This is a genomic window from Dictyoglomus sp. NZ13-RE01 (genome assembly GCA_002878375.1).
In the GTDB taxonomy this organism is placed as follows: Bacteria; Dictyoglomota; Dictyoglomia; order Dictyoglomales; family Dictyoglomaceae; genus NZ13-RE01.
Map to the genome: position 1 here is coordinate 115344 of NIRF01000002.1, position 57671 is coordinate 173014.

The window sequence follows — 57671 nt, forward strand, 5'->3', positions numbered from 1 at the left end:
TACCCCTTAAGAAATATAGATAAATCCTTAGTAAATAAGTCATAAATAGGAACCTTAAGGAAGGTTTTTCTTAGAAGAGAATTTAGTCTTTTTAATAGATTAGAGATGAAAGATATTACTTCATTATCATTACTATACTGGCACCTATATCCATAATCTATTTATCGATCAAGTATTTTTCACTCTTGACAAAGGAAAATTTTATCTCTAAAATAAAGTTAGATAAGACTAACAATGTTAAAGAAGGCTAACAAGATGGAAGAGATATTATTAGGCTTAATAAGACATGAGAAAGTTATAAGCTTAGAAGAGATTGTGAGAAGGACAAACTTTGAAAAAGAGATTGTTTTAAGGGCTTTGGCTTCTTTAGCTTCCCAAGGGAAAATTGTGTTTGACTTTTACAACTTAAGGAGTACAGGTTGTTTGTCATGCCCTCTTTTTAGATCATGCAAGAGGAGGGAGGAATAAAATGCAGGGCGAATTAAGTGAAAGTTTAGAAGATTACCTTTTGGAAATTTTTATCCTTAAGTTAAATAAAGGTGTGGTAAGGTTGAAAGATGTTGCAGAAAGAAAAGGAGTTAAGCTTCCGTCAGTTGTTAATGCAATAAAGGAACTATCAGAAAGAAGTTACGTCTCTCAAGAAAGGTATGGTTACATAAATTTAACAGATGAAGGGTTAAGAATAGCAGAGAGAATTTATGAAAGACACAAAACAATTTATAAATTTTTGCATGATTTTCTTGGAGTTTCTGAAAGTGTTGCAGAAAAAGATGCCCATAAAATGGAACACGATCTTCACAGAGAAACATTAGAAAAGATACAGAAGTTTATGGGGCATATAGAAGAAAATTTGGAAGGGGAAAGTATAGATTTTTTTAATATTTTAAAAGAATTTGCAAGTAAAAAGGAGGTAAAAATGCCAAAAACTCTTAAAGATTTGAAAGCAGGTCAAAGCGGAAAAATAGTAGAAGTTAAAGAGGGTGGTTCAGGAAGTTTAAAGAAGCGCTTATTGGAAATGGGAGCAATCCCGGGGACTATTGTAAAAGTTGAAAAAATTGCTCCCTTAGGTGATCCTATTGATGTATTGATACTTGATTATCACCTCTCTTTAAGAAAAGAAGAAGCAGAAAAAATTGTTGTAGAGGAGATATGATGCCTTTATCTTTGTGTAGAAATGGAGACGAAGTAGAAGTTGTAGAGATTTTAGGGGGGAGAGGCATAAGAGAAAGACTTTTTGAAATGGGTATTTACCCTGGAGTAAAGGTTTTTATTGTAAATAACTCTTATCATGGACCTATAGTTATTGCTTTGAATTCTGCAAGAGTTGCTTTGGGAAGAGGAATAGCGGAAAAGATTTTTGTAAAGCCTTTAAATTAAGGAGGAGGAAAGCATGATAAGTGATTTAAAGAAGCAAAAAGTTATAAAAGTAGCCTTGGTAGGAAATCCAAACTCCGGAAAGTCTACAATTTTTAATGCTCTGACCCATGGTCATGCCCATGTAGGGAATTGGCCCGGAGTAACAGTTGAGAAGAAGGAAGGAAAACTCAGGTATAAAGACTATGAGTTTATTGTAGTAGACCTCCCTGGAACATACAGCCTTACTCCTTATTCAATTGATGAAAGAATTGCAAGAAATTATATTCTAAAAGAAAAACCAGATGTAGTAGTTTGTATTGCAGATTCTACTAATCTTGAAAGAAATCTTTACCTTTTAATTTCACTTCTTGAAACTGGGGCAAATGTTGTTTTGGATTTAAACATGGCAGATCTTCTAAAAGAAAAAGGAATCGAAATTGATAAAGATATTCTTGAAAAAACTTTGGGGATCCCTGTGGTTTTTACTGTTGGAACAAAAGAAGAGGGAATTCCTGAACTTAAAGAGGCAATAATTGAAGCAAAAGAAAGAGGATTTTCTCAATTTAAAATTGATTATGGAAAAGACATAGAAGAAGTACTCAGTAGATTAGAGGCAAAAATTTCTTTAACAAACTTACCATATACTCCACGATTTCTTGCTATAAAGCTTTTGGAAGAGGATATGGAGATTATTGAAGAACTTAGAAAGATGGGCTATGGGAGTTTAGTGGAAGAAATATTACATGAAGTAGTTGATCTTGAGAAAAAACTGGGCTACGATTTAAAAACTAAAATTATAGAAAGAAGGTATAGTTTTTTAAAGGAATTAGTTAAAGCTTGCACAAAACAGATTGCTTCTAAAGAAGAGAAGCTTACTTTATCAGACAAGATTGATAGGATTGTTTTAAATAGATTTTTAGGTATTCCTATCTTTGCACTCATTATGTGGATAACATTCCAATTAACCTTTACTGTAGGTGGATTTTTTGCAGGATACATTGAGACTTTCTTTGAATGGTTGCAAAGCTTGAGTAGCACATATCTTCAGTCAATTGGAGCTCCCACATGGCTTTCATCTCTTTTAAGTGACGGAGTAATAAATGGCGTTGGTTCTGTGCTCGTTTTCTTACCCAATATTATGGTTATGTTCCTTTTTCTTTCTTTTCTTGAGGATGTTGGATACATGGCAAGGGCTGCATTTGTAATGGACAAAATAATGTATGCAATAGGACTTCCTGGAAGATCTTTTATTCCTATGATTTTGGGATTTGGATGTAATGTTCCAGCAATTATGTCCACAAGGACCATTCCTTCCGAAAGGGATAGATTACTTACAATACTTATCAATCCTTTTATGTCTTGTACTGCAAGGCTTCCTGTTTATATCATGTTTACCTCAATTTTCTTCAAAAGTAATCAAGGGCTTGTTGTCTTTTCTCTTTACCTTTTAGGAATTTTAGTTGCAGTTTTTTCTGCAAAATTGTTCAAATCAACAATTCCTTCCCTTAAAGGACCAGTTTCCCCGTTAGTAATGGAACTTCCTCCATATAGATTGCCTACTTTAAAAGGAGTTTTGATTCACATGTGGGAGAGAAGTAGTCAATTTTTGAAAAAGGCAGGCACAATAATCTTTGCAGGTGTTGTTGTTCTTTGGTTCCTTGCAAGTTTCCCCTTTGGTGCCGAATATGGAAGTGCTTCTACTTTAGCAGGGAAAATTGGAAAATTTATTGCACCAATCTTTAAGCCTGCAGGTTTTCCTTATTGGCAAGTTGGAGTTGCTCTTCTTTTTGGAATAATTGCAAAAGAAGTAGTTGTTGGTACCTTTGGAACACTTTTTGGAGGTGAAGAAAATTTTGATAAAGTCCTTCCACAATACTTTACACCTTTATCCGCTTATGCTTTTATGGTTATGAGTTTACTTTATATTCCTTGTATCGCATCAATTGGTGTTATATACAAAGAGACAGGAAGCTTTAAATGGACAGCCTTTGCAACTATTTATAGCCTTTTAATTGGTTGGCTCCTTTCTGTTCTTGTTTTCCAAATAGGAAGAATTTTTATTTAAGAATACAATAATAGAAAGGAGGTGAACAAGATGCCATTAGGAGATAGAACTGGTCCATTTGGCTTAGGACCAATGACAGGAAGAGGCTTAGGTTATTGTGCAGGATACCCAACTCCTGGATATATGAATCCTTATGGATTTGGTTGGGGTAGAGGCTTTGGCTTTGGAAGATGGTTTGGTTTTGGAAGAGGTTTCGGCTGGGGTAGAGGCTTCGGATTTAGAGGCGTTTATTATCCTTATCCTGTTTATCCATTTGCTCAAGCGCCTGCTTTTAACGAGTTGGATTTTCTTAAAGCACAAGCTAATGTTCTAAAAGAAACTCTTGAGGAAATTCAAAAAAGAATTTCTTCATTAGAGGAGTCCGAAAAAAGCGGATAGGTTTATTGTATAAAAGTAGACGGGATGCTAATCTCGTAAGCAAACCCCTCTAAAAGTTTGAAATATCAAACGAGGTGGGATGATGAATATATTTTTAAAAGCTTTTTTGTTTTTGGTATCTTTTAGTATCTTTCATTTTGGTTATGAAGTAATAAAATTGCCGATTTTAAAAATATTTTGCGGGACGTTACCCTTGGATAGATTTGTTTATTGATCCATCGAAACTATAATAATATAATAAAGAGCCTTAGAATATACTGGAGGTATAAAATGGCTGTAAAAGTGGATTTGGGAAAGTGTGTAGGTTGTGGCATATGCGTTAATGTTTGTCCTGTTAATGCTTTAACTATTGAAAATAGAAAGGTTAAAGTTAACGAGGAACTATGTACGAATTGTGGTTTATGCGTTGAAAGATGCCCAATGGGTGCACTTTCTCTTGAAGATGAGAATATTGAACATTTTCATAGGGAAGAATATAGTTATCCAAGAAATGATGAGTTTGGTAGAGGCTTTGGAAGAGGTCAAGGTTACGGAAGAGGTTTAGGTAGGGGTTTAGGAAGAGGTTTGGGAAGAGGTAGAGGTTTTGGGTATGGAAGAGATAGTTTTATTGAAGAAAATGAAATCCCAAATCAAACAAATATAACTAAAGCAAAACCACAGGAAGATGAAATTAACGAACTCAAAAAGGAAATCGAAACACTCAGAGAAGAAATAGAAATTCTATTGAAAAGAATTGAAGAGATTGAAAGAAATAAGGATAGGAGGTAAAAATGAGAATTTGTATAACTTCTCAAGGTGATAATCTTGATGCTTTTTTAGATCCACGTTTTGGTAGATGTAATTATTTTATCATTGTTGATTCAGAAACTATGGAGTTTGAAGCCTTACCAAATCCTTCTTTGTCTGCACGAGGTGGTGCAGGGATTGAGGCTGCTCAAACTGTTTTAAACAAAGGAGTAGATGTACTTATTACTGGCGATGTTGGTCCAAATGCTTCAAAGGTTTTAAGCACATCAAATATCAAAGTTATTACTACAAAAGAAAACGGCACTGTTAGAGAAATTTTAGATAAGTTTTTAAACGGAAAGCTGGGTTAAAGAAATATGGTTATATCTGTTGCAAGTGGAAAAGGTGGAACGGGTAAAACTTCTGTTGCTGTAAATCTTGCTCTTTCTATAGAAAATGTGCAAATTCTTGATTGCGATGTTGAAGAACCAAATGTCCATTTGTTTTTACAACCAGAAATAGAGAAAGTTGAAGGTGTCTATACATTAATACCTAAAATAGATGAGTCTTTGTGTAACTACTGCGGAAAGTGTGCAGAGTTTTGCGAATACAATGCAATATTTGTAAGCAAAGATAAAATTTTACTTTTTTCTGAACTTTGCCATAGTTGTGGTGGGTGTAAACTTGTTTGTCCAACTAATGCAATAAGCGAAGAACCGCATAAAACGGGCAGTGTATACAGTGGAAAGTCAAAAGATATAGAAGTTATTTATGGGGAACTTGAAGTAGGTGATGCAGTTGCAACAAATATTGTAAGGGAAGTCAAAAAAAGAATTGATAAAAGTAAGAATGTGATAATTGATTGTCCTCCTGGTGCTTCCTGCCCTGTAATTGAGTCGATAAAAGGAAGCGATTTTTGTATTTTAGTTACAGAGCCAACTCCTTTTGGGTTGCACGATCTTAAGATTGCAGTAAGTGTTTTAGAAGAAATGAAAATTCCTTTTGGTGTCATTGTAAATAGATCGGATTTAGGTGATAAGAGGGTTTATGATTACTGCAAAGAGAAAAATATACCAATTTTACTCGAAATTCCCTTTGATCGAAGAATTGCAGAGCTTTATTCAAGAGGAATCCCCTTCGTTTTGGAAATGGATGAGTGGAAGAAGAATTTTAGAAAACTATTTGAAACCATAAAAGAAAGGGTGCAAAAATGAAACAAATAACCGTCATAAGTGGGAAGGGTGGAACAGGTAAAACCACATTAACTGCTGCTCTTACATCTATAATGGATAAAGTAGTTGTTGCAGATTGCGATGTAGATGCTCCTGACCTTCATCTTCTTTTAAAGCCTCAAGTTATTGAAAAGGAAGAATTTACAGGTTCAAAAGTTGCCTCAATAAACAAAGAAAAGTGCATGAGTTGTGGTTTGTGCAAAGATAATTGTCGATTTATGGCTATTTCAGACGATTTTGTTGTTGATGAGCATGCCTGTGAAGGGTGTGGGGTTTGCACTCTTGTTTGTCCAGTTCACGCAATAGATTTTAGAGAAAAGTTATCTGGGTATACATATATTTCTAAAATTGAAAATGGGTTTATGTCACATGCGCTTTTAAAACCAGGAGAAGAAAATTCTGGAAAACTCGTAACAAAAGTAAGAGAAAACGCAAAAGAAATTGCCTATAGAGAAAATGTCGATTTAGTTTTGATAGATGGGTCTCCTGGAATTGGTTGTCCTGTCATTTCTTCAATTACAGGAGTTGATGCTGTCTTAGTTGTTACTGAACCAACAATTTCTGGCATACACGATTTAAAAAGAATTATTGAGCTAACAAAACATTTCCACATTAAGCCTTTTGTGTGTATAAACAAGTTTGACATAAATGAAAGTAAAACTCAAGAGATAGAAGATTTCTGTAAAAAGGAAGGCATTGAGGTCGTTTCAAAAATACCTTTTGATAAAATCGTAGTAGAAGCTATGATAAACGGAGAAACAGTTATTAAGTATGCGCCTAATAGCGAAATTTCTAAAGCAGTAGTTAAGATTTGGGAAGAATTATCGAAAGCGTTGGGGATAATTTAAATGAAAGATATAGCCTTTGGTCCAGTGCCTTCAAGAAGATTAGGTAGAAGTCTTGGTATAAATAACATTCCGCCTAAAATTTGCACTTACTCTTGCGTTTACTGTCAGTTGGGTAGAAGTTTAAAGATGACTACTGAAAGAAAATCATTTTATTCTCCTTACGAAATTTTTGAAGAAGTTGACAAAAAAGTTAAAGAAACTCTTTCAAGAAACGAAAGTATCGATTATTTGACATTTGTTCCCGATGGAGAGCCTACGCTTGATATAAACCTCGGTAAAGAAGTCGAACTTTTAAAATCTCTCAATATTAAAATTGCAATAATTACCAATGGGAGCCTAATGTGGAGGGAAGATGTAAAAAATGATCTTTTAAATTTTGACCTCGTTTCAATAAAAGTTGATGCGGTTTCTGAAGAACTTTGGAGAAAAATTGATAGAGGTTTTAAAGATTTAAACTTAGAGTTAATTTTAGAAGGCATAAAAAGATTTGATGAAGAATTTAAAGGAACTCTCATATCTGAAACTATGCTTATAGATGGTATTGATTACTGCAATGAGTTTGAAAAAATTGCAGAATATCTATCAAAACTAAAAAGCTTAAAAACCTCTTATATTTCTATTCCAACTCGTCCACCAGCAGAAAAGTGGGTAAAATCACCAAAAGAAAGTGTTCTCAACGAAGCTTTTCAAATCTTCTCCAATAAATTGAAAAATAGGGTTGAGTATCTTATAGGTTATGAAGGAAATGCGTTTGCTTATTCAGGAGATATAGAAGAAGACATTCTTAGTATCACAGCAGTTCATCCAATGAGAGAAGATGCAGTTATGGAATTATTAGAAAAGGATAAAGGAGACCCAAGTAAAATTGAATCTCTTTTAAAACGGGGTTTAATTAAAAAGGTTGAGTACCAAGGACACATTTATTACTTAAGGAAATTTAGATAAAAAAGAAATTATTTCTTTGCACTTATGACCACAAATGACCCTTTCCCAAAACCATACTTTACAGGCTCTTTTTCCTTTATTTCATCAAGTTTTTTAAATATAGTTTGGGAAAAGTTGAGATTTTTAAAACCTGCCTCATAAAGCAATTCTACTATTTCAGCCGTTGTAAAAAACGTAGCTTCTCTGTAAAAAAGGCTTTTCTCCTTGTTTTCTTGATATATTTTCCCTATTGTACTATCTCTGTCAACAAAACCTATCAATATTGTTCCATCTTTTTTTAGAACTCTATTACATTCTATTAGTGCTTTTAATGGGTCATCTACAAAACATATTGTAGTCACCATTAAAATAAGGTCAAAAGAATCCTCATCGAAAGGTAGATTTTCTGCCACTCCCTCTATTACATTAAGTCCTTTTTCTATTGCTATTTTTCTCATTTGAAAAGAAGGTTCAATTCCATTTTTTATTCCTAAAGGTAGCGCAAATCTTCCTGTCCCAATACCTACCTCCAAGCCCTTTTCAAATTTTGGCATCAAAAGCTTTATGGCGTCAAGTTCTGATTGGTAAGCATATTTATTTTCAATAAACCACTCTTCATATCTTTTAAAATACTTCTCAAAAGGAGATATTTTAGGCATTTTTTATCCTCCAAACTTTATCTTTATTATCACATTTCTAACTTGGTTTATTATATTACATTATATAGATAAATCAAAAGAGGTGCATAGTTAAAATATATAAATAATAAGTTTTACCTAAGGGAAAATTGTGCTTATGATTGGAGATGATTAAAAGTGATTACAGGTCAGGTGCAAAAAAATCATTGACTTATGTGAATAAATATTATATAAAAAATTTTAAAAATTACTTATTAGAAGAAGGAGAGAACTATGCCCAAGATAGGAAGACCAGATATCATTAATGAGATTAATAGGGGATTAATATTACAAGTGGTGAGGGAGGAAGGTCCCATATCAAGGGCTAAAATTGCAAGAAAACTTGGCTTATCACGTCCTACTGTATCTGCTCATGTTAATGAACTAATTAAAGAGGGAATACTATTAGAGGTAGGAAAGGGAGAGGCTAAAAAGGGTAGAAGAGACATTCTTTTAAAATACAATTCAAGACATGGATATATACTTGCAGGAGAAATTGAAGGTAGCTGGTTTAAACTTGCCATCTCTGACTTATGCGGTGAGATTCACTATTCTGAAAACATTAATGTTCAAAAACTTAAAGAAAAAAATTTAATGTCGCCTCAAAATTTCCCTACTATAATAAATGAAATATTAGAGAAATATAATATTAAAAATAAGCTAAAGGTAATTAGTCTTGGAGTTACAGGGATAATTGAAGAGGGAAGATTAATTCTATGTCCTGGTCTTCCAGAGTGGGCAAATGCTCCCTTGATAAAAATCTTAGAGAAAGAATTCCCCAATTGCATTCAAATCATAGAAAGAGATGTCAATATGGCAGTATTAGGAGAGTATTGGAAGGGAGCTGGAAAAGGATTTGACAACATAGTGTATATAACTATGAGTACAGGAATTGGAGCAGGTATCATCATTAAGGGGGAAATATACACTGGATATAACAAATTTGCAGGAGAGATAGGATATATGGCTATAGACAGTCCAGAAGATCCATATCCAGGAGCATTAAATACACCTTTTGGTGCCTTAGAATGGCACTCTTCAGGAGCAGGTATATTAAGGAGGGTGGAAAAATTAGGTAGATTTAATAACATAGATGAGGTTTTTGAAAATTATGAGAAGGATGGAAATATAAAAGAGATTATAGATTTCTCTGCTGAAAGCCTGGCAAAAACCATAGTAAATCTTACAGTTTCACTTTCTCCAGAGATTATAATACTCGGCGGGTTTGCTAAGAAATACTTTAATATATTAATCCCGAAAATGAGAAAGATCTTAGAACATTATCTTCCTATTGATGTAAATATACAACCATCATCATTAGAAAATGCAGTAATATTGGGAAGTATCTATAAAGCCCTAAATATATATCATTCAAGCCCTGTTATTCTATAATTTCAAAGGTTTTTAACCCCTTAGATAGATACTCTTCCCAATCCCTTATATCCCTCAAATAGCCAAAGGGACAAAGGTAAATTTTTATTCCATTCTTAGCAAAGATAAGAGGATTATGTTCATGACCACAAACAAGATATTTTACTTTACTATTCTCTAATAGAATATCTCCTAAGAATTTACTTCCCAAGTAAGAAGAGAAAAAATTCCGTGTATATATTAATTCTTCAAAGGGCAAAGTGTGTATTACTGCTACAATTACATCAACTTTATCTTTAACAAACTCTATCTGATCTTTTAATTCCTTTTGCATTATTTTACATATCTCTGGATTATTTAATCTTTTTCCTTCGTTATTCCTAAAATCTATCAATTTCCAATAAACTTCTCTCCACTTAAGCCCTCTATACTCGCCCTTTTCATAATCCTCTAATGAAAAATCTTCACTTCCCAGGGAATAATCATACCAACCGATACTTCCTACAAATCCAATATTCCCCAATATAAATGGAGAGGAGGGAAGATAATGAAAACTATTTTTCTCTGCAATCTCCTTTAATGACTTATAGTACTTGGTTTTACTATCAATACCATTTTCATTCCAAATATCATGATTTCCAGGCACGTATAATTTAAAGGCTTTTAAGGAAGAAAGAGTATTTAAAAAAAGATCTACTTCTTCTAACTTCTTAGATATATCTCCTGCAAAAATAAAAACATCAGGATTTAAAGCCATAATTCTAAGTTTTAGCTTTTCCAAAAAATCTAAGAGTTCATGTTTTCTTAAATTATTTTTTAATCTTATATAATCTGTATGAATATCTGATAAAGCAGAAACTCTCATTACAAAATATATTTTAACAGGTTATAAATAAAATCAACTGCAGGCTTTATAAAAGAGAAAATTATAGATTTACTTGTTAAATAAGTTTGAATGTCTAAGGGTAAAAATCTAACGATTAAACCATAAACCAAGATTAAGAGAATTCCTCCAAAAATTACAGAGAGGATTAAGGATGGAATAGAAAGCAAAACATATACAAATATGAAGGTAAGAATAAAGGCAAAGATATTAGAGGGTATGTAAGAAGGGAAATTAATATATTTCATATAAAAGGGGAGCAGTTGAGAGGAGACTAAAAAGGCAACAATAAGAGCAATCACTACGCCAACCTTATTGGTTAATGCCTCCTTCAATCCCTTAATAGCAAGCCCTAATATAGTTATGACACAAATAAAATCAAAAATCATCTTTAATCATCTCCTCCCACAATCACAATTCTAAGGGTCTTACCAGATAGTCCTAATTCTATCGCCTTATTTATCTCCGATAAAGGAAACTTATGAGAGATTATCTTTTTAACATCTATTCTTTTTTGTGAAATAAGCTGAAGAGCTCGACTATTTGTATAAGGATTTACAAAAGAGCCTGATATTGTAAGCTCTTTATAATAAATCTCAAAGGGCGACAAGGGTATCAACTCATCATGGGAGGCTACCCCAAAAACAAGAACTTTTCCCCCTCTTCTTACATTCTTTATTGCTAACCCAAGAGTTTCAGCCTTTCCAACTGCTTCAATTGCAATATCTACCCCTTTAGGAGCATACTTTCTAACTACTTCTTTTATATCTTCTTTTATAGGATCAATAGGAATAGCATTTAATTCTTTTGCTATATTCCTTTTCTCCTCTACTGGCTCAGCAACAAAAACAATACTTGCCCCATATACATAAGCTAATTGAAGAAGGATTAGCCCAAGGGCACCTCCCCCTATGATTAAAACTGTATCTCCAGGCTTTATATTAACCCTTTCTATTCCATGAAGAGCACATGCTGTAGGTTCCATCATTGCTCCTTCTTCTGGAGAAACTCCATCAGGTAATTTATATAACTGCTTATATGGAACCACACAATATTCTGCAAAACCACCATCCAAATCCACACCTAAGGCAATCAGGTTTTCGCAGAGATGTATCTCTCCTCTCCTACAATAATAACAATAACCACATGATATATTGGGATCAACTGCTACAAGATCGTTAACTTTAAATTCCTTAACCTCTTTACCAACCTCTACAATCCTCCCAGAAAATTCATGCCCTCTAATAATATTAGGCTTTCCTTTTCCTTTCCCAGCAAAAATGTGTAGATCCGTACCACATACACCACAAGCAAGAACCTTTATTAAAACATCTTCAGGACCTACATAGGGCTTTGGGCAATCCCTAAGCACCAATTTTCCTTCCTCATTTAGCATTGCACCAAGCATAACTCTCCTCCCTCTAAATTATTTGGATAAAACAAAATCCGCTATATCTTTAATAACATATTCAGGGATATGTCCTTCTTTATAATACTCTTCAGGTATGCTCTTTCCTTCTCCCTCTAAAAATAAATGGTTCAGTTTATCATACAATTTGAATTTTGCATTATTATTCTTTAAGTAAGATTTCCAACCATTAAAATCCTCTAATGTAACCTGATAATCTCTCCCTCCTTGTAAAATGAGAACAGGTAGATTAAGAGAGCTTAATTCTTCTGCAGGATTATAACCTTTTAAGTCCTTCCAATATTTTACAGGAGTTCCTAATATTAAATCAGAAGAATTATATAAATTATCTAATTTTTTAATCTTTTCTATCTCCCTTTTTAGAATATCAAGCTGTGTTTTCTCCTCTTCCGAAATTTCACCATCCAAGGAATAAATATAATTAACCTGTTCCCAAATTAGATCTTCCAAAGGTCTTGTAGGACCTGCCATAATAATTAAACCTGCAATTTTTCCTGATGCCTTAGCTATTCGAGGAACAAGCATGCCTCCTAAACTATGTCCCAATATAAATATTTTATTCCTATCTATATCATTTCTTTTTAGAGCAAAATCTATAGCATATAATACATCTTCTATTACCTCTTCCCAAACAGTAAAACCATCCTTATATACCTTAACAAACTTATCCGTATGAGCCTTGGTCCTTTTATCATACCTTAAAACAGCAATACCCATACTTGAAAGACCATAAGCCAAATCCCTAAAAGGCTTGTTTGGTCCAATACTTTCATCCATATCGTTGGGACCAGATCCATGCACTAATATAACTAATGGGAAAGGACCTTCTCCAATAGGAACAGTAATCTTTCCAGGTAGTGGAAATTCTGTACTCCCAATAGTTATATCTTCCTCTCTAAATTTACCAATATCTACATAAGAAGGTATTGAGTAACTCTTTGGAGATGCAGGTAAAAAGAAAAGTCCAGAGATTTTTCCTTCTCTATTAAGTACTATCTTTACATCTAAATCTAATTTTTCAAATTCACAAGTAACATATACAACAACATAAGGATCTGCCTTCTCAGTTCTTACATCTATAGCTCTTTTATAACTTCCTACCTGCTTAAGTAAACTATTCCATAATTCCTCTAACTTCTCCTTTGGTAAAAGACTTTTCATAGTATCATCAAATAGCTCCACTGCTTTATCAAAGCTCTTGGTTGACATAAGATTTACAAAGTCTTTGGAAATACTAACAAAATCTTGTGCTAAAAGGGAAAAACTCATAATGATTAAGAATAAAAATATTAAGAATCTTAATTTCATATTGACCTCCTGTTAAATTAGGCTTATTTTATTTTAACATATAATATATAATTATGAAAAAATCATTAAGGAGGTTATGAGATTGATTCTGAGTGATAGAGATATTAAAAGATACTTGGAAACTGGAGAATTATTAATAGAACCCTTAGAAAACTACGAGGAACAAATTCAACCCTCCTCTGTAGATCTAAGATTGGGAAATAGTTTTCTACACTTTAGAGTGGAAGGAAGAGCATTTATTGACCCTGCAAAAGATAATATTTTAGAACTAATGGAAATAATAGAGGTAAAAAATAATGAGCCTTTCTTTCTGAGACCTGGTGAATTCGTATTAGGAACAACTATTGAAAAAGTAAAGCTTCCTGATGATATTGTGGCAAGAGTGGATGGCAGGTCGAGTCTGGGAAGATTAGGTATAATTGTTCATGCCACAGCAGGTTATGTGGATCCTGGTTTTTGTGGACAACTTACCTTAGAATTATCTAATATAAATAGAGTGCCTATTGCCTTGTATCCTGGAATGAGAATATGCCAGATATCTTTCTACAAACTTACAAGTCCTGCAGAAGTCCCTTACTACAAGAAAAAGAAAAGTAAATATCAAAATCAATGTGGACCTACACCGAGCAAATTAAACTATGATTTTGAGGGGAGGAAAGATGAATAAATATAGCATAATAATATTAGGTGGATGGGGAGATTTAGCAAGGAAAAAGATATACCCTGCCCTATTCAATCTCTACAAGAATTTTAAGCTTTTAGATTGCAAAAATATTATCGCAGTAGGGAGAAGAAATGTAGAAGAAAAAGAGTTTTTAGATATAATCTCTAAAGAAGTTTCCAATGATCCTGATTTTTTGAAACTTTGGAGATATGTAAATATAAATTTGGAAATTGAGGAGGATTATAAAAATCTAAAGCCTGTAATAGGAGAAGAAGAACTCATATTTTACTTAGCAATTCCACCTTTTACTTTTAAAGAAACCCTTGAAAACTTAGGGAAATTTCTAAAAACAATAAATAATAAAAGAAAAATCGTAATAGAAAAGCCCTTTGGCATGGATTTAAACTCTGCAAAAGAATTAAACAATCTTCTTAAGGAATACTTTAAAGAAGAAGAAATTTATAGAATTGATCACTTTTTAGGAAAGGAAACAGTCCAAAATATATTTGGGCTTCGTTTTTCTAATATTATCTTTGAAGGAATATGGAACAAAAATTTTATTGATCACGTACAAATATCAGCCTTAGAGGACATAGGAATAGAAGGAAGAGCCCAATATTACGATAATGTAGGAGCCCTAAGAGACATGATACAAAACCATCTTTTGCAGATCCTTACCCTCACTGCCATGGAACCTCCTTGTTGTATAGAAGAGAAGGCAATACGCAATGAGAAAATTAAAGTACTAAAAAGTATTAGAGAAATTAAGTATGAGGAAGTACCAAACTTTGCAGTAAGGGGACAATATGAAGGATACTTAAACGAAGAAGGGGTAAAACCAAATTCAAGGACAGAGACCTATGCCTTGGTTAAATTTTATGTAGATAATTTAAGATGGGATGGGGTGCCCTTTTACCTTCGTACTGGCAAAAAACTATATAAAAAAGAAACCTCTGTAGTAATAGTATTCAAAAAAATACCAGGATTATTCTCCAAATTATTAGATTGTATGCCCGAAGAAGACCAAATAATATTTAAGATTTCTCCTGAAAATAAGATATTATTGAAGTTTCAGCTAAGACCCTTAGGTAAAAGTATACTTTCCTGTCCTATTCCTAATATAATGGAATGGTCTGCTCCCAATATTGATGCCTATGAAACCCTCTTTATTGATATTATAGAAGGAGATCAAACTTTATTTATTAGAGATGATGAGATAGAAAAATCTTGGGAAATAATCCAAAATATACTTGATTTCTGGAAAGAAGATCCTCATGTACCTATTTACAAAGTTGGCTCCTATGGTCCAAAAGAAGCAGACGAATTTATCAAAAAGGATGGGAGAGAATGGAAATAAAATTATGAAAAGGGAGGGGAAAATATGAAAAAACTTCTATTTCTATTTTCCTTTATAATTTTTCTTTTTTCTATCTCCTATGGCTTAGAAATCAAATATTTTGGACATTCCTGCTTCCAAATAACCTTTAGTAATGGATTTTCAATAATTTTAGATCCCTTTGATCGTACCACTGGATATCCTATACCAAAAACATCCGCAAATCTTCTAATATCAAGCCATGAACATAGAGATCATTATAATCCAGACTTCTTAGGAAAAAAGGTTGATGTATTAGTGGGAACAAAAAATAATGGAAAAGATTGGAATTTATTTAATGAAAAAATTGATGGGATAAAAATATGGAATATCGGAGTATACCATGACGATAAAAATGGAAGTTTAAGAGGCAAAAATAGTATAACCATAATTGAAGGGGAAGGGCTAAAAATAGTTCACTTAGGAGATCTTGGGACAATTCTTACAGAAAAAGAGATAAAGCTACTTCAAAATGTAGATATTTTATTCTTACCTGTTGGAGGCTACTATACTCTATCGGTAAAAGATGCTCTAACAGTAATAAATCAACTGAATCCTAAGATTGTTATACCCATGCATTACAAAACAGAATTTACCAAATCATGGCCTATAAGTGATATTAATGAATTTATAAGTCTTATAAAAACCTATAAAACCTTTGGCAACACCATTAATGTAACAAAAGAAAATATACCCCAAAAGACAGAAATTTGGGTAATGAGTCTATGAAGATGGTGATCTTTATACAGACGGAACCATCAACTTTTCCATGGATATTCCTTTAAGTTCCCTCAAGGATATTTTCGACTAAAAAATAGGGGCGGAAAGCTCATCTCTTTCCGCCCTTTTCTATTTTACAATTTTTAGATTTTATGTTATAATATATCGTGAAAAATTTAACGAATAGAAGGAGGAATATAAGTTGAAGAAAATAAAGTTACTACTTGGATATTTCTTATTCTTTATGCTATTATTCTTATTAGCTTTCAATCCATCTTTTTCAAAAAGTAAGACAAAAATTGAAATTCTCATCCCATTAGGTCCCACTGTAATTCCATTTTCTACAATGATTCCCCAATATTCATCTCAAGACTTAGATATGAACTTTACCATATGGAGAAATATTGATGAGTTGGTAATAAGAGTAAAAGAGAATAAATATGATGTAATAATTGCTCCCTTTATAACCCTTGTAAATCTATATAATAAAGGAGTAAAAATAAAGCATCTTTCTACCTTTAATTGGGCATCTTTTTACTTGGTATCAAAAAAGCCCATTAGAAATTTGAATGAATTAGCAGGAAAGGAAGTCTATATAGCTCAAAGAGGGTCCACCCAGGATGTAATCTTTAATATTTACCTAAATGAAAAAGGACTTAGAGATAAAATAAACATATTCTACGGATCCCCTCAAGAGATTACAGCATTATTTTCCGTAGGTAAAATTGATTTAGCCTTACTTCCAGAACCATTCGTAACTTTTTGTATATTCAACAATGGTAGAATAGTACTTGATCTACAGAAAGCTTATAAATCCATAACAGGGAAAAATTTACCTATCACATCTATATTTGTTAGAAGTGATTTAGATAAAAAGACTGTAGAAAATATTGACAAAATATTTAGAGAAAATTTTAAAAATTTTGCTAAAAATAAAGATCTTTATTGTGAGAAATCCTCTACCATTCTTAACTTGGATTATAAAATTGTAAAAGAGGCATTAAAGAGATTATCATTTATATATTTAGGAATCTCAGCTAAAAAGGATCTAAGTACTTTTATCCAATTTATTTATGAAAAGGAGCCTGAACTCATTGGAGGAAAATTACCAGAAGAACTTATATTTTAATATAATTTTTGTACTTTTAATTTTTCTTTTGTGGTATGTAATGGGAGTTTTTATAAACTCTGAGTTGATTTTACCTCTTCCCTATGAGGTTATAAAAACAAGCATTAATTTATTGAAAAAATTAAGTTTTTGGCAAAATCTATTCCTTACAATTCTAAGAGCAATTATCGGTCTTTCACTAAGCCTTCTCTCATCCTTAATTTTAGGTTTAGTAAAAAACAAATACTTCTATTTAGCCTTAAGAAACATTATAGACATATTTCAAAGTAATCCTATAATAATTTGGATTAGTCTTGCCCTTATTTGGTTTGGTTTTGGAACCAAAACAGTGATCTTTACGGTTATAATAATGTTATTTCCTAATTTTTATCTCTCCATATATCATGCCATCAACAATATTCCTGAAGAATACAAAGATTTATTCAAAATATATCCTGTCTCCACAAAGGACTATTATACAAAATTTTTGTTTCCTTACTTAAAGCTTTATATACTTCCAGTATTTATCAATTCATTAATATCCTCTTTTAAAATTGTTACCATGGCAGAATTCTTATCTGCAAATAATGGTATAGGTTATATGCTAAGCTACTCTAAAACTTTTCTAAATACAAAAGAAATCTATGCTTATGCCTTATATCTTTTTATAATGAGTAAAACAGAGGAAAAAATATTGGGAAGATTTTATGTTAATAGTAAAGGCTTGGAATATTGAAAAAAGTTTTAATCAACAAAAGATATTAAATGGTCTATCTTTTGAGATAGAAAGAGGAGATAAAGTAATTATAAAAGGACCAAATGGTTCAGGAAAGACCACTTTATTGAGAATCATTGCAGGTCTTGTCCCTCCCGATGCAGGAATAGTAGAAATTGCAAAAGGGACTAAAATCTCTTTTGTTTTTCAAAAACCCATATTCCTGCCATGGCTAAGTATGAAGGACAATTTAAACATTGTTGTCCAAAATAAAGAACTAATGAATGAACTTATAGAATACTTTGGGCTTACACAATTTTTAGATCTTTACCCAAAAGAGTTGAGTGGTGGATATCAACAAATATTCTCCCTTGTTAGAGGATTCATTATAGAGCATGATCTATTACTTTTAGATGAACCCTTCAAATCTTTGGATATTAACATGAAAGAAAAAGCTAAAGATTTCCTAAAATATTATATCGAAAAATATAGAAAAACCTTAATTATGGTGAGTCACGAGAACGAGAGAGAAGATTTAAATATTGGAAACAGATTTATATATCTTTATCATTCATCGAACGAGAAAACTCAAGCAAATGCTTTAATGTAAGGAGCCCTTTGGTCAGATCCTCATTTCTTACTATTATATTTTTGGGGACCTTTAGTATAGTAGGTGCAAAATTCCATATTGCCCTAATTCCATTATTTATTAATAGTTCTGCAACCTCTTGAGCAGATTCTTCTGGCACACATATAACTCCTATCTCTACCTTAAACCTATCTATAACTCTTTTTATGAAATCCATAGGAAGAACCACTAAATCTCCTATTTTCTTTCCAATTTTATTGGGATCATTATCAAAAATTCCTACTATCTCTATATTGTACTTTTCAAATCCTGGGTAATTAGTGAGGGCAGTGCCTAAGTTTCCTGCCCCCACAATTATAATCTTTACATTCTTATTTAATCCAAATAACTTGTTTAACTCTTCTAATAGACTTTTTACATGATAGCCTACTTTAGGCTTTCCCTTATATTCAAGATATGATAAATCTTTTCTTACCTGCTCAGGTGGTATATCTAACTTCTTCCCTATTTCCTCCGAAGATATATATTCTTTCTTTTCTTCGAATAAAATCCTTTGATATAGCTGCAATCTTTCCAAGGTAGCTTTAGGAAACACAATATATTCCCTATCTTCCTTTGACATATTCTTTTAATATCTCCTTTACCTTTTCAAAATCTGCCTCATTTATAATTTTATCATTTATGATAACATTTGGAGATTTATCACAATTTTCTGTACAAAAAGTTCCTACCACCTCTATATTTCTTGCCCAATCTTCTTTTTTTACCAAGTCAAGTAACCCATTCAAAATCTTATATGATCCCTTCATATAACAAGATGTACCTAAGCATACTTTAACCTTTATCTTTTCTTCTTCTGGCAAAGGCAGAGGTAAAATAGGTACTTCATTTTCAGGTATTCTTCTCTTTGGAGAATAAGTAGTATGTAATACTTTATGGGATGATTCACTTAAGGGATTCCCTAAATATTTACTGTACAGGTTCATTAAATAAGGATTTTCCTGTGGAGAACTAATAGGCATAATATTACTAAACTCTTTAAGTATTCTTGCTCTATTTTCTCTTATTTTTGAATCATTTGGATAAGGCTGTCCACCACCACCTACGCATCCATATGCACACGCCATGACTTCTATTATATCAGCATCAAGAATCTTATGCTTAATATAATTCATCACTTTCTTTGCCTTTCCTAAACTAAAAATTACCATGCCAACAATTTTTTCTCCATCCTCAAGCTCAATCTCAATTCTTCTTATTCCTTTTTCTACTTCCTCATTCTTAATATTTTTTATTTTTACCTCATCTTTCAGGACAGAAAGTACAGCCCCCAAAACACCCCCACTTTTACCAAAACTCAAGCCTCCTTGAGAATAAATGTTGAATGGTCTATCAAAAGTTTCTGGAAGTATCTCCTGAATATTTATACCACTTGCCTTAATTATTTGAGCAAGCTCTCTTGTGGTCAATACTACATCTACTACACCTTTATGCTCTTCCCGTTCAGCCTCATATTTCTTTGCAGTACAAGGCATTATAGAAACAAGGAAAATATCATCTTTATTTATTCCTTCCTCTTTTGCATATATTTCCTTTATTATGCTACCAAGAGCCTGTTGAGGAGATTTAACTGTGGAAAGATTATCAATATATTGGGGATAAAATTCTTCTACATACTTAACCCAAGCAGGACAACAAGAAGTAAACTGAGGAAGTCTATCTCCTTTTCTCCATCTTTCTAAAAATTCATAGGCTTCTTCATAAGCTACAAGATCCGCTCCAAAAGGTACTTCAAACACCTTTGAAAAACCAAGCATTTTTAAAAAGGCATTTATTTTTCCTGAAATCAGTACATCCTCTTTTAAATTAAATTCTTCTTGAATTGCGGATCTTACTGCTGGAGCTATCATTCCAATTACAACCTTATCCTTTTGACTCAATGCTTTATATAACTTACTTACATCATTTCTAATGGATAAGGCTCCAGTAGGACAATAAGCCACACATTGACCACAATATACACACTCTGTATCCTTTAACTCATGATTAAAAGCAGGAATTACATCAGTTTTAAATCCTCTTCCAGCAAAATCAATTGCAGAAACCCCTTGCACTTCTTCACAAATTCTAACACAATCCCCACAAAGAATGCATTTCGAATTATCTCTAACAATAGGTGAAGAAACATCTTTTATTTCGCTTCTAACAAGATTTTCATATCTAATATCTCTTATACCAAAAGCTTTAGCATATTCTTGTAACTTACAACTCCCATTTCTTTCACATGTGGTACAGTCTCTATTATGGGATGCAAGTAAAAGCTCTAAAATACCTTTTCTTATTTCATAAATTTCAGGAGTATTCGTCTTTATGCTTAGCCCTTCCTTAGGTTGTAAATTACAAGATGGAACAATTTTACCATCCATCTCTACAAGACATAATCTACATGCCCCATAAATAGATGCTTCAGATAGATAGCATAAATTAGGAATTTCTATTCCTACTTTCTTTAAAGCCTCTAATACATTTCTTTCCTTCCCATCAATTTCAACTTCCCTACCATCCACATATATTCTCATCTTTAGCATTCCCCCTTATCTAATCTCTATAGCTTTAAACTTACATCTCTCAAAGCATGCTCCACATTTGACACATAACGACTGATCAATGGTATAGGGTTTGCCCCTTTCTCCTCTTATAGCTCCTTGAGGACAATAACGTGCACAAAGTCCACAACCTTTACAAATATCTGGATTTATAACATACTTCTTAAAGGCAGTACACATACCACTGGGACAAACTCCCTCAATATGAGCCACATATTCGTCCCTAAATAGCTTTAATGTACTTAATATTGGATTAGGAGCAGTTTGACCCAAACCACATGCAGATGCTGTTTTGATAAGTTTTGCAAGAAACTCTAAATTCTCGAGATCCTGATAAGTTCCCTTTCCCTTGGTAAATCTTTCTAAAATATTATAGGCTTGCATAAGTCCCTCTCTACAAGGCACGCATTTTCCACAAGATTCTCTCTTAGTAAAGTCAAGGAAAAATCTTGCAACCTCAACCATACACGTCTTTTTGGTCAAAACCACAATTCCTCCAGAACCAACCATAGCCCCTACTGACTTTAAAGAATCGTAATCAAGTGGTAAATCAAGAAATTCTTCCGAGAGGCAGGCTCCTGAAGGACCACCTATTTGCACTGCTTTAAATTCCTCATCATTTAAGGTACCCCCACAAATATCATAAACTATTTCCCTTAGAGTTGTGCCAAATTCTACTTCTATAATTCCTGTTAGTTTTAAGGGTCCTGTTACTGAAAACATCTTAGTACCAGGAGAATTGGGTGTACCTCTTTCTCTATATTTTTTAGCACCATCTCTGATAATCTTGGGCACATTTGCATAGGTCTCTACATTGTTGATTAATGTTGGATAACCCCAAAGTCCAGACTGGGCTGGAAATGGTGGACGAGGACGCGGTACTCCTCTCTTTCCTTCTATAGAAGCTAAAAGAGCTGTCTCTTCCCCACAAACGAAAGCTCCTGCCCCTTCCTTTATTTCAATATCAAAAGAAAATCCTGTTCCTAAGATATTTTTCCCAATTAAGCCTAAGCCTTTCGCATCTTCTATGGCTTTTCTAAACATTTCTACTGCAATAGGATATTCTGCTCTAATGTAAGCAAAACCTTGATTAGCCCCAATAGTATAGCCAGCTATCAACATACCCTCTAAAACAGCATGAGGATCTCTCTCCAAAAGAGTACGATTCATGAAAGCCCCAGGATCTCCCTCATCTCCATTACATACTACAAACTTTTTATCTCCTTTACTTAATCTTGTGGCTTCCCATTTTAATCCTGTAGGAAAACCAGCTCCTCCTCTTCCCCTAAGCCCTGAATCTTTTATTTCCTGAATTACTTTATCTGGATTCTGCTCCATTAAAACCTTAATAAAGGAACTATATCCCCCTCTTCCCATATAGTCATCAATACTATCACACTCACATCTTCCTATATCCTCCATAACATAGAAATCCTGAGCCTTATAAAATTTAGCTTCCTCGAGGCTTAAAACTCTATTTCCAGTAGCAGGATCAACAAATAATAACCTTTCAACAGGTTCACCTTTTATTATTGTCTTCTCAAAAATTTCCTGAACATCATCCAACTTTACATTAGAATAAAAGTAGCCATAAGGCATCACTATAACCCATGGACCTGAAGAACACCTTCCACAACATCCTGTTTTTCTGACAGGTTCATTGTGATCTTCCCTTATTTCTTTTAAACTTCCCTTTATTCCATGAGTATGAAATAATCTTTTTAATTCTTGGTAGATCTTAGAAGAGCCCTTAGCAACACAACCCGTACCCAAACACACATATACTGATAAAGAATTTAATTTTTCTCTTCTCTCTGCTTTCTTCCTTTCAATATAATCTAAAGCTTCTTCTATACTTCTAAGCATTTTCCCTCTCCCTTTCTTTCAAATTTTTTATAATCTCTTTCACTTTTTCTGGATTTAGATTCCCATAAACTTCCTCATTTATAACCATGGCAGGAGCCAAAGCACATGCCCCAAGACATCCTACCTGATCCAAACTAAAAAGCAGATCATCAGTTACCTCTCCTGGCTTTATGTTTAGCTCTTCTCGAATAACCTCGATCAAACCTGTTGAACCAGCCATATGACAAGCAGTACCATCGCAAACAAGAATTGTGTATTTTCCCTTTGGTTTTAAGGAAAATTGAGCATAAAAAGTAGCAACACCATAAATTTTTGCTGGAGACAGGTTTAGAGCTACACTTATATAATTTATTACCTCTTCTGGGATATACCTATATTCCCTCTGCACATCCAAAAGAATCTTTATGAGATTGTCCTGACGATACTCATGTTTTTTTAGTATCTCTTCTACTTTGACAAAACTTCTTTTTATATCATTCACCCTTACATACCTCCTTATTTAAAAATATTCTATAGAGACCAATTTCCCTTTATTTCTTAAAATCCTTGCAATATCCTCAACAATCCTAACCTTTATGGATATGTCATAACAAAAGAGAGGATTTTGATATACAGGATTAATGGCTTTTCCAACCATAAAGTTTATACAATCTGCATCCAACAGTAAGTCTAATAGGATCCGAGCCCCATAACCTAATACGCTATCCTGCCCATCCAAGAATCTAAAAACCTGGGTCAATGTGATAATTCCTTCTGTAATGAGATCTATGCCCTCCATAATACCAATTGGAGGAGAATCGTCCGATATTGTATGTAGATCAATTCTTATTTCTTTATTTAGATATTTACTTACTATTTGAGCAGTTGTACCACCACATATTACTTTTGAACCTATTAAATTGATAAACTTGTTAACTACCATCTCATCGAGATCAGGACTTGATGGGGGACCAACCAAAACATTAACCTGTTTATATGGTCTAAAATACAAAGAGCATACAAGAGCATCATCTCCCTTTAATCCAAAATCAAGTTTTTTAGTTTTATCTATCAAGTATTGAACAATCTCCTGAGGAGCTATCTTATGCAAAAGAAGATTTCTAATCTCCCTTTTTACATTATCTAAACCAAAACCTAAAGGATAGTTCTTAGAACCTAATCCTGCTTGTATTACTCCATCCGTCATAACAAAAACTATATCTCCAGCCTCAACCTGTATGTTTGTATAAAAAATTTCTTTATCTAATATATTCTGCTTATCCTTAGGAATTGGAATATATTGATTTCCCCTAAAAAATAAAACCGCAGGAAACTCGTATTCTACTATGTGTAAAGTATCTATCTCTCTTTCAAAAAGAAGATTTACAAAGTTTGCATAACTTATCCCTCTTACTTTACAAACTGGGAGAGTAGCCAATATGCTTTTTAAAGTATCTTCAATAGGTATATTGTTAAAAAGCATTGTTGTTGCCATAGAAGCTGTTAAAGTTGATAATATACTTGCCTTTATACCACTTCCAAGCCCATCAGATACTGTGATAGCAACTTTCTTCTCATCCCTTTTTATCTTGATGGTATCTCCACAAACTTCTTCTCCCTCTTTGTTTTTGTAGGCATAATAAATTTTACAAGTCAACATCTTCTTCAAGAAAATTTTTAAATTTTAGGAAATAACTTTTAGTTTCAGCTATAGACTCTCCAAGTATACTGGAAATCTCTTGGGCAAGATACATTTGTCTATTAATTACTTCTTCTATTTTTTCTAAGGCTTCTTTCTTTAAATTTTTCAGTCTCTCATCCTTTTGTTTCTCCGCAGTAACATCAATGAGAAGAGCCACTTTACCATGACTTTGTGGCAAATTAAAAAATTTTACAAAAAATACATAATTCTCATTATCAATAGATAGCTCAATATAACTTTTCCCACTTTCAATTTCCTCTAAAACATAGTCAATTAGCTCCATTTTATCTTCAAAAAATTCTTCGCCTTTCGGATTCAAATAAAGAAGCTTATTATTCTGGTAAATAATCACTATGTTAGGAATTCTCTCAATAATTGTATTACTAATAGAAGAAACCTTATCTATTAGGTAGGTAATACACATCTCTTTTTCTGCATTTCCCAAAACAACAGCAATTGCCTTTTCTCTACAACTCGAATAGCCACAAGCCCCACAATTAAGATGTTTTTTAGGAGAAGTTTTCCCCATCTCTCTTAAAACTTCTTCAATCTTCTCTGGTGGAACATGAATCTCTTTACTTTTTGCAAAGAATTCCCTTTCTATTTGTAAATCAACTTCTTCTGGATTAACTATCTCTCCAGATAGTTGGGATAATCTTCTTTCAAATTCAAGGATTCGCTGTCTTTTTTCAAAAAGGCTGGTATCTTTTCTAATAGCAGGACCTCCAATACACCCTCCAAAACACGCAGAAGCTTCAATAAAAAACTGAGTTTTAAAATTTTCTATATTTTCAAATATCTTAACAATATTATCTATACCTTCCAACACTAAATAATTCTCCCAATTTCCTCCCACAGTATTATTAATACCGCCACTAATTGGATAAAATCTTCCTCTGTTTGGATATGGTGGATCAGGATAGGTTTCAGGAAGTAAATTGATATTTACCTTTTCCATACTAATAAACTTATCCAGCTCTTCAAAAGTTAATACAACATCTACTTTTTCATCATCTAATTTTTTGGCTATGCATGGTCCAATAAAAACAATAGGATAATCTCCTACATATTGTTTCATAAAATTTGCATGTACATTCATTGGAGAAAGAAAAGGGGCAAGATAATTAATAACCTTTGGATAATACTTCTCAGCAAGATTATAAACTACAGGGCATGAAGTGGTAATAATAGACTTATTCTTATTTTCATGAAAACTTTTTCTATAATAGAAAGATACTATGTCAGCACCAACAGCAGTCTCCTGAATAAAAGTAGCTCCAAGTTTTCTTAAAAAAGTAAGAACTTTCAAAGGCTCATCATAATGAGCAAAAAAGGAAGGAGCTATAGAGACTAAAAAAGGTTTCTGAATAATTTCGGAAAATCTTGGTAAATCTGAAATGTAAGTTCTTGCTTGTTGAGGACATACATCTATACACACACCACATAGTATGCAGTCATCATTTAAAACATAAGACTTTCCCCTGCTAAACCTTATAGATTTAACTGGGCAATTTCTTAAGCATTTATAGCAATATTGGCAATCAATCTCCTTTGTAATAATTATATTTTTGTTCCTCATAATTTTTACCTAATTGTTAATTTTTTAACGTTATAAATTTAACGTTATTTTTTTCACGATTAATTTTAAAAAAAGAATAATACCATGTCAAATTAAAATTCTTTAACATTTGACATAAACTCTCTTCTTAGGATATATTTAAAAAAAATATTTTAGGAGAGATTTAGAAATTTCCATTTTGAATTTTTTTTATTATCTCACAGGTTGGATTATCTTCTTAAATCTCAGATTTATAAAAGAGGAAAAGCCCTCTAATCACCATACTATTTCCGTAATAATTCCTGCAAGAAACGAGGAGCACAACATCGGAAAATTGCTGAGGAGCCTAATGAGCCAATCATATCCAATCCATGAAATTATTGTAGTAGATGATAATAGTAGTGATAATACCTCTCAAGTTGTTAAGAGCTTTCAAAATGTAAAACTTATCTCTTTAAGAAAGGAACCTGATAATGGATGGCTTGGAAAACCATGGGCTTGTTGGAATGGATACTTACATTCAAAGAGTGAAATTTTAATTTTCATTGATGCAGACGTAGAATTAGATAGCAAAGCTATTGAAAGTATTGTAGGAACATTGGAAAAAAACGAAGGACTAATATCAATTTGGCCCTATCAAAGATTAGAGAAACCTTATGAACATTTAAATTTTGTCTTTAATATGGCTACAGTGGGGTCAATGGTTTTAATAAAGTTTCTTAAGAATAAACCAATAGGTGCTTATGGACCTTTAATAGCCACCTTTAGAAAAGATTATGAAAAAGTGGGTGGACACTTCTCCGTAAAAGATAAGGTTATTGAAGATGTAGAATTGGGAAAGCTCTACATGAAGCACAAATTGAAAGTTCATAATTATTTAGGAAATGGGATCGTCAAGTTTAGGATGTATCCAAAGGGATTAACCCAGCTATATGAAGGAATAACAAAAAATATAGGACGCGGAGTTATTTCTGCTGGTTTTATAAATTTTCTGGTTTTATTTCTATGGTTCACAGGAATATATTCCTCTATCTTCTCTTTAATTTTCGACAAACAGGTTTTTATGTATATTCTGTATATAATTCAACTTTCTATATTCAACAAAAAGTTAGGAGACTATAATATCTTAGATAATATTCTTTATCCTTTTCATTTTCTATTCTTCCTTTTTATTTTCTTTGTTTCATGTATAAAGACCTTTTTTCTTAGAAAGGTAAAATGGAAAGGAAGGGAGATAAAAGTATAATGAGAAATCTATTAGTTATTATAATCCAGTTCATATCAGGCTCCATCATGTATTCTTATTTAATTGCCAAAATGCTTCATATAGATTTAAGAAAGGTAAGAGATGGAAATCCTGGAGGCTACAACCTTTGGATTTCTGCAGGTTGGAAATTTGGTCTGTTAGGCATCTTTCTTGACTATTTTAAAGGCATGTTCCCACTAAACCTATTTATTCATTATGGCATTGTTACTGAGCCAAATATAATCTCATTAGCTGCCCTCGCAGGAATAGCAGGACATGCCTTTTCCCCCATGTTATATTTTAATGGCGGTAAAGCAATTGCTACAAGTTTTGGAGCCTGGACACTGCTTACTAATGGAGAGGCTGTCCTTTTTCTTGGCATTATTCTTCTAATATTAGTCTTAATATTCGGCACAACAACCCCTGAAGAAGATGCCAAAAAAGTAATAGTAGGATTCTCATCTCTTTCTATTTATGTAGCCTATAAAGTATTAACAGGGATGTCCCACTTACTTATCCTTTATATAGGTAATCTTTCTATAATATATTATAAACATAGAAAAGAACTATTATATAAAAGGTCTAATAATTAGAATCTTTTAAAACAATTCTCAAAACCTCATCACACTGCATATTAGCCACAACTGAGACTTTTGGAGCATATGGAGGAATGGTAGAATTGTCACTTTCAAAATCCCCAATGATAGTAGTATTTTTAAATCTTTTTATAGATATCTTCTCTACATCCCCAAAACCACAAACACCATTTGCCATTACAATTTTCTTGTTTAACATATGTGCCGTTTCTAAAAGTAGTAGCTTTGTCTCCTTATCATCTACAGCCTCCACAATTATGTCTCCATGAGATAGTAGCTTATAAACATTTTCCCTATTAATAAACTCCTGAAAGGTTAAAACATTTATATCTTTATTAATCCTTAAAAGGTTTTCTTTTAAGGCAATAACCTTGGGAAGCCCAATTTGATCATAAAAATAAGCTTGTCTATTTAGATTTGAAATCTCCACATAATCATGATCAATTAGATATAAATGGCAAAAACCAGATCTTACTAAAGATACAGCAACATTAGAACCAAGACCACCACAACCAGCAATAACAACCTTTGTATTTTTTATCTTATCTAATTGCTCTTTTTTAAAGTATTTAAATAACATTTCATCAAAATTCATAAAGTTAATTTTCACCTCCCATTCTTGTGTCTATTTTTCTATCTTAGGTTATTATTATATAATAGCATGTGAAGTTTAATAAAAGGGTGAGATTATGTCAAAAAGACGACCTCTTATTATATTGTATAAGATTTTTGAAAAAATTAGGGATGAAAACTATCCAAGCTTAGATAGATTAACAAAAGAAATTAGCCACGAATATGGAGAAATTAGCAAAAGAACCATCAAGAGATACTTACAAACCCTAAGAGATGAGTTTAATCTTCCTTTAGAATACAGTAGAAAACACGGAGGCTACTTTTTCCGTGAAAAAAGTAACTTTCCCTTTCCACCTCTTACAGAAGGAGAAGTTCTTGCTTTAATACTTAGTGCCAATATGTTTCAACAATTTCAAAATACACCTTTAGAAGAAGACTTTAAAAATCTTCTAAATAAGATAGTATCTATTTTCCCAGATAATACTACTATTGACTCAAAAAATTTAGAGATGGCTCTCTCTGTTTCTATACATCCTATTAAATTGAGAGTAGATATTAATGATGTCTTCAAAAAAGTATTTAAAGCAATTATGGATAAAAAAAGAATAGCAATTAAATATCACTCTATATCTACAGGTGAAGAGAATTTGAGGAAGGTAGATCCATACCATATATATAATTATGAGGGAGTATGGTATTTCTGCGGTTATTGCCATCTAAGAAAGGAAATGAGAGACTTTGCTATGGATAGAGTAAAAGAGATAAAAATTTTAGATGAAAGATTTGAAATACCCAAAGATTTCAACATTAAGGATTACTTCAAAAATGCCTTTAGAGTTTATAAAGGAGAAAGTGAAAGGATTAAAATTAAATTTGATGAATTTCAGGCAAAGTGGATTAAGGAAAGAATCTGGCATGAAACCCAAAAAATAGAAGATTTAGGAAATGGAGAGGTAATTTTGGAAATCACAGCAAATATCGATGAGGTAAAAAGGTGGGTATTAAGCTACGGATCTCATGCAGAAGTATTAGAACCAGCAAAATTAAGAGAAGAAATTAAGAAAGAAATTGAAAAAATGAATGAAAATTATAAAAGCTAAAAGGGAAGGATTCCTCCTCCCCTTTTTATTATTCCTTCACCAAAACCTTCTTAGGTTTACACCTTAAAGCAGGGCAATACTTTTCTTTTGAATGATTTAAAATCTCATCTCTAAAATATTTCAGTGCTGAATTTACAGGAAGATGTACGGATTGTCCAAGAGGGCAGAAGGAAGTATCTTTCATTACCAAACTAATATTTCTCATCTCTTCTAAATCTTCCTCTGTTCCTTCAAGGGAAGCAAATTTCTCAATTATATCTACCAGTTTTTTAGTTCCTACTCTACAAGGGGTACATCTTCCACAAGATTCATGCTTGAAGAAGTGAAGTACGCTCTTCAACATATCTACAATACATGCATCCTCATTCATAACCAAAATAGCTCCAGAGCCAAGTACAGCAGAATACTCCTTTAAATTATCAAAATCCATTTTAACATCTAACATTTCTTCCCCTAAGAAGGCTCCTGCAGCTCCTCCTACTAAAGCACATTTAAACTTCTTGCCATCCTGAATTCCACCACCATACTTATAGATAATATCTCTTAGAGTAGTTCCCATCTCCACTTCAATGAGACCTGCATTAACAACATGTCCCAATATGGTATACACTTTTGTACCTGGACATTTTTCAGTACCAAACTTTCTAAACCAACTTGCACCATTCCTAATTATCTCTGGAATATTTGCTATAGTCTCCACATTGTTAACGGCGGTAGGCTTTTCCCAAAGTCCTCTTGCTACAGGATAAGGAGGTTTAATTCTTGGAATTCCCCTCTTCCCTTCTAAGGATTCTATCAAGGCTGTCTCTTCTCCACATATATATGCTCCAGCGCCCTTCTTTATATAAATATCAAAATTAAATCCTGTTCCTAAGATGTTTTCTCCAAGAAGACCGTATTCTCTGGCAGTATTTATTGCTTTTTGCATTCTTTCAATTGATAATTTATACTCTCCTCTAATATAGATATATCCAGCTTTAGCTCCTATTGCATAACCTGCAATAATCATACCTTCAACTATTCTAAAAGGATCGCCCTCTAAAATTAATCTATCTTTAAAGGTTCCTGGCTCTCCTTCATCCGCATTGCATAGTATATACTTTTCATCACCAGGAGACTTTCTTGTAAACTCCCATTTTAAGCCTGTGGGGAATCCTGCACCACCTCTCCCTCTAAGACCTGAATCTTTCACCTCCTTTATTACATCTTCAGGAGACATTTCTGTTAGTGCCTTTGCTAACCCCTCAAAACCTCCCGTCGCAATATACTCCTCTATACTTTCAGGATTAATAACTCCAGAATTTTTTAATACTATTCTTTCCTGTTTCTTTGTTAGACCTACCTCCTCCTTAGGAATAAAAGTAGGAGGAGTGGCAGATATAATTAATCTTTTTAATGGTCTTCCCTTTATAAAATGCTCTTCCACAAGCTCTGGAATATCTTCAACCTTTACATTCCCATAAAATACTCCCTCGGGATATACCACCATTACTACACCTTTCCCAATAACCCCTAAAGGACCTGTCTCAATTACGCTCACTTCATCCGCCAATCCTCTTTTCCTTAGCTCTTCAAGAAGAGCGGTCTCTACAGCCTTTGCTCCTGCAAGAAGAGTATTAGCATCTATAGAAATAAGCACATGGCTTCTTGGTATAGTCATAGTTCACCCCTCTTTTCCTCTAAAATTTTCTCCACCTTTTCAGGCGTTAGATTACCGTACACCTCATCATTAATCATCATTGCAGGAGCAACAGCACATACTCCTAAGCAACTGGTTAATTCCAAAGTGAATGCTCTATCCCTTGTAGTTTCTCCTACATCAATTCCCAGTTTTTCTCTAAGAAAATCCAATAAAGACTCAGAACCCATTAGGTGACAAGGAGGTGAATCACAAAGTCTTATTACAAATCTGCCACGTGGCTTAAGGCTAAACATGGAATAAAAAGTAGCTATTCCTTCAACATAGCTATAAGGCAATTTGAGGTATTGGGAACAAAGTAAAATATCTTCTGGGGTCAAATAATTGTAAGGGTTACTATTTTGGAGAGCATGGAGAATATCTAAAATATTATCTTGGGTAGGAGGAAAACTTTTTATAATTTCTTCTTTGGTAGGCATAGTACCTCCTTCTCCATATAAAAGATTTATAATACACCTTGTAAAAAGAATATCAATTAAATTAAAGAGTGTCAAGCTTTGTCTTGGTAATATATAATATTTAAAATGATGGAAATATTTCTTATAAGGCATGGTGAGACTGATTGGAATAGAGAGGGAAGATACCAAGGCAGGACTGATGTCCCTCTCAATGAAAGGGGAAAAAGACAAGCCCAAGTACTGGCAGAATTCCTTTATCAGGAAGGTATTTCTTTGATTTTTAGTAGTTCCCTAAAGAGAGCCATAGAGACAGCCAAACCCTTAGCAGAAAAACTAAATCTGGATATAAAAATTAGAGATAACTGGATTGAGTATGACTTTGGTGAGTGGGAAGGTTTAACTATAGGTGAAGTAATCTCAAAATATCCTGAAATAAGTAAAACTTGGGTTTACAATACAGAGAAGGCGAAAATCCCAGGAGGAGAAGATTTCTTATCCGCTTATCAAAGAATTGAAAAAGAAAAAGAATTCCTATTATCCAATTTCAGTAACGAGAAAATAGCCATATTCACTCATGGTGCAATAATAAGAATAGCTATCTCAGTATTTCTCGAGATAAAATCCCTTGGTGTAGGAAGGCTTACTATAAGTTCCTGCTCAGTAAATCATTTCAAGACAAATAGAGATAACCGTCTAACCTTGGTAAAATTAAATTACTTATACCCCCATGAAATATTTAGTGATAAAATAAATCCATGAAAATTTGCCCATGTTGTGGTAAGGAACTAATCCCTAAGAGGGTTCTCAACTTTTATGGGGGATACATAGAGATCGATTTATGTCCCAATTGCAGTGGTGTTTGGTTTGATAAGTGGGAATTAACATATTTAAATCCCAAAAGTGTAGATCAGATAGTTATAAACCAAAGTAGCATAAAATGTAAACCAACAGCTTGCCCAGTAGATAACACTCCTCTTTCACTCCTCAAAGATCTCCTTATCCCAAAAGAAATAGACATTTATTATTGCCCAACTTGTTTTGGCATGTGGGTATCAAGCTCTGCATTAACAACTTATGCTAATTACCGATTAGAAAAATTAGAAAAACAAGCAAGACAAACAAAAGAAATTCCTCAACTTGAGGAAAAAATAAATAAGCTTTTAGAATTAGAGAGATTAAAGGAGCCTACATTAGAAGACTATGAGAATAAAATAGCAAATTTTGTATCCATAGTAATTACTATATTAAGAATTCTTTCCCACTTCATCAAATAAGAAGGAGGGATAATAAAATGGGTATGACTATAAAGGAAGTAAGCGAAAAGTATGGAATCTCACAAGATACATTAAGATATTATGAGAAGATTGGGTTAATTCCTAAGGTAAAGAGGAATAAAAATGGCATAAGGGAATATTCCGAAGATGACTGCAGATGGATAGAATTTATAAAGTGTATGAGAAGCGCAGGAATTGAAATAGACGCTCTCCTAAAGTATGTGAAATTAATGCAAGAAGGAGAATCTACCTTAGAAGCAAGAAAGCAAATATTAATTGAGCAAAGAGATAAAATTATAGCCCAAATTGAGGTTATGCAAAGAGCCTTAGAAAAACTAAATAATAAAATAAAAAATTACGATATAATGTTATCAAAATTTGAAAAAACCCTAAGAAAATAGTTAAAGTTCTAATTTTTCTATACTATATACTTTGTCGCTACTTTCCTTATAATAAAGTACATCTGAATAATTAAAATTTTCTACTGACTTCAATATAACCCAAGGTATATAGCTTTTGTACTCTTTTAATTCCTGAAAACCAGATGGTTGCAGATCAATGTACCTTCCAAAAAGCTCTCTATTCTTTCCATAAGAGATACCAATTAGAACATTTCTCAATTCCACATTTCTTATATTCCTATCCTTCCCCCATATTACAATTCCATTCTCAGACCTTGCAATCAAATTCTCAATTTTTATATCTTCTATAAAGTTTCCAGATTCAGGGGCTTGAATAACTAAAGGTTCGCCTTTTCCCCACCATGTTCCTGCATATATGTGGGTATCCGCTATAACATTACTAATATAGATATTCTTCACATATCCTTTACTCCCATTGGCAAATATTCCTATCCCTCTATTGGAATTACTTATTATTAGGTTTTTTATCTTTACATCTTGAACCTTACTATCCAAATGCCCTATTCTTACCCCTGCAGATCTTGTCTCCATGAAACAATCACTTATCATCACATTCTCACAAGGTTTATCCCAATTAGTTATTCCAGTTAGAGCTATACAATCATCTCCACATACAAACTTGCATTCTGAAATAGATACATCCCTGCATGAGCATAGATGGACTCCATCACTATTTGGTATTCTAAGATTATTGATAATTTTTATTCCCCTTATTCTAATTCCTTCTGAGGAGTTTATAGAAATAGTCCAACAAGGAGAATCTTTAAAGGTCACATTCTCAATAGTCAAGTTCTTGCAATTATAGAAAAATATAGGTTGATTAGGACGTTCCAATGGTTTTGCTTCTGTCTCCTCTATCTGTTCTGGAGTAAGAAGATCTATATTTTCAATAGGATTTAAGGTCTTTGAAAAATCAAAAAAACTCTCCCCAGAAAGATCAATAACTCCCTCCCCTTTAATAGAAATATTATCCTCATTTAATGCATAGATGAAGATTTTACATCTCCCCATTCATTATGCTTATAACCTATGGCAGAATAATCATTAAAATTATTTGTTGCTTTAATGGTAGCCCCATAAGATATAACTATTTCTACATTAGACAAAAGTTTTATGGGCTTACACAAATAAATTCCAGGAGGGAAAATTACTCTACCCTTTATTTCACTACAATAATCTATGGCTTTTTGGATAGCTAATGTATCATCACAAATTCCATCCCCAATAGCCCCAAAATCCTTTACATTTACCTCCATAAAAAAACCTTCCCTACTCTACACAAAATCCTTTATAATTTTCTCAAGCATCTCTTTTGGATCATTTATCTTTCTATACAATGGTTCTCCATCTAATTGGGGTAAAAGTTCTTCATAAGTTGGTCTATCATTTTTATAAATTACACCAATTGGAATTCTATCCCCCCACTCTAATGCCTTTTCAAAGGCACTTTTAAAATCATAAGGATTGTAATCTTCTGGTAATTTGTAAACTCTCTCCATGTACCATCCAAAGGTATTCACTTTGTTAAAAGTTACACAAGGCTGAAGTATATCCAAAAGAGCAAAACCTTTATGGGTGATTGCAAGCTTCATCATCTCTGTTAGATGATCCTCATCTCCTGAGAAGGACCTTGCTACAAAACTTGCTCCTAAAGTAATTGCCAATGCTATAGGATTCAGAGGTGGATAAAGTACACCAAAGGGCTGTACCTTTGTTTTCATTCCCACATCACTTGTAGGGGATGCTTGTCCTTTTGTTAATCCATATATTTGATTATTATGCACAAAAACTTTTATGTTAACATTTCTTCTAATATTATGGATTAAATGGTTTCCTCCCTCTCCATAGGTATTGCCATCTCCTGACTCGCATATTACTATTAAATCTTTATTAGCAATCTTAGCACCTACAGCATTAGGAATATCTCTTCCATGCAATCCATTAAAAAGATTACATTTAAAATAATGAGGAGCCTTTGCTGCTTGACCAATTCCAGAAACCATAAGTACCTTATAAGGAGGGATGTTAAGCTCTGATAAAGCTCTTTTGATACATTTTAAAATAGAAAAATTACCACATCCTGGACACCAAGCAGGAACCTGATTATTATCATACTCGTTTAAATTCACCCCATGATTTTTTTCACCCCTTCAATAATTTCATCTGAAAAATAGGGCATTCCATTATACTTTACTAATCCCTTTTCTACATTAATACAAAGCTCTTTTCTTAATAACCCTGCAAATTGCCCCTGATAGTTTCCTTCTATAGTAAAAAGCTTCTTATTTTTAAAATTCATAATGGTTTTTTTAGGAACTGGATAAATGTCAGAAAAATGTAAATGTCCTATTTTATAGCCTTCTTTTATCAGTTTAGATATGGCTTCCTTAATTGCTCCATAGGTTGAACCCCATCCAATAAATACTACTTCAGGATCCTCAACTCCAAAGTATAAGGGTTCTTCTACTTCTTGGTATAAAAGTTCAAGTTTCTTCATGCGTTTATTAACCATTTTCACTCTTATTTCTAAATCTTCAGTAATATGTCCCTCTTCATCATGCTCATCACTATCAGTAATCACAAGTCCCTCAAATTCTCCTGGAATTGCAAAGGGAGATATTCCATCTTCTGTAATCTTATGTCTCAAATAATCCTTACTTCCCTTAACTCTATAACTCTTATATTCTGGCGGATTTAACCCCTCTATCGTCTTAATAGAATCTATCAGATACTGATCCGTTAATATTATGGATGGAATTTGGTACTTTTCAGCTAAATCAAAGGCTTTTATAGTCTTATAATAGGCATCCTCTTGATCTCTTGGTGCACAAACATATCGTGGAAATTCTCCATGCCCCGCATGAATAACAAAATTCAAATCCGCCTGTTCGGTTCTTGTAGGAAGACCTGTAGCTGGTCCAGGTCTCTGGGCTATATGAATTACAACAGGTGTTTCAGTCATCCCTGAAAGACTTAGTCCCTCCACCATTAGAGCAAAACCTCCTCCTGATGTGGTCACCATTGATCTTGCTCCTGCAAAAAAGGCTCCAATTGCCATATTTATTGCAGAAATTTCATCCTCCGCTTGTTCTACTACAATATTAAAATCCTTCTCATAAGTAGCTAAAAAGTTCATAACTGCTGTTCCAGGCGTCATTGGATAAGAGGATAAAAATTTACAATTTGATACGATAGCTCCAAGTCCAACCGCAGAACCACCATTCAATAATAACCTTTCCTTTAATGATATTTTAGGAAACTCTTTACATTTTGTGTTTAAAGATAGACCAAAATTATATCCTTCCTCTATTGCAACAATATTTTTATTCAGATCTTCTCCTTTAAAATTTTCTGAAATTATCTTTTTCATAACCTCAATATCACCATTACTCATTGCTACAAGCGCCCCACAAACCACAGTATTTTCAACAATTCTTGTCTTTGTCTTCTCTACTGCGATCTTTCTCATAGGTATTCTTAGTATCTTTTTACTTTGGGAATCAATTTTCATCTCTGTATCACAGATAATATATCCTCCCTCTTTTACTTCATGCTCATGTAAATTAATAGTCTCATTATTTAAAGCTATCAATATATCTACATAATTATTATCAATGCTATAAACTTCACTATCAGATATCCTAATTAAGCTAAAGTTATGCCCACCTCTTATTCTTGACTGGTAACTTTCCATAGTTAGGATGTAATATCCCATTCTATGAAAATACTTAGACATTAGACTGGATATGGTGGCAATTCCCTGTCCAGCAGAACCACCTATTAAAAGTTTACATTCCACAATATCACCTCACTCTTTTAACCTTTTAAGAAGATCTTTGAGGGGAGGAGTATCAAACCACTCTTTTTGGGTGATTTCGTTTGTATAAGCCTTATATATCAAAGATATTAACTCCTTTAATTCCTTTGGTAAATGGGGAGGGGTTGAAACATAAGACTTCCAATTAAATCTATCCTTTTTCTTTGCAAGCTCTACTTCTTTATACCACTCAGTATCTCTATAGTATATTCTTGCAATCTCCTTACTAACAGGTATTCCATCATAGGTAAACCTGCACTCATCAAGAGTTCCCACAGCATCTACAAGCATAAGATCCCTTTCCAGCCCAAAAGCATATTCTACTTTTCCATCCTCATTTTTTAAGTTTATTCTTTCAACAGTTTTAGTAATCAAGTCATCAATTAGTAATGTTGTCTCAATCAAGTTTCTAAACTCCTCATCAGATAGGTTACTTATTTCTTGTGCAGTTTTATAATTTAAATATCTATCATTAACCTCTAATTTAGTAGAGAAATCTACTATGGGTTTTTCTAATTTATCTCCAGGCTTTGGCATTTCCTTCAATCCTAAATCCTCAAGAGTAATGCTCCCTTCCTCTAATCTTTTAAAAACAGAGGAGCCTTGAGGTAGAGAATTTCTATAGATCACTTCTAAGGGAAGAAGAAAATTATAACGTTCTTTTTTGAATATGGAGTAATCATAAATGTTATCTTTTAACTCTGGTTTTAAAACTCTTACCATCTTGAACTCTAAAACATTACTGGGATTCTTAAGTTCACTTAAGGATTTTGGAGTATCATTCTCCACAATTCCTAAATAATGAGTTTTTATTCCTATATCCTCTAACTTTTCAAAAAAATAAGCGGTTGCAATACAAATAGCTTTTCCTTTATCATCAATGTGATCTGGCATCTCTCCATAATCAAAAACAGAATATCTATCTGAAAAGATAAATCTGCCTCTTCCTAAACTGCGTTCCGTTGGGGGTTCTAAAATTATTAAGTCCTTTACACTGCCCATGTATAAAAATCACCTCCAAAAACTTTGTTAAAGTATAAGGGGAAAATATAATTATAGTCAATATAAAAAAACAAAATCCTTCACATAGAAAAAGTTGCCCTTCATACTGCTATTGAAATATATGTTTAATGGTAATAACTATATCCATGTTAGTCCATCTTAAGTGTTACTTTCGTTATTACCATACATAATAGGGTATTAAAAAATTTAATATTAATTGTAGTCAAAATCTATTGACAAATGTAACTTTATAAATATACTATATGGTGTATTATGATAAAGGAGGTGTTATAGAAATGACTAAGGCAAAAGTAGTAATATTCACTACAACTCATTGTCCTTGGTGTAGGGCTGCAAAAGAATACCTAAGACAAAAAGGTGTGAATTTTTATGAAATAAATGTAGAAAGAGATCCAAAGGCAGCTCAGGATCTTATTAGATTAACAGGACAAACAGGAGTCCCTGTTATTTTAATAAACAATAGACCAATTGTTGGTTTCAATAGACCATTAATTGATCAATTACTAAAACAATACGAGGCATAGGAGGGATTTAAAATGCCAAATTTAGCTGTAGATAAAGTTCAGCCATTAGATGATAGAGTTCTTATAGAAAGGGCGGAAGGGGATGAAAAAACAAGCTCAGGTATATATATTCCTGAGACAGCAAGAGAAACACCAAGAATTGGAAAGGTTATTGCTGTAGGGACCGACGAAGATTTAAAAGAAAAAATAAAGGTAGGAGATTACGTAATATTTGGGAAATATAGTGGAGACGAATTGGAGATCCAAGGTAAAAAGTATCTCCTCTTGCAAAGAAATGATATTTTAGCAATAATTAGAGAATAAAAATTTTAATCACCATTCTCACCCTCCCTAATATTTTTGAAGGGCGGTCAAATATTGACCGCCCTTTAGCTTTTGTTATAATATGAAAAATTTACAAGGAGGAGTATCAAACATGTCAAAGCCATTAGTAATTATTGTTATGGGAAGTGACTCTGATCTTCCTATAATGAAAGAGGCAGGAGAAGTATTAAAATCTTTTGGAGTAGATTACGAGATTACCATAGCCTCCGCCCATCGTAGCTTAGAAAGAACTATTAATGTTATTAAAAATGCAGAAGAAAAAGGAGTAGAAGTCATAATTGCTGGTGCAGGGGGTGCTGCGCATCTTCCAGGAGTAATTTCAGGTATTACTACTTTACCTGTTATTGGTGTCCCCATAAAGACATCCTCCCTGAATGGCTTGGATTCCTTACTCTCAATTGTTCAAATGCCATCTGGCGTTCCTGTAGCAACAGTTGCAATAAATGGAGCCAAAAATGCAGGTCTCTTAGCTATTCAAATTCTTTCTATTAAATATCCTGAGCTCAAAGAAAAACTTAAAGAGTATAAAGAAAAAATGAAAAAAGAAGTAGAAGAAAAAGCAAAATTACTCGATGAAGTTGGGGTAGAAGAATATCTAAAAACGAAGAAAATATAATATTTCTCCTAAGATTGCCATCAATAGCAAGCGGAGAGGTATATTTCCAAAGTTTATATAGGATAAAAAGATTGAGATTAGAAATATTATAAAGCTTTTGAAATCCAATAGAGATGAAGAAACAATACTGTAGGTAGCAGATATAATTAAGGCAAAGGTCATAGGTCTCAAATTTTCTAATACCCTTTTAAATTTATCACTATTTAATTTATGGAAAAAATAAGAAGAGGAAAAGACAAGGATAAAAGGAGCAAATACCGAAGCTAATGTGGCAATAGCAGAGCCTAAAACACCAGCCATTTTATATCCTATAAAGGTAGCAGAATTGATTGCAATAGGACCAGGAGTAATTTGTGATATAGCAAGTACGTCTATAAATTGGGTAGAAGTAAGCCATTTCTCTTGTATAGTAACAAAGTACCTTATAAGAGCAATAATTGCATATCCCCCACCAAAACCAAAAAGCCCAATTAAGAAGAATACTCTGATCAATGCCCAGTATATACCCATAATATAGAACCAATTAAAGCTAAAATAATTATATAAACAGGATTTAGTTTAAACAAAATTAATACCAAAGTAAATAGTATGGCAATTATTATCTTTATATAAGTAAATTTGTATTTTGATAATATCTCGTATATGCTGAAAACCATAAGACCAGCTATTGCAGGGCGAAGCCCATAAAAGAGCCCCTGCACAAATTTATTTTCCTCAAATCTGAGAAAAAAAATAGCAATAACAAGTATAGAGACAAAAGAAGGAAGGATCACAGCAGTTGCACTAACTAATGCCCCTTTTAACCTCTTCAATCTATAACCGATTGCCACTGCAAAATTTAATGCAATAGGACCTGGAAATAACTGAGCCAATGTCAATGTTTCTAAAAATTCATCCTGAGTAACCCATTTCCTTTTTTTAACAAACTCCTCCATAAAGAGAGGAATCATCACATACCCACCACCAAGAGTTAGCCAACCAATTTTCAAAAATACCCAAAAAAGATCAATATAGCTCATAAAAACTATATCCTTACTAATCTTTTTTCTTTTGAGGACTGATACCATGCATCTATAACCGTCATATCTTTAAGAGCCTCATATCCATCGGTTCTTGGACTCCTTTTATTTCTTATTGCATCTTCCATATCCTTTATCTCTAAAACATACTGATTTTCTCCATAAAAATTAAATAAAGTAAAGTTATTCTCTCTTTTTAATATCACCTTTCCATCATACTCCTGGTATAAAGTATCTAAAACGTATAAAATTCCTTTATCTCCTTTAATTTCAAAAGATACAGATAAAGATGTGTCATAACTTGCATCCATAAGAACTATAACACCATCATCAAACCTTGCCACAGCTCCTGCATTCTGTTCAACCTCATAGCCAAAGTATTCATTAATACCTGCTATCTCAACTATTTTATTATTTGGTCGCCAAAAATGTAGAGTATTGATCACATGAACTCCAATATCCATTATAGCTCCACCCCCTGAAAGACTTAGGTCATACCTCCACTTATCCCTTTCAACATTCACAAAAGAATAGCTTGCCTTTATAATCCCGATCCTTCCTACAATACCTTCCTCTAAAAGCCTTTTAGCTCCAACATTGTATGGGTTAAATCTTCCCATGTTTGCAACCCCTAAAACAACCCCATTTTCCTCACATGCTCTAATCATCTCCATAGCTTCCTTTGAATTTAAAGCAATAGGTTTTTCACAAAGTATGTGAATCTTTTTCTTAGCACAGGAGATAACTTGATCTTTATGCATACTATTAGGAGTTGCTATGTAAACAACATCCACATTCTCTAAATCCTCCACTTTTTCATAGATCTTTGCATTATACTTTTCTGCAAGATCCTTCACGTTTTCTGGGTGGGTTGTAACTATTGCAGTTAAAATTGCACCCTCTACCTGCTCTAAAGCAGGCAAAAACCTGTTTCTCGTTATTTTTCCTACCCCAACTACTCCCCATCTCATAACTTTCCCCTCCTTATATAAAAATCATCTGATAAATCAAAATCAGAACAATACTAATAACTGTTGAAAGCGATATATTATTAAAAAGAAATTTCTGCTCATTCTCATCCTTGACATACAAAGGAACTACATAGGGAGGTGGCAAAAGAAACATGATGAATACTGCATGAGTAAAGAGTTTATCTAATCCTAATTTACTAACAACTATGTATTTATTAAAAAGCATTGCAAAAATTACCATAAAAACATATCTTATAAAAACATATTTAGAGGAACTAAAATCAATATTTTTAAAATTCAGCTCATAGCCAATAATTATCCCAATCAAAGGAGCCGTTAATCCTCCAAGCATTTCCAAAACCTTAACAATAGATTCCCATAAAAAGTTTCCAGTAAAGACCTTTAAAAGACCCGTTTTATTAATAATAATGCCTAACAATATAGCCCAAATAACAGGAACTTTTAAAAAATAGTTAAAACTGTTTAATATGCTTGATTTCTTCTCCTCACTATACCTTAAAAGTAAAGTAACCATCACTAAAAAGACAAACATTACCTGTCCCAAATCTACAATAGCAAATTTTGCAATATTTTCCTTTCCAAAAAGGAAAGTGTATAAAGAATAACCCAACATTCCAGCCTCAAACCCACTCATAAGAAATGGAAAATAGAAGTATTTTATTTTAAAAAGCCCTCTTAATAAAAAACCTAAAAGTAATGCCAATAAACAAACAAGAAACATTGCCAAAACAATTAACATATATCTTGTTTCAAAATTTGTCCTTAAAAAGGCTAAAAAGAGCAATGAGGGTAAGAACAGGTTAACAATTAAAGATTTTATATCCTTAATAGTATCTTCTTTAACAAACTTTCTAACCTTGAGGGTATAACCTACTATGAAAAGAATTAATATAGGCAAAAAATTAACCAACGAGACCAACATATTTTTTCTCCCCTTATTTTTTATAGATACTGAATTTTAACCCCATAATAAATCTTATGTCAACATAAAGGAAAAATTTGCAAAAAGGGTAAAAAATTTGGTATAATTATACCGACCAGTCGGTATATGAGGTGAAATAAAAATGAGTAACACAAAAGAAAAAATTTTAAAATGTGCAGAAAGACTCTTTTCCTTAAACGGTTATGATGCAACAAGTGTGCAAGATATTTGCAAGGAAGTAGGTATAAGTAAAGGAGCCTTTTTTCATTATTTCCCCACTAAAGAATCCCTTTTTTTAGAAGTTCTTGATTTTTGGTTATCAGAACTTTATGAGAAACTTGAGGAAAAAAGAAAAGAAGAAAAAGAAGTTTTTCAAAGCATAATAAAGATGGGAGAAATTTTCAAGGATATATTTTCACAATCAGAGCAGAAGCTATTTTTATTTTTGGAATTTCTAAGAAGAAGCACAAAGGATGAAAGAATAATTAATGGTTTAAGAAACTACTATAGAAGGTATAAAGAATACTTTTCAAGCTTAATTGAGGAAGGAATTAATGAAGGAAGTATAAAAAAAATAGATCCAGATCTTCTCTCAAGAACCTTAATTTCCTTTGCTATTGGAACAATATTACAAGAGATCTTCTCCCCTGATGAGGACTGGGAAAAATTAAGCTTGGAGGGAATGAAATTGATTCTTTCAAGTATAAAAAAGGAGGTTGATTAGTTATGAAGGTTCTGATAACAGGAGCCTTTGGAAACATTGGAAGAAGTGCCATTGAAGAGATAATAAATCAGGGAGATGAGGTAAGATGCTTTGATATTAAAAATAAAAAGAATGAGAAAATATATAAAAGCTTAAAAAGGCTATATGATGGGAAAATAGAAGTCTATTGGGGAGATATAACAGATAAAGATAAGATAAAAGAAGCATTAAAAGGTATTGATGTTGTTGTACATCTTGCCTTCATCATTCCAAAACTTTCATCTACAGGAATAGAGTCTGAAAAGGCACCAGATATATCTTATAAAATAAATGTGGAAGGAACAAAAAATCTTGTTTCTGCAATGCAAGAACTTTCATCACCAAAGAAAATTATATTTACTTCTTCTGTTCACATTTATGGTTTAACACAACACTTAGAACCCCCTCTTACTGTAGAGACTCCCCCATCTCCCATAGAGCATTACTCACAGCATAAAATAAAATGTGAGGAAATAATTAAAAATTCTGGTTTGGATTATTGTATATACAGATTGTCAGCCTCTTTTCCAATAAATTTAAAGCTTGACATGGAAATGTTTGAAATATCTTTAAAAAACAGAATGGAATATGTACACACAAGAGATGTAGGACTTGCTATTGCAAAAGGAGTAAGAAGTGACAAAATTTGGGGGAAGATACTGCTAATTGGTGGCGGTCCAAGATGCCACTATTACTATGGCGAAATGGTCGAGAAAATTCTTGAAGGAATGGGGATTGGTATGCTTCCTGAAGAGGCTTTTTCTAATAAGCCATTCCCTACAGATTGGATGGATACAAGAGAAAGTCAAGAATTATTAGATTATCAAAGAAGAACTATAGAAGATTATGTAGAAGATCTTAAAAAAGCCTTAGGTTATAAAATATTCTTTATTAAGCTATTCAGTCCTGTTATCAGGTATGTACTCCTTAGAAAATCTCCATATTATAAAAGAAGATACATACCTATAAAAGAACTATTTAAAGTTTATAGAAAAGGGCTAAAACTAAATTAATCTATATGTTATAATAATAAAAAATAGTCTGATTAAGGTAACAAAATGCCATTAAAATACATATTTCTTGATGCGGGAGGAACAATAATATATCCCAATGTAGATCTTATTTGTGAATTTGCCAACAAATATGGGTATAACCTATCCCCTCAAGATATCTTAAAATCCTTCTATGAAACTATTTTTTACTATGATAATCTCTTTAGAAAAGATGGGGTAAAAGATAGCTCTGTATTTATTCATCTAATTCCCCTATTACTAAATAGGCTTGGAATAGATATAGAATTAGGCGTAAATATTCGAAAAAAGATGAGGGAAAAAGAAAATAATTTAATTTGGACTTATACTACATCAGAGGTCATCGAAGGGCTAAAACTATTAAAAGAAAATGGATTTAAACTTTCTGTTATTTCCAACTCCGATGGAACAGTAGAAGAACAAATTAAAAAGGCTGGATTAAGAAAATACTTTGAAAAAGTATATGACTCTGGAATAATTGGAATTGAGAAGCCAGATCCAAGAATATTTATATACGCTCTCAACGACCTAAACCTTAAACCTTCAGAAGTCATCTATGTAGGGGACATTATGATGATTGACGTTTTAGGAGCCAACAGAGCAAAGATTGGAGCTATTCATTTGGATCCTCTTAATTTATATCAATCCTTCCCAGGAATGCACCTAAAAAGCATTTATGAATTTTCACAAACAATATTGAATGATAAAATCTTAGAAGAAAATAAACTTTATCCTTATATGGAAAGGGAGGGGTAAATTTGGAATCAAAGGGATGGAATTGGGAAAAAATAAAAGATGAAAGATGGGACATACCATCAGAGGATGTTTACTATTTGGCTCATAGATGGAAAGAACAAGGCAAATTAAAATTTTTGGACTTAGGATGTGGAGTAGGAAGACATGCTCTATTCTTTCTAAAACAAGGATTTAAGGTGTATGCTTTTGATATTTCTGAGAGTGGTTTAAACATATTAAGAGAAAAAGCTGAGAGAGAAAATTTAGATATGAACATTGATCTGGGAGATATGCTCTTTCTTCCATATCCTTCTGACTTTTTTGATTCCATACTTGCCTATCATGTAATTTATCATACAAACAAAAAAGGAATCAAAAAAGTTATATCAGAGATATGGAGAGTACTAGGAGAAAACAGTGAAGTTTATTTAACCTTTAATTCAAAAGAAAGTCCCAGTTTTAAAAATCCAAAACATAAAAGAATAGATGAAAACACTTTAATAAAGATGAATGATGAAGAAGAAGGGATTCTCCACTACTATGTGGACGAGAACGAAGTGTTTGACCTTCTTAGAAAATTCAAAATTATAAAAATGAGATACATTAAGGAGATAATCCCTTCTTCCGGCTTTAAATACCACGTCTTAGCTCAAAAAGTACAGACGAGATTCATAGAGGAAGATTGACTACCTTTTTTCTTTCATAGGAAAGATAGGCCCCAATAGCAACTTCCATAGCTTTATAACCATCATATCCTGTTACCATAGGGTACTTCTTTTCTTTTATGCTATTTATGAAATGTTCTATTAAACCATAATCCATATTACTTCCCCAATTTTCATAGGTTATTCTGTTTCCAACATCGTTATAAAAAACAATATTTTGTGAAAAAACATCTAATGAAATAACTCCTTTGGTTCCAACTATTTCCATTATTACATCTCCCCATGTGGGAAAAACCTTTGGTCTTGACCAAGATGGATCTAAAGACACAAAACTCCCATTCTCCAATGTTAAAAGAAGTATACCACAATCATCAATTCCAAGTCCTGGATAAATTCTGGTATCTATTTCTGCATAAACACTTTGAAATTCTTTCCCTGTATACCATCTAATAAGATCAACTACATGAACTGTATGATCCATTATTGCCCCGCCACCTGCCTCATCTTTATTTATGAACCATCCACCAGGCATTTTACCATGATTACTTGCCCTAATTCCTATAATTTCCCCTATTGTGCCATTATCAATTATTTCCTTTACTCTTGAAGCAGGAGGAGCAAATCTAACAGGAAAGGCTGTCATTAAAAAAATATTATTCTTTTCAGCACTTTGAAGCATTTTCTTTCCATCCTCAATTGAGATGGAAAGCGGCTTTTCACAAAGAACATGCACGCCATTTTCACTTGCCTTTATTGTTAGAGGAGCATGGTTTTTATTTGAGGAGCAAATTATAACTCCATCAATATTCTTCAATAGATCTTCATAATTTTCATAAAAAGTTGTACCATAATTCTTTGCAATATTAAAACCTCTTTCTTTATCTTCGTCATAAATACCAACTAATTTGGCATCCGGATTCTTTAACACACAATTTATATAACTATAAGCATGCATATGGGCAGAACTTGCCATTCCTATCCTAACCATATTTTTTACCCCCTTTCAAGGAAATAACTTTTTCTTTCTCTATGGACTCAATAGCTTTTATGGATATCTCCATTGCTTTATACGCATCAAAAACATTAACGATAGGTTCTCTATTATTAACAATGCAGTCAACAAAATGAGCAATCTCTTTTGTATATGGATCTTCACGTAATGGACTCTCTGGATAGGCTACCTTACCTTCCTTTTCCTCAAGAAACTTTAAGCTTAGCTGAATAGGATTACTCTTTCTACTATCAAATTCCAACATACCCTTTTCCCCTGTAATTTCATATCCCATAAAAAATCCGGTAGGGTGAGACCAACTACCCTCAACATGAGTAATCACTCCTGATTCATGTCTTAAAACACATAAAAAATAATCTATATTTTTCTGTCCTCTTGGTGATGAACCTTTTGCATAAATTCTTTCAACATCTCCAAAAGTCCATCTTGCAAAATCAAAATCATGAATAACTAAATCTAAAGGAACTCCTCCGCTCATTTCAAAATTAGCATACCAATTTCTTCTACCTATTGGGAAAGGGCCACATCTTCTTAAGTTTGCCACTCCTACCTTACCTAAAGTCCCATTCATAATTAAAGAGTTTGCCATCTCATATTGTGGGAAAAATCTTAAAACATGTCCAACAAAAAATTTTCTATCTGTTTTTTCCAAAGCATTTAAGATCTCTTCACCTTCTCTAAGAGTTCTTGCCAACGGTTTTTCACATATTACATGTTTTCCTTCTCTTAAAGAAAAAATACTTAAATCTTTGTGATAAGGAGTAGGATAACATATATCAACCAAATCCACATTTTTATCTCTAATGAGTTCTAAAGGGTCTCTATATATTTTTATATCGGGGAAATTCAAGGATTCTGTTTCTTCACATATCGCAACCACTTGGGTTTCTGGAATACTTTTATAAGCATTGAAATGGACTCTCCCCATGGTTCCAAACCCTATAATGCCAACTCTAAGCATTATGTCACCTCCGGGTTAGTTAACTATCTTGACTAATTATACAACATTACTTCCTATTATGCCAATAAAAACAAATCTAATATGGGATAAAAAGGATTATAACTGAGTGCATAAAAAGTATCACCCCCCTCCCCCCTTCTTAGTACTTAAGTTCTCCATAACCAGCCTTAAAATGTTTGGTAGATAAATCATCAGATGGTCCAAGAGCCCATACAATCTTTAAAGTACCAGTCTTTGGGAACTCTTTATCATACTTATCTCCAGTTACTAACTTTCTTCTAAACTCTATTGTAGTGTAATTTCCGGACTCAACTCCTGCATACTCTAAAATGTCATCTTTTCCACCTAACTTCACATCTGGAACATGATCTACATGTTTTGCAGGTGCCCAATAATCTACTACCTTTACTTCTTTATCCTTAACATAACCTAAAATATAATCTGCCTCTCCTGCCTTAACACCAGGATTTATTCCAAGAGCTATCCAACCTTTTGTCAAAGCAGTAATGAGAATGTAAACCCCATCATCAATAATGCTCCAAAATATTTTATACTCTCCATTTGAAAATGAAGCATAATTTTTGTACTCATTAGGAGAAAGTATGCCATCAATCTTAGGTTTTGACTGTCCAAAAGAAAATCCAATTAGAGATATCCCTACTAATAAGAGAATTAATAGTTTTTTCATCTTTTCAAACCTCCTTTTTAAAATTATTTTCAATTCAAATTATACCAAAAAGGTATAAATTTTGTATTAAATTTTTTTAAAAGTAGAGGGACAGAATTTGACACCCTCAAAGGTTACAATAATCTTAGAAAGAAAAAGAAAGGAGTGATTACATGAAAAAATTTTTACATTTAACAATTTTCATACTTTCAATTTTAAGTTTAACCTTTGCACAGGAGACTTATGATTTCAGAAAAGTAACCTGGGGAATGACAAAAGCAGATGTTTTAAAAGCAGAAAAGAAAACTCCAATTTTTGAAGACGAAAATGATTTAATCTTTGAAGAAACACTGTTAAACAGGAATTTCTCATGTCTCTACGTATTCCAAGAAGATAAGCTCTACAGTGCAGGATATATATTAACAGATAAGTATGAAGATTATTCTGATTATGTTGATCTTTATATTGAATTAAAAGACTTATTAAGTGAAAAATATGGAAAACCAATTATAAGCAAAGATCCTGAAATCTTCCCCATAGGAAATTTCAACTATTCTACATCATGGTTCACTCCAAGAAGTGTCATAATGCTTTCTCTAAGTAGAAAATCTGGAGAATATACTCTTATGATTGCCTATATAGATGTAAACTTTGTCAAAAAAGAAATAGATAAATCCTCAGAGGAGAAAAACAAAGATAAAACAAAATTATAATGATATTCGTCATTGTTTATAGCAAAAAAATTTGATAAACTCTTGTTTAGAAAAATACTTGATTAAGATGGGGGAGAAAATGAGAATAAAACTAACTTATGAATCTTTAAATGGAAAGATTATTCTTCCCAACCACTATAATTATTATCTTCAAAGCTTAATATACCAAACGTTCTCACCTGACCTTGCTGGAAAACTCCACGAAGAAGGTTTCCTATTAGGGAAAAGACCTTTCAAGCTTTTTACCTTCTCAAGAATATTAGAAAAGGGAAAGCCATCAAAAGATAAGAAATTCTTAATTTTCGATAGTAGAATAACCTTTTATTTTTCTTCTCCAAAGGAAGAAATTGTTGAAAATCTTGCAGAAAGATCCATAAGAGAAAGAGAATTTCATTTACTAAACAACAAGATATACTTAGCTCAAATAGAGATAGTAACCTTGCCAAGAATCGAAGAAAAGATTGTTATAAAAGCTCTCTCCCCCATCACAGTTTATAGCACCATAAAGAAAGAGAACAATGAAACCCTCATTCACTACTATAAACCAATAGAAGAAGACTTTTCCAAGCTCATTGAGAAAAATGCCAAGAAAAAATACAAGCTAATATACCAAAAGGAACCTCCAGAAGATTCCTATCTACATATTAAGCCATTAAAGTTTTCTGTGAGCGAAAATCTTAAAATAATCCTATTTAAAAATACTCCCATTGAGGGTTATACAGGAATATATGAGATTTCAGGAACTCGCGAATTAATCCTATCTACCTATGAGGCAGGACTTGGCAACAAAAATTCTGAGGGCTTTGGTATGTGGGAAATTTGGAAAAAGAAAGAAAAGGAGGTGAGAGAATGCTTAAGGAAATAAAGGAGATTGGCGAAACCTACAGAAAAAGCATAGGAGAAAATTTTGTGCAAACCTTAGTTAAAAAGGATAAGCTAAAGAAAAATAAAATGATTATTGTAGTCGATTTTAATCTTGAGGACAAAATTGCTAATATTGATTTCGTAGAATTAAATGAAGAAAGATTTGAAAAATATTTGTGGGTGGGTAATCGTGGGGGGAATAATCCTCAAGACAGGCTTACTTCTGACTCTGTAAGCTACCTATTCTTTGAGTCTCCAAAGAATCTCTATAAAGGTTTAAAAGAAGGAGACCTTAAAAACAAACTTAAGGCTATTCTTGATGAGTTTTTTGTAACAGATAAATTAGGAGACGAAGAAATAACATATTTAGACCTTAGCAAGCTAAATCCTTTCAAGAAATGGAAAGAAGAAATAGATAATGAAATAGCAAAGATAAGGGAAACTGCTTCTAAAGAAACAGATAAAAAGAAAAAGATAAAAAAGTTTAAAAATAGTTATGAAAAACTACTTCTAAACTTCATAGAAAAGGCAAATGTAATTAAAGGAGAGGATATATCCCTTTATAGTTTTACTATAGATGGGAAAAAACCTTCTGAAATAAAAGAATATATAGAGTATTTGGAACAAAAAATCATTGAGGAAAGATTTGAAAATAGTATAGAAGGCGAATGTTTTGTATGTGGAAAAAGAGATGAATTAACTTCTGATACAGCAGAGATTCCTGCAAAGTTTTATATAACTAACTTAGTAACATTTTCTTCAGGACTTGAAGGAGAACCAACCAAAAAAGTAAAAATAAAAGGATTTACTAAAAATTTCTCTATTTGTAGAGATTGTTACAAAGATATCATCTCAGGAATAAGTTATATGAACAACTACCTCAATGTTTACCTGGCAGATAACACTGCTTGGATAATACCTGGACTATTCTTTAATCCAATAAGTGAAAGGTTAACCTTAAATTGGATAAAATTTTCCAAAAACTTTACAAAGTCTATTTTTACTTTGGATGACTTTATAGAATACAAAGAGAAAATTGAAAAGGAAATGGAGGACTATATAAAAAACGAAAATATTACTGATTATTCTTATGTTGATATACTCTTTTACGATGAACCACCTGGAAGGAATGAATTTAAAATTAGAAAGTATATCAGAGAAATCCCGCTTCCAAGAGTTAAACATCTAACAAAAATAATGTCTGAAGTACAAGAAATAGGAAATGAACTCCTTGGAGAAGATAAAAATTGGTTCATTTCTTTAGACAAGATATATAGATTAGTTCCTGTTAGAAAAGGAGAATCCCAAGAATATAAAAAGATATTGGATCTATATGAGGATATTTTATTAGGATATAAATTGGACAAAGAATTTCTTATTAATTCCTTCATGACCTTAGCCAAAATATATATCTATGAACGTACTGATTACAATGTTAAACCCAGAAACAACAATGATTTTAATCTCACAAGAGATATCCTCGCTACAAATCTACTTATAAAACTTCTTGAGAAACTAAACCTTATAGAAGGAGGTGAATTTATGAATTCTCTTCATGAAGTTTTGGACAAGGACATGGCAAACTACATAGAAAAGATGGGATTTACCAATGAAGAAACCGCCCTATTCTTACTCGGATACCTTATAGGGGAAATTGGAGCAGAACAAATAAAAGGAGCAGAAGATTACAATGCTAAAAAGCCAATACTAAACAAAATCAACTTCAACGGAATGTCTCCAAAAAATCTTTTAAACCTTGCTAACGATGTATTCGATAAATTGGACCAATACAGGATAAGAGGGTACAATGAGAAAATATATGCAGTAATGAAAAGCCTTCTTGATGCCCATATAAAGAATTGGAGTCTCTCAGATACTGAAAATGTTTACTATATTCTTTCTGGTTACTCTTATTCAACCTATAAAAGAATAACTTCAGTAAGAGGAAAGGAGGAGAATTAAATGAGCATATATTCCAAAAATTCTGAGATTTTATTCCTTTATGATGCCAAAATGACAAATCCTAATGGTGATCCAGATGATGAGAACAAACCAAGAATGGATTATGAAAAAGAAGTAAATCTTGTTAGTGATGTAAGATTAAAAAGATATGTTAGGGACTATTTAGAAAGTATAGGATATGAAATATTTGTGGCAAAGGTAGATGGTGAAATTGTCAAAGCCACAGAAAGACTGAAAAGATTTTTTGAAAAAGAAAACAAAAAGGTTGATCTGAATAAGCTAACAAAGGAAGACATAAACTTTTTACTTTCAAAATTAATAGATGTTAGACTTTTTGGGGCAACAATGCCAATCGAAGGAGAAAAAAAGGAACGAGGAGCAAGCTATAATCTTACAGGACCTGTACAGTTTACATGGGGATATTCTTTAAATAAGGTAGAACTTGTCAGATCAAGCTCCATTACTTCTACATTTGCTGGAAAAAAAGAAGAATTTGGTACCTTTGGGAAGGATTGGCGACTATACTACTCACTAATTGCTTTTTATGGGATAGTAAGTGGATACAGAGCCCAATACACAAATCTTTCTGAAGATGACGTAAAGCTTTTGGATAAGGCAATGATTGAAGGAATAAACCTAATGGCATCCACAAGAAGTAAAGTAGGACAAAAACCAAGATTTTTATTAAGGGTGGAGTATAAAGACAAGAATACGTTCTTAGGGGACATGAGAGGGAAAATTATATTGGATAAAGTAGATGGCTTAAGAGATATATCGGATTACGAGGTTGATATGAATAAATTAAAAGCATTTTTGGAGTCCAACAAAGAAAAAATTGAAAAAATCTATATTTTTGAAGACGATGAACTAAAAGTAAAAGGTGGTCCATTTAAAGAACAGTTAAAGGCTACTTTCTCTGATAAAGTAGTGAGCATTCAATAAAGCTGGTGATCTTTATGAAGGTCTTAGTATTTGATCTTATTGGCAAAATGGCGCACTTTAGGAAGTACTATACAAACTCTTCTTCCCTCTCCTACTATTTTCCTCCAAGAACAACTACCATAGGGCTTATTGCAGGGATAATAGGAAGAGAAAGGGATCAATACTATGAGGACTTCTCCGAAGACAAAACAGGAATTGCCATTTCCATAAAAACAAATCTAAGAAAAAAGATAAACACTGTAAACTATATAAAAGCAGAAAATAAGAATGAATTGAACTTAAGTAGGAAAGAACACACCCAAGTACCATTAGAATTAATCTTGCCAGACGAATACGATAAAGAATTAATCTACAGAATATTCTTCTACCACAGAGATCAAAACGTATTTGATGAGGTAGTAGAGAATGTTAAAAATGAAAAGGTAAAATTTCCTCCATACTTAGGAATAAGTGAATGCATAGGCAACATAAAATTTATATATTATGGAGATGTAAAAGAAGAAGAGAAAGAAAATCCAGAAATAAACTCCATAGTAAGTGTAGATTTTATAAGTAGGAATAATTGCACTATAGAGCCTTATGAAGGTGCATTATATGTGAAGGAATTAATGCCTTTCTCCTTTGACTCCAACAGAATGCCTAAAAACTCACCAAGAGAGTACATAGCAGAAATAAAGAAGGGAAAGATAAAAATCAGGGGAAAAATAAAAGTTAAGGTTATTGAAGAGCTAAACGAAAATTTTCTATTCATGGAGGAATAAGATGGAATTTTATTCCCATTTAGATCCTAAGACCTTACTTATAGATCATCTAAGAGAGGTGGCAGAAAGAGCCCAAAATTATTTCTATTTCAATAGCAAAGAAGATCTTAATAAAATCGCATATCTGTTGGGACTAACTCATGACTTTGGGAAATATACAACATATTTTCAGGACAGACTACATGGAAGGAAGGATCCTGGGAAATTGGCTGACCATGGGTTTATCTCCTCTCTCTATACAGCATACACATTATCAAAGGCAAAAGAAAAATTAAATATTGGGGAGGAATTAAAAGAATTCCTCCCCCTTATTTCCTCCTTTGTTGTATATCATCACCACTTAGATCTAACAGACCTTGATAATTTTGATGCTCACTTAGAAGAGGATTACTTGGAAAAAGTTAAAGCGCAAATTGAAAATATGAAGGAAAACCGTCAAGATATAGAAAAAGATTTGGTAGAACTTGGATTACCAACTATTGAAGAATTTGAGCAAAACCTAAACAAAATAGTTGATGAAATTAAACGTCTACTTTATAAATACAAAAACCCCTTGCTCGAGAAGGAAAAAGAAAAAATATCTATCCTAACCCTGGCTCTTTTTTCCGCCCTTATTGATGCTGATAAAAAGTCTGCTGGAAAAGTAAAAGAAATAGATAGAAAGTCAATTCCTGAAAATATAGTAGAAATCCATAAAAGCAGGAAATTTAAAAATAGTAATGATGAGATAAACAAATTAAGGGAAGAAATCTTTGAAAACATAACTAAAAAAGTAGAAAGCTTAGATATAGAAAATAAAAAAATATTTAGTCTTACTGCCCCAACAGGCTCTGGAAAAACCCTTACCGGTTTTGCCTTCGCAGTAAAACTAAGAAAGAAAATAGAAGAAAAGTATAACTATACACCAAGAATTATATACTCCCTACCATTTATATCTATAATAGATCAGAATTACAAGATACTCTACGAAGTACTATCTAACATAGAAAACTTTGAAGGAAATAGTTCCACATATATAATAGGGCATCATCACTTATCAAACATAGAATATGAAGAAGGCAATGAATTTGAAGAAGTAGAAAAAGCACTTTCTCTCATAGAATCATGGGAATCGGAGGTAATAGTTACCACTTTTGTACAACTCCTTCATTCAGTTATCGGATTTAAAAATAAATTTCTAAAAAAGTACCATAACATTGCAAGAAGTATTATCATCCTTGATGAGGCACAAAATGTACCTGCAGAATATTGGGAACTTATAAGAAGAGTATTTAAGTTAATGACACAATATCTGAATTGCTACATAATACTTATGACTGCAACAAGACCACTAATCTTCCATGAAAATGAAATAGAAGAAATATTAGATCAAAAGGAAAAATATTTTAGAAGTCTAAGCAGAGTAATATTAAAACCAAGGTTAGAAGAAAGAAAAATACCAGATTTCCTAACCCTCTTTGAAGAAATCTATAAACCAGGCAAATCCTACCTAATAGTAACGAACACTATCAACTCCTCTATTGATATATACAAACTTTTAAAAGAGAAATTTAAAAACCTTTATTATTTATCTGCAAACCTAATCTCAAAACACAAATTAGAAAGGATAAATGATATCAAGAGTAAATTGGAAAATGGTGAAAAAGTTATACTTGTTTCAACTCAGGTAGTTGAGGCAGGAGTTGACCTGGACTTTGATATAACCATTAGAGATCTTGGACCTTTAGATTCCATTGTTCAAGTGGCAGGAAGATGCAATAGAAATCTTAAGAAGGGGAAAAACTCTGGAGAAGTTTATGTTCTGAATCTAAAGGACGAGAAAAATAGAAGCTTATCTACCTATGTTTATTCCCAAATTTTACCAAGTATATCCAAAACAATACTTGAAGAGATAAACGAAATTGAAGAAGCAAAATTTTTGGAACTTGTAGATCAATATTTTAAAAGAATAAGAGAAATAAAGTCCTTTGAAGATTCAGAAAAAATATTTCAGGCTTTGCTTGATTTGAGATTCTTCTCAAAAAATGAGTCTTCTGTAAGCTCCTTTAACGTTATACAGGAAAAAGGAACTATTTATCCTGTATTTATAGAATGGGATGAAGATGCAAAAAACACATGGAAAAAGTATAAAGAAATAATAGAGATGGAAGGAGAAATCTGGGAGAAGAAAAAACGCTTATTAGAAATTAAAAGGCAGTTTGAGGATTACATAGTAAATGTAAGAGTACAAGGAAGTATTAATGAAATATTCGGTATGATTTTTGAAAAAGGTTTAGGATATGTACCCCATGAAAAAGTACAAGACTTTTATGATGAAGAAACAGGATTTAAAAAAGATCTTAAAAATGTTTCCGCATTAATACTATGAGAAGTATTAATGGAACACTTATTGCAAGTTACTATGCCTGTAAAAGAGAGCTCTGGTTTATGGCCCATGAAATCATACCAGATCAAGACAACTCATTTTTAGAATTAGGTAGATTCAATGAGGAAACCTTTTATGAAAGAGAAGAAAAAGGGCTTATTGTTGGAGACCTGAAGATTGACCTAATTAAAAAAGGAAGAGATACATTGGTTGTAGGAGAAATAAAGAAGTCATCAAGGTCTGAAAAAACTGGGATTATGCAACTTTACTATTATCTACTTTATTTAAAAGAAAGAGGTGTTGAGGCAAAAGGGGAAGTACTAATTCCAAAGGAAAAGAAAAAGATAGCTATTGAGCTTACTCCAGAAATAGAGGAAGAATTAAAAGAAGCTATAAAAGAAATAGAAAAAATAATCGATATGGAAACACCTCCTCCTAAGGAAAAAATAAAATATTGTATACCTTGTGCGTATAGGGAGTTTTGTTGGGCATGAGCGAAAGTATATATGTGTTTTCAAGCGGTGAGATAAAACGAAAACAAAATACCATTTACTTTGAGGACAAAGATGGAAATAAAAAATATTTGCCTATAGAAAATATAAGGGAGATACATTTTTTAGGAGAAATCACATTAAATAAAGATTTTTTAGAATACATTACTCAAAAGGAAATAATACTCCATTTTTACAATTACTATGGATATTATGTTGGCAGTTACTATCCCAGAGAACATTACAACAGTGGATACATGATATTAAAGCAAGCAGAACATTATTTAGACAATAGTAAAAGATTGGCTTTAGCTAAAAAATTTGTCGAAGGTGCTTACAAGAACATACTAAAAGTCCTCAACTATTACCATAAGAGGGAAACAAATCTTGAGACACACATCAAAAAAATTATGAGTTTATCTGAAAAAATAAATATGTGCGAGAGAATTGATGAGCTAATGGCTATTGAAGGGAATATAAGGGAAACTTATTATGATGCCTTTAACGAAATAATAGAAAATGAGGACTTCAAATTTGATACAAGAACAAAAAGACCTCCAGAAAATATGATAAATACTTTGATTAGCTTTGGAAATTCTCTTATCTATACCTATATACTCTCAGAAATTTACAAAACTCATCTTGATCCAAGAATTGGCTTTCTTCATACTACAAACTTTAGAAGATTCTCTTTGAATTTAGATATAGCAGAAATATTCAAACCCATAATTGTAGATAGAGTAATCTTTAATATTGTAAATAAAAACATGATATCAAAAAAGGATTTTGAAGAAAAATTAGGAGGATTATATTTAAAAGATTCTGGAAGAAAAATATTTATAGATAAAATAGAGGAAAAACTAAAAACCACAGTAGAGTATAAAAAAATAGGAAAAAGTATATCCTATAGAAGGCTTATAAGACTTGAGCTGTATAAACTTGAGAAACACTTGATAGGAGAAGAGGAATATGAACCTTTGGTAGCAGAATGGTAGATCATGTATGTGATCATGGTCTATGATATAAATGAAGAAAGGGTCTCTAAGGTGTTGAAAATTGCAAGAAAGTATCTCACTTGGGTCCAAAATTCTGTGCTTGAAGGGGAAATAACAGAAGCAAAATTTGAAAGACTTAAT

The 57671-nt window shown here is 32.5% G+C and carries 63 protein-coding genes and 1 pseudogene (1 of these 64 only partly in view); 39 read left to right on the forward strand and 25 right to left on the reverse strand.

Going from position 1 to position 57671, the window contains the following annotated elements; all coding sequences use genetic code 11:
• The first annotated feature begins 255 nt into the window (after positions 1–255).
• The 10 genes from CBR30_03125 to CBR30_03170 all read left to right on the forward strand — a co-directional run bounded on the left by CBR30_03125 (position 256) and on the right by CBR30_03170 (position 7550).
• On the forward strand, positions 256–468 hold the full coding sequence (locus CBR30_03125; GenBank protein ID PMQ01999.1) for a hypothetical protein: 213 nt from the start codon (positions 256–258) through the stop codon (positions 466–468).
• Between the two features lies 1 nt (position 469).
• Entirely contained in the window at positions 470–1153 is a 684-nt protein-coding gene (locus CBR30_03130; protein PMQ02000.1) for a DtxR family transcriptional regulator, read from the forward strand.
• The gene (locus tag CBR30_03135) at positions 1150–1377 is read left to right on the forward strand and encodes a hypothetical protein (protein PMQ02001.1); all 228 of its coding nucleotides are present in this window, start codon (positions 1150–1152) and stop codon (positions 1375–1377) included. The genes CBR30_03130 and CBR30_03135 overlap by 4 nt, the downstream gene beginning before the upstream one ends.
• Positions 1378–1390: 13 nt before the next feature.
• Positions 1391–3421, forward strand: coding sequence for a ferrous iron transport protein B (gene feoB / locus CBR30_03140; protein ID PMQ02002.1), 2031 nt, complete (start codon positions 1391–1393; stop codon positions 3419–3421).
• Between the two features lie 30 nt (positions 3422–3451).
• Positions 3452–3799, forward strand: a complete 348-nt coding sequence (locus tag CBR30_03145) for a hypothetical protein (GenBank protein PMQ02003.1) — start codon at positions 3452–3454, stop codon at positions 3797–3799.
• A 270-nt stretch (positions 3800–4069) separates the two neighbouring features.
• Positions 4070–4567, forward strand: a complete 498-nt coding sequence (locus tag CBR30_03150; protein PMQ02004.1) for a hypothetical protein — start codon at positions 4070–4072, stop codon at positions 4565–4567.
• 2 nt (positions 4568–4569) lie between these two features.
• Positions 4570–4896 (forward strand): dinitrogenase iron-molybdenum cofactor biosynthesis protein, encoded by a 327-nt coding sequence (locus CBR30_03155; GenBank protein PMQ02005.1) that lies wholly within the window; start codon positions 4570–4572, stop codon positions 4894–4896.
• A gap of 6 nt (positions 4897–4902) precedes the next feature.
• On the forward strand, positions 4903–5739 hold the full coding sequence (locus tag CBR30_03160) for a (4Fe-4S)-binding protein (protein PMQ02006.1): 837 nt from the start codon (positions 4903–4905) through the stop codon (positions 5737–5739).
• A complete protein-coding gene (locus CBR30_03165) occupies positions 5736–6605 on the forward strand; it encodes a (4Fe-4S)-binding protein (GenBank protein ID PMQ02007.1) in 870 nt (289 codons plus the stop codon). The genes CBR30_03160 and CBR30_03165 overlap by 4 nt, the downstream gene beginning before the upstream one ends.
• The gene (locus CBR30_03170; protein ID PMQ02008.1) at positions 6606–7550 is read left to right on the forward strand and encodes a radical SAM protein; all 945 of its coding nucleotides are present in this window, start codon (positions 6606–6608) and stop codon (positions 7548–7550) included.
• A gap of 8 nt (positions 7551–7558) precedes the next feature.
• On the opposite strand, the gene CBR30_03175 is transcribed toward CBR30_03170, so the two are convergent.
• Positions 7559–8188, reverse strand: a complete 630-nt coding sequence (locus CBR30_03175; protein ID PMQ02009.1) for an SAM-dependent methyltransferase — start codon at positions 8186–8188, stop codon at positions 7559–7561.
• Between the two features lie 252 nt (positions 8189–8440).
• Here CBR30_03175 and CBR30_03180 point away from each other — a divergent pair, with 252 nt between their 5' ends.
• Complete coding sequence (locus tag CBR30_03180) at positions 8441–9598, forward strand: transcriptional regulator (protein ID PMQ02010.1); 1158 nt, start codon at positions 8441–8443, stop codon at positions 9596–9598.
• Here CBR30_03180 and CBR30_03185 read toward each other — a convergent pair.
• The 4 genes from CBR30_03185 to CBR30_03200 are packed head-to-tail and all read right to left on the reverse strand — an operon-like array spanning position 9588 to position 13197.
• A complete protein-coding gene (locus CBR30_03185) occupies positions 9588–10442 on the reverse strand; it encodes a serine/threonine protein phosphatase (protein ID PMQ02011.1) in 855 nt (284 codons plus the stop codon). The genes CBR30_03180 and CBR30_03185 overlap by 11 nt on opposite strands.
• Positions 10442–10849 (reverse strand): hypothetical protein, encoded by a 408-nt coding sequence (locus tag CBR30_03190; protein PMQ02012.1) that lies wholly within the window; start codon positions 10847–10849, stop codon positions 10442–10444. Before CBR30_03190 ends, CBR30_03185 begins: the two co-directional genes overlap by 1 nt.
• A 2-nt stretch (positions 10850–10851) precedes the next feature.
• The gene (locus CBR30_03195; protein ID PMQ02013.1) at positions 10852–11868 is read right to left on the reverse strand and encodes an alcohol dehydrogenase; all 1017 of its coding nucleotides are present in this window, start codon (positions 11866–11868) and stop codon (positions 10852–10854) included.
• An 18-nt stretch (positions 11869–11886) separates the two neighbouring features.
• Positions 11887–13197, reverse strand: coding sequence for a hypothetical protein (locus tag CBR30_03200; protein ID PMQ02014.1), 1311 nt, complete (start codon positions 13195–13197; stop codon positions 11887–11889).
• Between the two features lie 82 nt (positions 13198–13279).
• Between CBR30_03200 and CBR30_03205 the strand changes: the two genes are divergently transcribed.
• The 6 genes from CBR30_03205 to CBR30_03230 all read left to right on the forward strand — a co-directional run bounded on the left by CBR30_03205 (position 13280) and on the right by CBR30_03230 (position 18389).
• Positions 13280–13864, forward strand: a complete 585-nt coding sequence (locus CBR30_03205) for a dCTP deaminase (GenBank protein ID PMQ02015.1) — start codon at positions 13280–13282, stop codon at positions 13862–13864.
• The gene (gene zwf / locus CBR30_03210; protein ID PMQ02016.1) at positions 13857–15218 is read left to right on the forward strand and encodes a glucose-6-phosphate dehydrogenase; all 1362 of its coding nucleotides are present in this window, start codon (positions 13857–13859) and stop codon (positions 15216–15218) included. The genes CBR30_03205 and zwf overlap by 8 nt, the downstream gene beginning before the upstream one ends.
• Positions 15219–15242: 24 nt before the next feature.
• Positions 15243–15965: an MBL fold metallo-hydrolase gene (locus CBR30_03215; protein PMQ02017.1), complete on the forward strand. Its 723-nt coding sequence runs from the start codon at positions 15243–15245 to the stop codon at positions 15963–15965.
• Between the two features lie 235 nt (positions 15966–16200).
• Positions 16201–17085, forward strand: coding sequence for a hypothetical protein (locus CBR30_03220; GenBank protein ID PMQ02076.1), 885 nt, complete (start codon positions 16201–16203; stop codon positions 17083–17085).
• Entirely contained in the window at positions 17030–17800 is a 771-nt protein-coding gene (locus CBR30_03225) for an ABC transporter (protein ID PMQ02018.1), read from the forward strand. The genes CBR30_03220 and CBR30_03225 overlap by 56 nt, the downstream gene beginning before the upstream one ends.
• A complete protein-coding gene (locus tag CBR30_03230; GenBank protein ID PMQ02019.1) occupies positions 17772–18389 on the forward strand; it encodes an ABC transporter in 618 nt (205 codons plus the stop codon). Before CBR30_03225 ends, CBR30_03230 begins: the two co-directional genes overlap by 29 nt.
• Here CBR30_03230 and CBR30_03235 read toward each other — a convergent pair.
• From CBR30_03235 to CBR30_03260, 6 genes are read right to left on the reverse strand one after another with little or no spacing between them, the layout of a single operon-like run.
• Positions 18334–18963: a redox-sensing transcriptional repressor Rex gene (locus tag CBR30_03235; GenBank protein PMQ02077.1), complete on the reverse strand. Its 630-nt coding sequence runs from the start codon at positions 18961–18963 to the stop codon at positions 18334–18336. The genes CBR30_03230 and CBR30_03235 overlap by 56 nt on opposite strands.
• 10 nt (positions 18964–18973) lie before the next feature.
• Complete coding sequence (locus tag CBR30_03240) at positions 18974–20947, reverse strand: iron hydrogenase (GenBank protein ID PMQ02020.1); 1974 nt, start codon at positions 20945–20947, stop codon at positions 18974–18976.
• Positions 20948–20962: 15 nt separating this feature from the next.
• Entirely contained in the window at positions 20963–22840 is a 1878-nt protein-coding gene (locus tag CBR30_03245) for an NADH-quinone oxidoreductase subunit F (protein PMQ02021.1), read from the reverse strand.
• A complete protein-coding gene (locus CBR30_03250; protein ID PMQ02078.1) occupies positions 22833–23312 on the reverse strand; it encodes an NADH-quinone oxidoreductase subunit E in 480 nt (159 codons plus the stop codon). Before CBR30_03250 ends, CBR30_03245 begins: the two co-directional genes overlap by 8 nt.
• A 27-nt stretch (positions 23313–23339) precedes the next feature.
• Complete coding sequence (locus tag CBR30_03255; protein ID PMQ02022.1) at positions 23340–24479, reverse strand: stage II sporulation protein; 1140 nt, start codon at positions 24477–24479, stop codon at positions 23340–23342.
• Positions 24466–26100, reverse strand: a complete 1635-nt coding sequence (locus CBR30_03260; GenBank protein ID PMQ02023.1) for a ferredoxin — start codon at positions 26098–26100, stop codon at positions 24466–24468. The genes CBR30_03255 and CBR30_03260 overlap by 14 nt, the downstream gene beginning before the upstream one ends.
• 169 nt (positions 26101–26269) lie before the next feature.
• On the opposite strand from CBR30_03260, the gene CBR30_03265 reads away from it, so the two are divergent.
• Both CBR30_03265 and CBR30_03270 read left to right on the forward strand, forming a co-directional pair.
• Positions 26270–27325, forward strand: a complete 1056-nt coding sequence (locus CBR30_03265; GenBank protein ID PMQ02024.1) for a glycosyl transferase — start codon at positions 26270–26272, stop codon at positions 27323–27325.
• A complete protein-coding gene (locus CBR30_03270) occupies positions 27322–27918 on the forward strand; it encodes a hypothetical protein (protein ID PMQ02079.1) in 597 nt (198 codons plus the stop codon). The genes CBR30_03265 and CBR30_03270 overlap by 4 nt, the downstream gene beginning before the upstream one ends.
• Here the strand turns inward: CBR30_03270 and thiF are convergent.
• A complete protein-coding gene (thiF, locus tag CBR30_03275) occupies positions 27908–28516 on the reverse strand; it encodes a thiamine biosynthesis protein ThiF (protein PMQ02025.1) in 609 nt (202 codons plus the stop codon). The genes CBR30_03270 and thiF overlap by 11 nt on opposite strands.
• Before the next feature lie 94 nt (positions 28517–28610).
• Between thiF and CBR30_03280 the strand changes: the two genes are divergently transcribed.
• A complete protein-coding gene (locus tag CBR30_03280; GenBank protein PMQ02026.1) occupies positions 28611–29594 on the forward strand; it encodes a WYL domain-containing protein in 984 nt (327 codons plus the stop codon).
• Positions 29595–29622: 28 nt separating this feature from the next.
• Here the strand turns inward: CBR30_03280 and CBR30_03285 are convergent, their stop codons facing one another.
• Positions 29623–31254, reverse strand: a complete 1632-nt coding sequence (locus CBR30_03285) for an NADH-quinone oxidoreductase subunit F (protein ID PMQ02027.1) — start codon at positions 31252–31254, stop codon at positions 29623–29625.
• Complete coding sequence (locus tag CBR30_03290) at positions 31251–31712, reverse strand: NADH-quinone oxidoreductase subunit E (protein ID PMQ02028.1); 462 nt, start codon at positions 31710–31712, stop codon at positions 31251–31253. Before CBR30_03290 ends, CBR30_03285 begins: the two co-directional genes overlap by 4 nt.
• Positions 31713–31817: 105 nt before the next feature.
• Between CBR30_03290 and CBR30_03295 the strand changes: the two genes are divergently transcribed.
• Genes CBR30_03295 through CBR30_03305 form a run of 3 tightly spaced genes read left to right on the forward strand, consistent with a single transcriptional unit; the run spans position 31818 to position 33366 of the window.
• Positions 31818–32450 (forward strand): phosphoglycerate mutase, encoded by a 633-nt coding sequence (locus tag CBR30_03295; GenBank protein PMQ02029.1) that lies wholly within the window; start codon positions 31818–31820, stop codon positions 32448–32450.
• Positions 32447–32965, forward strand: a complete 519-nt coding sequence (locus tag CBR30_03300; protein PMQ02030.1) for a hypothetical protein — start codon at positions 32447–32449, stop codon at positions 32963–32965. Before CBR30_03295 ends, CBR30_03300 begins: the two co-directional genes overlap by 4 nt.
• Before the next feature lie 23 nt (positions 32966–32988).
• The gene (locus CBR30_03305) at positions 32989–33366 is read left to right on the forward strand and encodes a MerR family transcriptional regulator (protein ID PMQ02080.1); all 378 of its coding nucleotides are present in this window, start codon (positions 32989–32991) and stop codon (positions 33364–33366) included.
• Here the strand turns inward: CBR30_03305 and CBR30_03310 are convergent.
• The 4 genes and pseudogenes from CBR30_03310 to CBR30_03325 form a co-directional block, all read right to left on the reverse strand.
• Positions 33367–34643, reverse strand: a pseudogene (locus CBR30_03310) (glycoside hydrolase).
• Between the two features lie 18 nt (positions 34644–34661).
• Positions 34662–35516, reverse strand: coding sequence for a 2-oxoacid ferredoxin oxidoreductase (locus CBR30_03315; GenBank protein ID PMQ02031.1), 855 nt, complete (start codon positions 35514–35516; stop codon positions 34662–34664).
• On the reverse strand, positions 35513–37186 hold the full coding sequence (locus CBR30_03320; protein ID PMQ02032.1) for an oxidoreductase: 1674 nt from the start codon (positions 37184–37186) through the stop codon (positions 35513–35515). Before CBR30_03320 ends, CBR30_03315 begins: the two co-directional genes overlap by 4 nt.
• A 9-nt stretch (positions 37187–37195) precedes the next feature.
• Entirely contained in the window at positions 37196–38206 is a 1011-nt protein-coding gene (locus CBR30_03325) for a phosphoribosylaminoimidazolesuccinocarboxamide synthase (GenBank protein PMQ02033.1), read from the reverse strand.
• A gap of 296 nt (positions 38207–38502) precedes the next feature.
• Between CBR30_03325 and CBR30_03330 the strand changes: the two genes are divergently transcribed.
• The 3 genes from CBR30_03330 to purE all read left to right on the forward strand — a co-directional run bounded on the left by CBR30_03330 (position 38503) and on the right by purE (position 39691).
• Positions 38503–38751 carry an NrdH-redoxin gene (locus tag CBR30_03330; protein PMQ02034.1) on the forward strand — a complete coding sequence of 83 codons (249 nt, stop codon included), beginning with the start codon at positions 38503–38505 and terminating at the stop codon, positions 38749–38751.
• Between the two features lie 12 nt (positions 38752–38763).
• Positions 38764–39054, forward strand: coding sequence for a co-chaperone GroES (locus CBR30_03335; GenBank protein PMQ02035.1), 291 nt, complete (start codon positions 38764–38766; stop codon positions 39052–39054).
• 112 nt (positions 39055–39166) lie between these two features.
• Positions 39167–39691: a 5-(carboxyamino)imidazole ribonucleotide mutase gene (gene purE, locus CBR30_03340; protein PMQ02036.1), complete on the forward strand. Its 525-nt coding sequence runs from the start codon at positions 39167–39169 to the stop codon at positions 39689–39691.
• On the opposite strand, the gene CBR30_03345 is transcribed toward purE, so the two are convergent.
• From CBR30_03345 to CBR30_03360, 4 genes are read right to left on the reverse strand one after another with little or no spacing between them, the layout of a single operon-like run.
• A complete protein-coding gene (locus tag CBR30_03345) occupies positions 39671–40201 on the reverse strand; it encodes a chromate transporter (protein ID PMQ02037.1) in 531 nt (176 codons plus the stop codon). The two genes, purE and CBR30_03345, sit on opposite strands and share 21 nt — an antisense overlap.
• A complete protein-coding gene (locus tag CBR30_03350; protein ID PMQ02081.1) occupies positions 40180–40710 on the reverse strand; it encodes a chromate transporter in 531 nt (176 codons plus the stop codon). Before CBR30_03350 ends, CBR30_03345 begins: the two co-directional genes overlap by 22 nt.
• Before the next feature lie 5 nt (positions 40711–40715).
• Positions 40716–41681, reverse strand: a complete 966-nt coding sequence (locus CBR30_03355; GenBank protein ID PMQ02038.1) for a glucose-fructose oxidoreductase — start codon at positions 41679–41681, stop codon at positions 40716–40718.
• A gap of 13 nt (positions 41682–41694) precedes the next feature.
• A complete protein-coding gene (locus tag CBR30_03360) occupies positions 41695–42624 on the reverse strand; it encodes a hypothetical protein (protein PMQ02039.1) in 930 nt (309 codons plus the stop codon).
• A gap of 136 nt (positions 42625–42760) precedes the next feature.
• On the opposite strand from CBR30_03360, the gene CBR30_03365 reads away from it, so the two are divergent.
• From CBR30_03365 to CBR30_03380, 4 genes are read left to right on the forward strand one after another with little or no spacing between them, the layout of a single operon-like run.
• Positions 42761–43348 carry a TetR family transcriptional regulator gene (locus tag CBR30_03365; GenBank protein PMQ02040.1) on the forward strand — a complete coding sequence of 196 codons (588 nt, stop codon included), beginning with the start codon at positions 42761–42763 and terminating at the stop codon, positions 43346–43348.
• A 2-nt stretch (positions 43349–43350) separates the two neighbouring features.
• On the forward strand, positions 43351–44379 hold the full coding sequence (locus CBR30_03370) for a 3-beta hydroxysteroid dehydrogenase (protein PMQ02041.1): 1029 nt from the start codon (positions 43351–43353) through the stop codon (positions 44377–44379).
• A gap of 45 nt (positions 44380–44424) precedes the next feature.
• Positions 44425–45153, forward strand: coding sequence for a hypothetical protein (locus CBR30_03375; protein ID PMQ02042.1), 729 nt, complete (start codon positions 44425–44427; stop codon positions 45151–45153).
• Positions 45154–45155: 2 nt separating this feature from the next.
• Positions 45156–45818, forward strand: coding sequence for an SAM-dependent methyltransferase (locus CBR30_03380; protein PMQ02043.1), 663 nt, complete (start codon positions 45156–45158; stop codon positions 45816–45818).
• On the opposite strand, the gene CBR30_03385 is transcribed toward CBR30_03380, so the two are convergent.
• The 3 genes from CBR30_03385 to CBR30_03395 form a co-directional block, all read right to left on the reverse strand.
• Positions 45802–46785, reverse strand: coding sequence for a dehydrogenase (locus CBR30_03385; GenBank protein ID PMQ02044.1), 984 nt, complete (start codon positions 46783–46785; stop codon positions 45802–45804). The two genes, CBR30_03380 and CBR30_03385, sit on opposite strands and share 17 nt — an antisense overlap.
• Positions 46778–47770 (reverse strand): dehydrogenase, encoded by a 993-nt coding sequence (locus tag CBR30_03390; GenBank protein ID PMQ02045.1) that lies wholly within the window; start codon positions 47768–47770, stop codon positions 46778–46780. The genes CBR30_03385 and CBR30_03390 overlap by 8 nt, the downstream gene beginning before the upstream one ends.
• Positions 47771–47909: 139 nt before the next feature.
• Positions 47910–48458, reverse strand: coding sequence for a dopamine beta hydroxylase (locus CBR30_03395; protein PMQ02046.1), 549 nt, complete (start codon positions 48456–48458; stop codon positions 47910–47912).
• 152 nt (positions 48459–48610) lie between these two features.
• Between CBR30_03395 and CBR30_03400 the strand changes: the two genes are divergently transcribed.
• From CBR30_03400 to cas2, 9 genes are all read left to right on the forward strand, one after another.
• Entirely contained in the window at positions 48611–49150 is a 540-nt protein-coding gene (locus CBR30_03400) for a hypothetical protein (protein PMQ02047.1), read from the forward strand.
• A gap of 79 nt (positions 49151–49229) precedes the next feature.
• Positions 49230–50015, forward strand: a complete 786-nt coding sequence (cas6, locus tag CBR30_03405) for a CRISPR-associated endoribonuclease Cas6 (GenBank protein PMQ02048.1) — start codon at positions 49230–49232, stop codon at positions 50013–50015.
• On the forward strand, positions 50000–51976 hold the full coding sequence (locus tag CBR30_03410; GenBank protein ID PMQ02049.1) for a hypothetical protein: 1977 nt from the start codon (positions 50000–50002) through the stop codon (positions 51974–51976). Before cas6 ends, CBR30_03410 begins: the two co-directional genes overlap by 16 nt.
• Positions 51977–52918, forward strand: coding sequence for a type I-B CRISPR-associated protein Cas7/Csh2 (gene cas7b / locus CBR30_03415; protein PMQ02050.1), 942 nt, complete (start codon positions 51977–51979; stop codon positions 52916–52918).
• A 14-nt stretch (positions 52919–52932) separates the two neighbouring features.
• On the forward strand, positions 52933–53679 hold the full coding sequence (gene cas5b / locus CBR30_03420) for a type I-B CRISPR-associated protein Cas5 (GenBank protein ID PMQ02051.1): 747 nt from the start codon (positions 52933–52935) through the stop codon (positions 53677–53679).
• Position 53680: 1 nt separating this feature from the next.
• On the forward strand, positions 53681–56047 hold the full coding sequence (locus tag CBR30_03425) for a CRISPR-associated helicase/endonuclease Cas3 (GenBank protein ID PMQ02052.1): 2367 nt from the start codon (positions 53681–53683) through the stop codon (positions 56045–56047).
• A complete protein-coding gene (gene cas4 / locus CBR30_03430; GenBank protein PMQ02053.1) occupies positions 56044–56538 on the forward strand; it encodes a CRISPR-associated protein Cas4 in 495 nt (164 codons plus the stop codon). The genes CBR30_03425 and cas4 overlap by 4 nt, the downstream gene beginning before the upstream one ends.
• Positions 56535–57530 carry a subtype I-B CRISPR-associated endonuclease Cas1 gene (locus CBR30_03435; GenBank protein ID PMQ02054.1) on the forward strand — a complete coding sequence of 332 codons (996 nt, stop codon included), beginning with the start codon at positions 56535–56537 and terminating at the stop codon, positions 57528–57530. The genes cas4 and CBR30_03435 overlap by 4 nt, the downstream gene beginning before the upstream one ends.
• A gap of 3 nt (positions 57531–57533) precedes the next feature.
• Positions 57534–57671 carry the 5' portion of a CRISPR-associated endonuclease Cas2 gene (cas2, locus tag CBR30_03440; protein PMQ02055.1) on the forward strand. The gene runs 129 nt beyond the window's last position, so the window shows 138 of its 267 coding nt (coding positions 1–138); the start codon lies at positions 57534–57536; the stop codon falls past the right edge of the window.

What these genes read in the sequence shown, in the direction of transcription:
- CBR30_03135 (PMQ02001.1), top strand. Translation starts at nt 1,150, where the DNA reads ATGATGCCTTTATCTTTGTGTAGAAATGGAGACGAAGTAGAAGTTGTA.
- CBR30_03435 (PMQ02054.1), top strand. Translation starts at nt 56,535, where the DNA reads ATGAGCGAAAGTATATATGTGTTTTCAAGCGGTGAGATAAAACGAAAA.
- CBR30_03385 (PMQ02044.1), bottom strand. Translation starts at nt 46,785, where the DNA reads ATGGTTAGGATAGGAATGGCAAGTTCTGCCCATATGCATGCTTATAGT.
- feoB (PMQ02002.1), top strand. Translation starts at nt 1,391, where the DNA reads ATGATAAGTGATTTAAAGAAGCAAAAAGTTATAAAAGTAGCCTTGGTA.
- CBR30_03255 (PMQ02022.1), bottom strand. Translation starts at nt 24,479, where the DNA reads ATGTTGACTTGTAAAATTTATTATGCCTACAAAAACAAAGAGGGAGAA.
- CBR30_03325 (PMQ02033.1), bottom strand. Translation starts at nt 38,206, where the DNA reads ATGGGCAGTGTAAAGGACTTAATAATTTTAGAACCCCCAACGGAACGC.
- zwf (PMQ02016.1), top strand. Translation starts at nt 13,857, where the DNA reads ATGAATAAATATAGCATAATAATATTAGGTGGATGGGGAGATTTAGCA.
- CBR30_03280 (PMQ02026.1), top strand. Translation starts at nt 28,611, where the DNA reads ATGTCAAAAAGACGACCTCTTATTATATTGTATAAGATTTTTGAAAAA.
- CBR30_03200 (PMQ02014.1), bottom strand. Translation starts at nt 13,197, where the DNA reads ATGAAATTAAGATTCTTAATATTTTTATTCTTAATCATTATGAGTTTT.
- CBR30_03300 (PMQ02030.1), top strand. Translation starts at nt 32,447, where the DNA reads ATGAAAATTTGCCCATGTTGTGGTAAGGAACTAATCCCTAAGAGGGTT.
- CBR30_03220 (PMQ02076.1), top strand. Translation starts at nt 16,201, where the DNA reads ATGCTATTATTCTTATTAGCTTTCAATCCATCTTTTTCAAAAAGTAAG.
- CBR30_03355 (PMQ02038.1), bottom strand. Translation starts at nt 41,681, where the DNA reads ATGAGATGGGGAGTAGTTGGGGTAGGAAAAATAACGAGAAACAGGTTT.
- CBR30_03330 (PMQ02034.1), top strand. Translation starts at nt 38,503, where the DNA reads ATGACTAAGGCAAAAGTAGTAATATTCACTACAACTCATTGTCCTTGG.
- cas7b (PMQ02050.1), top strand. Translation starts at nt 51,977, where the DNA reads ATGAGCATATATTCCAAAAATTCTGAGATTTTATTCCTTTATGATGCC.
- CBR30_03175 (PMQ02009.1), bottom strand. Translation starts at nt 8,188, where the DNA reads ATGCCTAAAATATCTCCTTTTGAGAAGTATTTTAAAAGATATGAAGAG.
- CBR30_03345 (PMQ02037.1), bottom strand. Translation starts at nt 40,201, where the DNA reads ATGGGTATATACTGGGCATTGATCAGAGTATTCTTCTTAATTGGGCTT.
- CBR30_03215 (PMQ02017.1), top strand. Translation starts at nt 15,243, where the DNA reads ATGAAAAAACTTCTATTTCTATTTTCCTTTATAATTTTTCTTTTTTCT.
- CBR30_03165 (PMQ02007.1), top strand. Translation starts at nt 5,736, where the DNA reads ATGAAACAAATAACCGTCATAAGTGGGAAGGGTGGAACAGGTAAAACC.
- CBR30_03155 (PMQ02005.1), top strand. Translation starts at nt 4,570, where the DNA reads ATGAGAATTTGTATAACTTCTCAAGGTGATAATCTTGATGCTTTTTTA.
- cas5b (PMQ02051.1), top strand. Translation starts at nt 52,933, where the DNA reads ATGAAGGTCTTAGTATTTGATCTTATTGGCAAAATGGCGCACTTTAGG.
- CBR30_03285 (PMQ02027.1), bottom strand. Translation starts at nt 31,254, where the DNA reads ATGACTATACCAAGAAGCCATGTGCTTATTTCTATAGATGCTAATACT.
- cas6 (PMQ02048.1), top strand. Translation starts at nt 49,230, where the DNA reads ATGAGAATAAAACTAACTTATGAATCTTTAAATGGAAAGATTATTCTT.
- CBR30_03395 (PMQ02046.1), bottom strand. Translation starts at nt 48,458, where the DNA reads ATGAAAAAACTATTAATTCTCTTATTAGTAGGGATATCTCTAATTGGA.
- CBR30_03185 (PMQ02011.1), bottom strand. Translation starts at nt 10,442, where the DNA reads ATGAGAGTTTCTGCTTTATCAGATATTCATACAGATTATATAAGATTA.
- CBR30_03375 (PMQ02042.1), top strand. Translation starts at nt 44,425, where the DNA reads ATGCCATTAAAATACATATTTCTTGATGCGGGAGGAACAATAATATAT.
- CBR30_03350 (PMQ02081.1), bottom strand. Translation starts at nt 40,710, where the DNA reads ATGAGCTATATTGATCTTTTTTGGGTATTTTTGAAAATTGGTTGGCTA.
- CBR30_03410 (PMQ02049.1), top strand. Translation starts at nt 50,000, where the DNA reads ATGCTTAAGGAAATAAAGGAGATTGGCGAAACCTACAGAAAAAGCATA.
- CBR30_03335 (PMQ02035.1), top strand. Translation starts at nt 38,764, where the DNA reads ATGCCAAATTTAGCTGTAGATAAAGTTCAGCCATTAGATGATAGAGTT.
- CBR30_03425 (PMQ02052.1), top strand. Translation starts at nt 53,681, where the DNA reads ATGGAATTTTATTCCCATTTAGATCCTAAGACCTTACTTATAGATCAT.
- CBR30_03390 (PMQ02045.1), bottom strand. Translation starts at nt 47,770, where the DNA reads ATGCTTAGAGTTGGCATTATAGGGTTTGGAACCATGGGGAGAGTCCAT.
- CBR30_03295 (PMQ02029.1), top strand. Translation starts at nt 31,818, where the DNA reads ATGATGGAAATATTTCTTATAAGGCATGGTGAGACTGATTGGAATAGA.
- CBR30_03290 (PMQ02028.1), bottom strand. Translation starts at nt 31,712, where the DNA reads ATGCCTACCAAAGAAGAAATTATAAAAAGTTTTCCTCCTACCCAAGAT.
- CBR30_03190 (PMQ02012.1), bottom strand. Translation starts at nt 10,849, where the DNA reads ATGATTTTTGATTTTATTTGTGTCATAACTATATTAGGGCTTGCTATT.
- CBR30_03225 (PMQ02018.1), top strand. Translation starts at nt 17,030, where the DNA reads ATGAAAAGGAGCCTGAACTCATTGGAGGAAAATTACCAGAAGAACTTA.
- CBR30_03400 (PMQ02047.1), top strand. Translation starts at nt 48,611, where the DNA reads ATGAAAAAATTTTTACATTTAACAATTTTCATACTTTCAATTTTAAGT.
- CBR30_03245 (PMQ02021.1), bottom strand. Translation starts at nt 22,840, where the DNA reads ATGCTTAGAAGTATAGAAGAAGCTTTAGATTATATTGAAAGGAAGAAA.
- purE (PMQ02036.1), top strand. Translation starts at nt 39,167, where the DNA reads ATGTCAAAGCCATTAGTAATTATTGTTATGGGAAGTGACTCTGATCTT.
- CBR30_03150 (PMQ02004.1), top strand. Translation starts at nt 4,070, where the DNA reads ATGGCTGTAAAAGTGGATTTGGGAAAGTGTGTAGGTTGTGGCATATGC.
- CBR30_03360 (PMQ02039.1), bottom strand. Translation starts at nt 42,624, where the DNA reads ATGTTGGTCTCGTTGGTTAATTTTTTGCCTATATTAATTCTTTTCATA.
- thiF (PMQ02025.1), bottom strand. Translation starts at nt 28,516, where the DNA reads ATGAATTTTGATGAAATGTTATTTAAATACTTTAAAAAAGAGCAATTA.
- CBR30_03260 (PMQ02023.1), bottom strand. Translation starts at nt 26,100, where the DNA reads ATGAGGAACAAAAATATAATTATTACAAAGGAGATTGATTGCCAATAT.
- CBR30_03145 (PMQ02003.1), top strand. Translation starts at nt 3,452, where the DNA reads ATGCCATTAGGAGATAGAACTGGTCCATTTGGCTTAGGACCAATGACA.
- CBR30_03230 (PMQ02019.1), top strand. Translation starts at nt 17,772, where the DNA reads ATGTTAATAGTAAAGGCTTGGAATATTGAAAAAAGTTTTAATCAACAA.
- CBR30_03125 (PMQ01999.1), top strand. Translation starts at nt 256, where the DNA reads ATGGAAGAGATATTATTAGGCTTAATAAGACATGAGAAAGTTATAAGC.
- CBR30_03130 (PMQ02000.1), top strand. Translation starts at nt 470, where the DNA reads ATGCAGGGCGAATTAAGTGAAAGTTTAGAAGATTACCTTTTGGAAATT.
- CBR30_03195 (PMQ02013.1), bottom strand. Translation starts at nt 11,868, where the DNA reads ATGCTTGGTGCAATGCTAAATGAGGAAGGAAAATTGGTGCTTAGGGAT.
- CBR30_03240 (PMQ02020.1), bottom strand. Translation starts at nt 20,947, where the DNA reads ATGAGAATATATGTGGATGGTAGGGAAGTTGAAATTGATGGGAAGGAA.
- cas4 (PMQ02053.1), top strand. Translation starts at nt 56,044, where the DNA reads ATGAGAAGTATTAATGGAACACTTATTGCAAGTTACTATGCCTGTAAA.
- CBR30_03160 (PMQ02006.1), top strand. Translation starts at nt 4,903, where the DNA reads ATGGTTATATCTGTTGCAAGTGGAAAAGGTGGAACGGGTAAAACTTCT.
- CBR30_03180 (PMQ02010.1), top strand. Translation starts at nt 8,441, where the DNA reads ATGCCCAAGATAGGAAGACCAGATATCATTAATGAGATTAATAGGGGA.
- CBR30_03170 (PMQ02008.1), top strand. Translation starts at nt 6,606, where the DNA reads ATGAAAGATATAGCCTTTGGTCCAGTGCCTTCAAGAAGATTAGGTAGA.
- CBR30_03305 (PMQ02080.1), top strand. Translation starts at nt 32,989, where the DNA reads ATGACTATAAAGGAAGTAAGCGAAAAGTATGGAATCTCACAAGATACA.
- CBR30_03370 (PMQ02041.1), top strand. Translation starts at nt 43,351, where the DNA reads ATGAAGGTTCTGATAACAGGAGCCTTTGGAAACATTGGAAGAAGTGCC.